The 43,992-nt window shown below is 69.8% G+C and carries 37 protein-coding genes and 1 pseudogene; 20 read left to right on the top strand and 18 right to left on the bottom strand.

The window, feature by feature from the left end; genetic code table 11:
* A pseudogene (locus GPA22_RS18600) lies at positions 1–126 on the bottom strand (PLP-dependent transferase); the annotation flags it as partial.
* Here GPA22_RS18600 and GPA22_RS18595 point away from each other — a divergent pair.
* The 3 genes from GPA22_RS18595 to GPA22_RS18585 all read left to right on the top strand — a co-directional run bounded on the left by GPA22_RS18595 (position 126) and on the right by GPA22_RS18585 (position 2,128).
* Positions 126–644, top strand: a complete 519-nt coding sequence (locus GPA22_RS18595) for a sensor histidine kinase (RefSeq protein WP_343036096.1) — start codon at positions 126–128, stop codon at positions 642–644. The pseudogene GPA22_RS18600 and the gene GPA22_RS18595 sit on opposite strands and share 1 nt — an antisense overlap.
* Before the next feature lie 109 nt (positions 645–753).
* On the top strand, positions 754–1,392 hold the full coding sequence (locus GPA22_RS18590; RefSeq protein WP_169257554.1) for a response regulator: 639 nt from the start codon (positions 754–756) through the stop codon (positions 1,390–1,392).
* 298 nt (positions 1,393–1,690) lie between these two features.
* The gene (locus GPA22_RS18585) at positions 1,691–2,128 is read left to right on the top strand and encodes a hypothetical protein (protein ID WP_169257553.1); all 438 of its coding nucleotides are present in this window, start codon (positions 1,691–1,693) and stop codon (positions 2,126–2,128) included.
* A gap of 196 nt (positions 2,129–2,324) precedes the next feature.
* On the opposite strand, the gene GPA22_RS18580 is transcribed toward GPA22_RS18585, so the two are convergent.
* The 6 genes from GPA22_RS18580 to gpmI all read right to left on the bottom strand — a co-directional run bounded on the left by GPA22_RS18580 (position 2,325) and on the right by gpmI (position 10,727).
* The gene (locus tag GPA22_RS18580) at positions 2,325–4,613 is read right to left on the bottom strand and encodes an Ig-like domain-containing protein (RefSeq protein ID WP_169257552.1); all 2,289 of its coding nucleotides are present in this window, start codon (positions 4,611–4,613) and stop codon (positions 2,325–2,327) included.
* Positions 4,614–4,652: 39 nt separating this feature from the next.
* Positions 4,653–5,744 (bottom strand): Ig-like domain-containing protein, encoded by a 1,092-nt coding sequence (locus tag GPA22_RS18575; protein WP_169257551.1) that lies wholly within the window; start codon positions 5,742–5,744, stop codon positions 4,653–4,655.
* On the bottom strand, positions 5,734–7,008 hold the full coding sequence (locus tag GPA22_RS18570; protein WP_169257550.1) for a hypothetical protein: 1,275 nt from the start codon (positions 7,006–7,008) through the stop codon (positions 5,734–5,736). The genes GPA22_RS18575 and GPA22_RS18570 overlap by 11 nt, the downstream gene beginning before the upstream one ends.
* A 601-nt stretch (positions 7,009–7,609) precedes the next feature.
* The gene (locus GPA22_RS18565; protein WP_169257549.1) at positions 7,610–8,281 is read right to left on the bottom strand and encodes a transglutaminase-like domain-containing protein; all 672 of its coding nucleotides are present in this window, start codon (positions 8,279–8,281) and stop codon (positions 7,610–7,612) included.
* A 179-nt stretch (positions 8,282–8,460) separates the two neighbouring features.
* Positions 8,461–9,060 (bottom strand): lipocalin family protein, encoded by a 600-nt coding sequence (locus GPA22_RS18560; RefSeq protein WP_169257548.1) that lies wholly within the window; start codon positions 9,058–9,060, stop codon positions 8,461–8,463.
* A gap of 23 nt (positions 9,061–9,083) precedes the next feature.
* The gene (gene gpmI, locus GPA22_RS18555) at positions 9,084–10,727 is read right to left on the bottom strand and encodes a 2,3-bisphosphoglycerate-independent phosphoglycerate mutase (RefSeq protein ID WP_169257547.1); all 1,644 of its coding nucleotides are present in this window, start codon (positions 10,725–10,727) and stop codon (positions 9,084–9,086) included.
* A 178-nt stretch (positions 10,728–10,905) separates the two neighbouring features.
* On the opposite strand from gpmI, the gene GPA22_RS18550 reads away from it, so the two are divergent.
* From GPA22_RS18550 to GPA22_RS18535, 4 genes are all read left to right on the top strand, one after another.
* Complete coding sequence (locus GPA22_RS18550; RefSeq protein WP_169257546.1) at positions 10,906–11,805, top strand: LysR substrate-binding domain-containing protein; 900 nt, start codon at positions 10,906–10,908, stop codon at positions 11,803–11,805.
* 133 nt (positions 11,806–11,938) lie between these two features.
* Complete coding sequence (locus GPA22_RS18545; RefSeq protein ID WP_169257545.1) at positions 11,939–13,720, top strand: NAD(P)H-dependent oxidoreductase subunit E; 1,782 nt, start codon at positions 11,939–11,941, stop codon at positions 13,718–13,720.
* Entirely contained in the window at positions 13,717–16,524 is a 2,808-nt protein-coding gene (gene fdhF, locus GPA22_RS18540) for a formate dehydrogenase subunit alpha (RefSeq protein ID WP_169257544.1), read from the top strand. Before GPA22_RS18545 ends, fdhF begins: the two co-directional genes overlap by 4 nt.
* A 318-nt stretch (positions 16,525–16,842) precedes the next feature.
* Entirely contained in the window at positions 16,843–17,322 is a 480-nt protein-coding gene (locus GPA22_RS18535) for a ProQ/FINO family protein (RefSeq protein WP_169257543.1), read from the top strand.
* 82 nt (positions 17,323–17,404) lie between these two features.
* Here the strand turns inward: GPA22_RS18535 and GPA22_RS18530 are convergent, their stop codons facing one another.
* The 3 genes from GPA22_RS18530 to GPA22_RS18520 all read right to left on the bottom strand — a co-directional run bounded on the left by GPA22_RS18530 (position 17,405) and on the right by GPA22_RS18520 (position 19,390).
* On the bottom strand, positions 17,405–18,136 hold the full coding sequence (locus tag GPA22_RS18530; protein WP_169257542.1) for a hypothetical protein: 732 nt from the start codon (positions 18,134–18,136) through the stop codon (positions 17,405–17,407).
* A 102-nt stretch (positions 18,137–18,238) separates the two neighbouring features.
* Complete coding sequence (locus tag GPA22_RS18525) at positions 18,239–19,060, bottom strand: FTR1 family iron permease (protein ID WP_169257541.1); 822 nt, start codon at positions 19,058–19,060, stop codon at positions 18,239–18,241.
* A 6-nt stretch (positions 19,061–19,066) separates the two neighbouring features.
* The gene (locus GPA22_RS18520; protein WP_169257540.1) at positions 19,067–19,390 is read right to left on the bottom strand and encodes a cupredoxin domain-containing protein; all 324 of its coding nucleotides are present in this window, start codon (positions 19,388–19,390) and stop codon (positions 19,067–19,069) included.
* A 420-nt stretch (positions 19,391–19,810) separates the two neighbouring features.
* Between GPA22_RS18520 and GPA22_RS18515 the strand changes: the two genes are divergently transcribed.
* The 5 genes from GPA22_RS18515 (at position 19,811) to GPA22_RS18495 (ending at position 26,730) form a co-directional block, all read left to right on the top strand.
* Positions 19,811–20,155: a hypothetical protein gene (locus GPA22_RS18515; protein WP_169257539.1), complete on the top strand. Its 345-nt coding sequence runs from the start codon at positions 19,811–19,813 to the stop codon at positions 20,153–20,155.
* 134 nt (positions 20,156–20,289) lie between these two features.
* A complete protein-coding gene (locus GPA22_RS18510) occupies positions 20,290–21,585 on the top strand; it encodes a TolC family protein (RefSeq protein WP_169257538.1) in 1,296 nt (431 codons plus the stop codon).
* A 17-nt stretch (positions 21,586–21,602) separates the two neighbouring features.
* Positions 21,603–23,171, top strand: coding sequence for an efflux RND transporter periplasmic adaptor subunit (locus GPA22_RS18505; RefSeq protein ID WP_169257537.1), 1,569 nt, complete (start codon positions 21,603–21,605; stop codon positions 23,169–23,171).
* 15 nt (positions 23,172–23,186) lie between these two features.
* Complete coding sequence (locus tag GPA22_RS18500) at positions 23,187–23,528, top strand: P-II family nitrogen regulator (protein ID WP_169257536.1); 342 nt, start codon at positions 23,187–23,189, stop codon at positions 23,526–23,528.
* A gap of 10 nt (positions 23,529–23,538) precedes the next feature.
* The gene (locus GPA22_RS18495; RefSeq protein WP_169257535.1) at positions 23,539–26,730 is read left to right on the top strand and encodes an efflux RND transporter permease subunit; all 3,192 of its coding nucleotides are present in this window, start codon (positions 23,539–23,541) and stop codon (positions 26,728–26,730) included.
* Positions 26,731–26,769: 39 nt separating this feature from the next.
* Here the strand turns inward: GPA22_RS18495 and GPA22_RS18490 are convergent, their stop codons facing one another.
* Positions 26,770–28,410, bottom strand: a complete 1,641-nt coding sequence (locus GPA22_RS18490; protein WP_169257534.1) for an ATP-binding domain-containing protein — start codon at positions 28,408–28,410, stop codon at positions 26,770–26,772.
* A 278-nt stretch (positions 28,411–28,688) separates the two neighbouring features.
* Between GPA22_RS18490 and GPA22_RS18485 the strand changes: the two genes are divergently transcribed.
* On the top strand, positions 28,689–30,296 hold the full coding sequence (locus tag GPA22_RS18485; protein ID WP_169257533.1) for a methyl-accepting chemotaxis protein: 1,608 nt from the start codon (positions 28,689–28,691) through the stop codon (positions 30,294–30,296).
* A gap of 136 nt (positions 30,297–30,432) precedes the next feature.
* On the top strand, positions 30,433–30,801 hold the full coding sequence (locus tag GPA22_RS18480; RefSeq protein ID WP_343036095.1) for a hypothetical protein: 369 nt from the start codon (positions 30,433–30,435) through the stop codon (positions 30,799–30,801).
* A gap of 56 nt (positions 30,802–30,857) precedes the next feature.
* Here the strand turns inward: GPA22_RS18480 and GPA22_RS18475 are convergent, their stop codons facing one another.
* Genes GPA22_RS18475 through GPA22_RS18455 form a run of 5 tightly spaced genes read right to left on the bottom strand, consistent with a single transcriptional unit; the run spans position 30,858 to position 37,145 of the window.
* Positions 30,858–32,444 carry a SulP family inorganic anion transporter gene (locus GPA22_RS18475; RefSeq protein ID WP_169257531.1) on the bottom strand — a complete coding sequence of 529 codons (1,587 nt, stop codon included), beginning with the start codon at positions 32,442–32,444 and terminating at the stop codon, positions 30,858–30,860.
* Complete coding sequence (locus GPA22_RS18470; RefSeq protein WP_169257530.1) at positions 32,441–33,538, bottom strand: c-type cytochrome; 1,098 nt, start codon at positions 33,536–33,538, stop codon at positions 32,441–32,443. Before GPA22_RS18470 ends, GPA22_RS18475 begins: the two co-directional genes overlap by 4 nt.
* Positions 33,535–34,116 carry a hypothetical protein gene (locus tag GPA22_RS18465; protein WP_169257529.1) on the bottom strand — a complete coding sequence of 194 codons (582 nt, stop codon included), beginning with the start codon at positions 34,114–34,116 and terminating at the stop codon, positions 33,535–33,537. Before GPA22_RS18465 ends, GPA22_RS18470 begins: the two co-directional genes overlap by 4 nt.
* The gene (locus tag GPA22_RS18460; RefSeq protein WP_169257528.1) at positions 34,113–36,179 is read right to left on the bottom strand and encodes a putative bifunctional diguanylate cyclase/phosphodiesterase; all 2,067 of its coding nucleotides are present in this window, start codon (positions 36,177–36,179) and stop codon (positions 34,113–34,115) included. Before GPA22_RS18460 ends, GPA22_RS18465 begins: the two co-directional genes overlap by 4 nt.
* A gap of 15 nt (positions 36,180–36,194) precedes the next feature.
* A complete protein-coding gene (locus GPA22_RS18455) occupies positions 36,195–37,145 on the bottom strand; it encodes a phosphate/phosphite/phosphonate ABC transporter substrate-binding protein (protein ID WP_169257527.1) in 951 nt (316 codons plus the stop codon).
* Between the two features lie 469 nt (positions 37,146–37,614).
* Here GPA22_RS18455 and GPA22_RS18450 point away from each other — a divergent pair, with 469 nt between their 5' ends.
* The 5 genes from GPA22_RS18450 (at position 37,615) to GPA22_RS18430 (ending at position 41,752) form a co-directional block, all read left to right on the top strand.
* Positions 37,615–38,436, top strand: a complete 822-nt coding sequence (locus tag GPA22_RS18450; protein ID WP_169257526.1) for a TOBE domain-containing protein — start codon at positions 37,615–37,617, stop codon at positions 38,434–38,436.
* 53 nt (positions 38,437–38,489) lie between these two features.
* Complete coding sequence (gene modA / locus GPA22_RS18445) at positions 38,490–39,242, top strand: molybdate ABC transporter substrate-binding protein (protein ID WP_169257525.1); 753 nt, start codon at positions 38,490–38,492, stop codon at positions 39,240–39,242.
* A 13-nt stretch (positions 39,243–39,255) separates the two neighbouring features.
* A complete protein-coding gene (gene modB / locus GPA22_RS18440; protein ID WP_169257524.1) occupies positions 39,256–39,927 on the top strand; it encodes a molybdate ABC transporter permease subunit in 672 nt (223 codons plus the stop codon).
* The gene (gene modC, locus GPA22_RS18435; RefSeq protein ID WP_169257523.1) at positions 39,924–41,027 is read left to right on the top strand and encodes a molybdenum ABC transporter ATP-binding protein; all 1,104 of its coding nucleotides are present in this window, start codon (positions 39,924–39,926) and stop codon (positions 41,025–41,027) included. Before modB ends, modC begins: the two co-directional genes overlap by 4 nt.
* A gap of 83 nt (positions 41,028–41,110) precedes the next feature.
* A complete protein-coding gene (locus tag GPA22_RS18430; RefSeq protein ID WP_169257522.1) occupies positions 41,111–41,752 on the top strand; it encodes an MBL fold metallo-hydrolase in 642 nt (213 codons plus the stop codon).
* A gap of 37 nt (positions 41,753–41,789) precedes the next feature.
* Here GPA22_RS18430 and mscL read toward each other — a convergent pair whose 3' ends face one another.
* The gene (gene mscL, locus GPA22_RS18425) at positions 41,790–42,224 is read right to left on the bottom strand and encodes a large conductance mechanosensitive channel protein MscL (RefSeq protein ID WP_169257521.1); all 435 of its coding nucleotides are present in this window, start codon (positions 42,222–42,224) and stop codon (positions 41,790–41,792) included.
* Between the two features lie 128 nt (positions 42,225–42,352).
* On the bottom strand, positions 42,353–42,973 hold the full coding sequence (locus GPA22_RS18420) for a trimeric intracellular cation channel family protein (protein ID WP_169257520.1): 621 nt from the start codon (positions 42,971–42,973) through the stop codon (positions 42,353–42,355).
* A 160-nt stretch (positions 42,974–43,133) separates the two neighbouring features.
* Between GPA22_RS18420 and GPA22_RS18415 the strand changes: the two genes are divergently transcribed.
* Positions 43,134–43,992: branched-chain amino acid ABC transporter permease (locus GPA22_RS18415; RefSeq protein WP_169257519.1), on the top strand; the 859-nt coding region annotated here is incomplete at its 3' end.

Below are 43,992 nucleotides of genomic sequence, written 5' to 3'. Positions count from 1 at the left end.
ACCTTCGCCAATGCCCGCAGCGGCGCGCGCCTCGGCGCTGATGCGCCCGTGCGTGGTCGACGCCGGGTGAGTGATGGTGGTTTTCGTGTCACCCAGATTTGCCGTGATCGACATCATGCGCGTTGATCGTCAACGAACAGCACCGGCTGCGCCGCCTCGTCGAGTCCCTCGGGCTGCCGGCGGCGCCGGACTCCTGCGAGGGGGCCGATCTGGACGCACGCCTCGCGTCGCTGGCGGGCCGGCTCGCGCGCGAGTGGATGATCGAGGTGTCGGTCCGATCGACGCTGGCCCGCCCCCTGCCGGAGAAGCTCGAGCTGGAACTGCTCCACATCGTCAGCGAAGGCGTCGCCAACGCCGCGCGGCACGGCGGGGCGTCCCACATGCGGGTCGAAGTGCGTGCCGAGGACGAGGCCCTGCGCATCATCATCGCGGACGACGGCACGGGCTTTCCTTTCCGTGGCTACTACGACGGCTGCGACCTGTGCCGCGAAGCGCTCGGCCCGCGCTCGCTCAGCGCGCGCGTGGGCGCCCTGGGCGGGCGTCTCGGCATCCACTCGACGGACGAGGGCGCGCGCGTCGAAATCCGGATTCCCCTCGTCCCCCTGCGGACCGTTGCGGACGCGGAGGATCATCCAAGGATATAGCGCGGATCCATCGTCCGATCGCTTCGGGATTCCGTGCCAAGGCATATGCTTAGTCTGCACCGGTACTCCTGCCCGCCCGGCCTTCGCCGATTTGCCGAGAACTCCCATCATGAGTATCGAAGTCATGCTGGTGGATGATCACCCCATCGTGCTCGATGGGCTCTCGTGCCTGCTGCGCGCCGAGCCCGACATCGAGGTGGTCGCGCGCTGCACCGACGGCGGTGAGGCGCTGCGCCTCGCCCGCAACAGGCATCCGGACGTGATCGTCCTCGATCTCAAGATGGGTGGGACGGACGGGCTCGAGGTCCTGCGGCAGGTGCGCTCGGAGGCGCTGCGCAGCCGCGTCGTGATCTTCACCGCGGCGATCAGCGAGGAACTGCTGCTCCAGGTCATGCGCCTGGACGCGGAGGGAATCGTGCTCAAGGAGATGGGCTCCGAGTTCATCGTGCGGGCGATTCGCAAGGTGCACGCCGGCGGGCGATGGATCGAGACCCGTTCGATCGGCACTGCGCTCGGCCACCTGCTCGACGGCGATGCACGCGCGAGGCCGATCAACGAGCTTCTCTCCAGCCGCGAGGAGGCGGTCGTGCGCCTGCTCATGAGCGGGCTGCGCAACCAGGAGATCGCCGAGCGGCTCTTCATCAGCGAAGGCACGGTCAAGACGCATCTCCACCGGATCTACGAGAAGCTCGAGGTCCGCAGCCGCCTCGAGCTCGTCACCTACGCCCGCACCCACGGCCTCGGCTGAGTGCGGACGTGCATCGGCGATGACGCCCGTCCGTCGTCCGATGGAGCGGAAAAGCTAGCCGTCGGCGGGCGGCGAATCCATCGATCCGCAGAGTTCCCCTGTCAGGACCAATGCATATATTGCAGATGAGGCCCGCGGCATTGTGCCGCCAGTCCTCGATGCAGAGCGCTCGAGCGGAGGCCTCGCGAGGGCGCCATGAGGGACGGAACGTCCCGGCCGACGGCGGAACAGCGCATCGGCGGCCGGCGCCGGGAGGGGGCGTGTCCGTTCGCGACCAACCAGAAAAGGATCGGAGGTCATGATGATTGCACTGGTATCCACACAGCAGCGTTCCGCCCTGGCCGTCGCACGGCTTGCACGCACGAGCCTGGCAGGACTTGCGCTCGCCGGCGCCGCGATCGCACCGGTGGTCGCGATGGAAGTCACGTCCAACATCAGCGTGCCCGGCACCTTGCAGCTTTCCGTCACGGGCGACTGCAGCAACACGGGGCCGGTGATTACCCTGGGGCCGACGATCACGCTGCACGACGTCCCGGTCACGGTGGTTTTCGACGGCGGCGGCGACCACGACGCAACGGTGCACAACCAGGTCGATCTGCACCTGACGCTTGCCGACGGGCCGATCGTGTTGCCGAAGCAGGGCGCAGCCCCCAACGGCGTGACGGGCAACCCCCGGGTCAGCGTTTACGTGAATGGAAACCTGATAATGGGGCCGGTGCGCTGCAACAAGCTGTGAGGTGATCCCTAAGCGGCCTCCTTCTTGCGCCGGTGCCGTGCGGACACCGGGGCACGAGGGGGACGGGCCGCCCGCGCAAAGGGGCAGCATCCCCCCGGGGGACTACTCGAGAACACCAAAAAAAACGCCCGGACCCTGAGGTCCGGGCGTTTCCTCCCCGTCACCTGCAGACTGCCCGCAGGGGCCGCGCCTGGTGCTACTTGAGCGGCGTCAGGACGACGCTGCCGTTGGAGGTGGTGGTCTTGATCCGGGTCGTGCCGGCGGGCAGGGCGGTCAGGCCGAGCTTCTCGATCGTCCAGGTGCCGTCCGGCAGGGGGGTGGTGCTGCCCACCACGCCGAAGGTGGCGCCCACCGCATTGGCATACTCGGAAGTGATCGTCTGTCCTGCCACCGGGGTGAGGGTACCCACTACCCGCAGCCGGCTCAGGCGGGGCACGAAGCGGGCCGACTGGACCGACAGGGTCTCCGCCGCCGCCACCCGCACCGTCACCGTCGCCGGGCTGGACAGGGTGCCTGCCGCGTCCTGGGCCTGGTAGGTGAAGGTGTAGGTGCCCACCGCCGGCGCGGTGAAGGTCACCACGCCGCCCGCCACGGTAAGGGTGGCCCCGGCCGGGACGGGCGGGCTCACGTTCGCCGCGACCACGATGTCCGCTGTTCCGTCGGGATCGGTGTCGTTGGCCAGCACGTTGATCGCCTGGGGCACGTTCACCAGCGCGTTGGCCGTGTCGGCCACCGCGACCGGCGGATCATTCACCGGGGTGATGTTGAGCACCACGTTGCCGGTGTTGGAGACCACCGTGCCCGTGGTCACCGTGTAGGTGAAGGCGTCGGTGCCGCTGGCGTTGAGCTTGGGCGTGTAGGTCACCGTCCCGTCCACGTTCGCAACCGCGGTCCCGAAGTGGGGGGGCGATGCGATGCTCACCTTGCCGCCCACGGCGTTGGTGTCGTTGGCGAGCACCGCGAGCGTCTGGGGCGGCGCATCCTCGAGGAAGGTGTAGCCGTCGTTCACCGCCACCGGCACGCCCGCCGGGGCGGCGCCGGTGGCCGCGCCGATGGTCACCCGGGCGTCATTCACCCCGAAGGCGCTGGAGAGCACCCGCCCGATGTCCGGCGGGGCAATCCTCGCCGGCATCACCAGGCTGCCGTTTACCAGGTCGCCGCGGAAGCTGCCGAAGGCGAGGCTCAGGGTGGGCGGCACCAGCGTGTCGGAGGACGCCGCAGCCACGGTCAGGGAGCCGGCCGCCGGATCGTAGTGGGCCTGGCTGATGGTGATCTCATCGCTCACCTGATGGGCGTAATAGGCCGGAACGATGTTGCCGAGCTGGTCCCGCGCCGCCGCGTCCTTGACGCACACCCCGGCGGGAATGGCAGCCGGCTTGGCCTGGCCCCAGTGGTGGGCACCGTCGGCGAACATGATGCTCTCGGTGGCCCCCACGGGCGCCGTATAGGGCGGCAGGACGATCCCCAGGGCATTGACCACGCCGCCGCACGGTGCGTCGAAGAAGCTGAGTTGCGGCTGCACCGCCGGAGGCGTGGGCTGGGTCGGCAGGCGCGACTGGGTGGTCGGCCGGGCCTGCGCGAAGACATCCAGCTTGTTGCCCGCGGCGCTGCGGGCGTAGCTCGCCCGGTCGACCCGCACCTGCCCGGGGATGCCGCCGGTGTAGATGCGGCCCTGGAGGGTGAAGTCGGTGGTCTCGATGTAATCGATCCCCGGTCCGCCGATGCCGGAGCCCGCCGGTCCCTCGATGCGGAAGATGTTGTGGTTGCGCAGCGTTCCGGTGGAATCCACGACGTCCGGCAGGGCGCTGCCCGTGACAGGCCCCCGGCGCAAGGGATCGGCGATGTACTGCTTGCCCGGCACCGGTCCGCTCACCGCCGGCAGTTCCGCGCCTCCCGGAGTCGCCGAGGGCAGCAGGAAGGGACCCATGCGGGAGCTGAGCGCGCAGCTGAAGTCCTCCACGCAGATGAAGCCCACGTCGTCGGTGAAGAAGATCCGCTCGCCCGCGACGCCGTCCAGGAGCTCCTCGCCGTAGGGGTGGATGATCCGGTACTTGCCGGTTACCGGCACGGTGGTGATCTTGACCCGGATGCGGGCGAAGGCGATGTGGTCGCCGGGGGCCGGGGCGCCGCCGGCGAAGCCGGCTTCCACGCCGAGGATCAGGCTCCCGGCGCCGCCGTTGGCGAGCTTCACCCCCGCGTCACCGGAGAAGAAGAAGTGCTCCGGCGCGAAGGCGTTGGGGAAGGCTTCCGGCAGGTTCGGCACGTCGGCCGCCAACAGCCGGCACCAGCCGCCGGAGAGCTCCGCGGCGTTCTGCGGGTCGCAGAACTCCAGGGTGAGGCCGGTGGTGTCCTGGTACCAGGCGGGAAAGCCGCCGACGGTGGGGGCGATGCTGGCAGGCCCGACGCGCTCGAGGACGGCGTGGGCGGAGAAGCTGCAGGCCAGGGACACCATTGCGGCAATCAGCTTGAGTTTTTGCGTTTTCATAATTGTGGCTCCTGAGGGCGGATTGGTCCGTGGGTCCCGTTACTTGAGGGCGAGGGGGGCGGTCTTGACCGTGCCGTTGTTGGTGGTGGCCTTGAGGGCAGTTGCCCCCGCGGGCCGGGCGATCAGCGGTTTGATCGCCCAGTTCCCCGCGCCGTCCACCGCCACGGTGCCTGCGAGGCCCAGCACGGTGCCCGCGGCATCGGCGAACTCCACCGTGACCGTCTGGCTGGCGGCGGGCAGGATGCTGCCCGAGGCGATGAGCTGGCCCTTGCTTACCACGTACTCCGACTTGGTGAAGGTGGAGGTCTCGGCGGCGGCCACCTGCACGGTCACGACCCCCGTGTTGGCGGACACCGCGCCCGCCGCATCCTGCGGCTTGTAGGTGAAGCTGTAGGTGCCGCCCGCGGTGGCGCTCAAGGTCACCAGCCGGCCCGCCAGGCTCACCGTGGCGCCCGCCGGGGTGGGCGGCGTGAGGGCCGCCACCGCGACGATGTCGGCGAAGCCGTCGGGGTCGGTGTCGTTGGCCAGCACGTCGATGGTGACGGGCACGTTCACCAGGGCGGACGCCGAGTTATTCCCTGCCACCGGGAGATCGTTCACCGGCGTGATGTTGAGGGTCACGGTGCCGGTGTTGGAGACCTGGGCGCCCGCGGTCACCGTGTAGGTGAAGCCGTCGGCGCCGTTGGCGTTGGGGTTCGCGGTATAGGCCACGGTGCCGTCCGGATTGAGCACGGCGGTGCCCAGGCGCGGGGGCGTGGTGAGGGTCACGGTGCCGCCAGCGGCGTTGAGGTCGTTGGTCAGGGGGGCGAGAAGCTGAAGCCCCGCGTCCTCGGCGAAGGTGTAGCTGTCGGGCACCGCCACCGGGGAGCCGGTGGGCGCGGGGACGCCGGCAGCGGCGGCGGTCGTCACCTGGGCCTTGTTGCTGCCGCCTGCGGCGGAGAAGACCCGCAGGTTGGCCGGGGGGGCCACGGTGGGCACCACCAGGCTGCCGTTCACCAGGTTGCCGCGGAAGGCGCCGAAGCCAACGCTCAGGACGGGGGGCAGGACGGTGTCGCTGGAGGCGGCGGCCACCGTGAGGGCGCCGGCGGCGGGGTCGAAGGTCGCCTGGGTAATGGCGACCTCATCCGACACCGCATGGGGGGTGTAGGTGGGGCAGGTTGCCGTTCACGTCCCGGGCGCTGGCGTCCTTGACGCACACCGCGGCGGGAATGAGGGTCGGCTTGATCTGTCCCCAGTGGCTGCCGCTGGCGGCGAACATCTGCGTCTCGGTGGCCGCCGCCGGGGCGCCGAAGGGCGGGATGATAGCCCCCGTCACCGGGTCCACGGCCCCCGCGCAGGGGGCGTCGAAGAACGAGAGCTGGGGCGACGCCTGGATCGGGCGGGGACCGGCGGGCATGCGGCCCTGGCTCGCCTCGACGGCGGTGGCGATGACGTCCAGCTGGTTGCCGGCGGCGCTGCGCTGGTAGCTCGCGCGCTTGACGCTCACCTGGCCCGGCATGGCGCCGGTATAAGCGCGACCCATCAGGGCGAAGTCGGTGGATTCCAGGAAGTCGATGCCCGGGCCGCCCAGGTTGGACCCGACCGGCCCTTCGAGGCGGACGATGTTGTGGTTGCGGGACGCGCCGCTGGAGTCGGTGAAGTTGGGCAGGGGGCTGCCGGTCACCGGCCCCTGGCGGGCGGGATCGGCGATGTAGGCATTGCCGGTGCCCGGGTAGGGGGTCGCCGCGAAGGTGCCGCCGAAGTGCGCGGGGTTCTTGTCGGGCGCCGGGTTGGTCGCCGTCAGGGGCGGCATCTCGGCGCCGCCGGGAACGTCGGAAGGCAGCAGGAAGGGGCCGACCCGGCCGTTGAGCGGGCAGTCGAAGCCCGTGGCGCAGGGCACCGCCACGTCTTCGGTATAGAAAATCCTCCCGCCCGCCTCGGCGAAGACCGTATCCTCGCCAAAGGGGTGGATGATCCGGTAGGTTCCGGTGGCCGGGACCGGCGTGAACACCATGCGGATGCGGGCGAAGGTGATCTGGTCGCCGGGAATCGCCGGGCCGTTGGCAAAGGCCGCTTCCATGGCCGTGGTGAACACGCCCCGGGTCTGGGTCCCGTGGGCCAGGGTGGCGCCGGCGGCCCAGTAGAAGTGCTCGTCGAAGAAGGAGGCGGGGAAGACCTCCGGCACCACCGGCACGTCGGGGGAGAGAAGGAGGCACCAGCCGCCGTCCACTTCCGCCTGGTTCTTGGGACTGCAGAATTCCAGGGCCAGCCCGGTGGTGTCTTCGTACCAGGCGGGGTAGCCGCCGACGGAGGGGGCGTTGCTGACCGGTCCGACACGCTCCAGGACGGCCTGGGCCGGGACGCTGCAGGCGAGGGCCACCAGGGCGGCGATCAGCTTCAGTTTTTGCGCTTTCATTATTGGCTCTCCTGTTTCCGTGCACGGGGGGTTTCTTGTGTCGAACCAACAGCCAGTTCTGGAAATCTTCTAGCCCCAAGGTTCGCCCCGTCTCAGCAACCGCCGTGCCACCGCTTATGCCGATGGCGACGCAACATGAAAAAAGCCATATCTGATTGGGTTTGCTCGTTTTGGGTAATGACAGGGAGATTGCCTTGCGCGGCTCCGCGTACGGCCCGCGGCTGGGGACTTGACCCACGTCTCCCCACGGCCGGGGGGGATTTGACCCATGCCCCCCATGGCTGGGGAGCGGGTCACCGAACGCGATTGCTGCCAACGATGACGGGCACAGGAATTTCGGCGGCGGGGCGGCAGGGGGACGCGCCCCGATCATCGGGTGAAGAGGGCGTATGCCGGGGTGGTGGCTGTGCGCCACCAGCGGGAGGACGACTACCACTGCGGATCGCGGCGGCGGTGATCGTCTTGCCTCGACCCGTTGATCACGGGCGTCGGGCCGCCCGCGCAGGGGGCTGCGACCCGACCGGTCAGGTGTCTCGGGGTTGCCTGCCGCGAGCGCGCGCAGGTTCCCCCGCGGGGGGCGATGCCCCCGGGTTATTGCAGGTTACGCGGGCTGGTTTTCCCTTTCCACGTCCGCGAGAAAATCCGCCGCGCGCATCTGCTCCGCCTGCTCCAGCCACAGCGGGTAATGCGTGCGGAAATCCGCGGTCATCTGCGACAGCGGCACGTCGGGGAAATGCCCGCGCTGGTGCACGTACTCCATGTGCTGATTGCCGCTGCGGTCGAAGGCGTGATAGATCGAGTCGCTGCGGCCGTCGAATTCCAGCGGCAGCAGGCCGAAACGTTCGCACAGGGCGAGGTTGAACGCCGGCGTGGCCTTGTACCAGTCGCCGTCGATGAGGATCTCGGTGTAGCCGTGCCAGCGGTAGAGGTCCGAGCCGATCGTCTGGCGCATGCGTTCGGTGCTGAGGTGGTTGCGCACGTCGGCGTAACCGAGGCGCGCGGGAATGCCCACTGCACGGCACACCGCGGCCAGCAGCGTGGCTTTCGGCACGCACCAGCCCGCGCCGGTGGCAAGGACGCTGCTCGCCTTCATGCCGGTTTCCGACAGGTCGATGCGATAGGGATCGTAGCGGAAGCCGTCGCGCACGGCGTAATACAGCGCCACGGCGCGCTCGCGCACGTCGTCGCCTTGGCAATGCGTTTTCGCGAACGCGAGGACTTCGGGGTGGTCGCTGTCGATCAGCGCGGTGGGCGAGAGATATGTATTATTCATTGATCTGTCCAATGATTGACCTGGCAACTATATACCCTTCGCGCCGGGCTTGTCGCCTTGGTCCAAATCGGACGTGACAGGGGGCGCGCAGGATGCGAGGAGAGCTGCGCTCGCTCCGGCGCGCGCCGTGGGGAAGACGGCGCCGACAGCTTCACGCGGGTTCCGAACCCGGTGCGGATTCAGTCCTCCTGCCGCGTCATCTCCAGCCGCGACAGGTCGAAGCCCCGCGCCGCGAGGCGCGTGCGCAGCGCTTCCAGGGCCTGCGGGGCGACGGTCGGCGTGCGCGACAGGATCCACAGGTATTCGCGCCGCGGTTCGCTCACGGCCGCGAGGCGGTAGTCCGCGTCGAGGTCGATCACCCAGTAGTCGCCCCACACCGCGGGGAGGAAGGACAGCCAGGCCGGGGCGAAGCGCACTTCGAGGCGGGGCGAATCGGCCGCCCCGAGCTGCCGCGCGGCACCGATCGCCTCGACGACGCGCCCCTCGGCGTTGCGGCAGCGGTTCGCCACGCGCACCCGTCCGTCCTCCTGCAGGCGGTACTCTGCGTGGGTGAAGCCGACGCAGTGGCGCTGGAAGCGGTTCGGGTACCTGGCGATCTCGTACCACGTGCCCATGTAGCGCGGCACGTCGAGCGCGGCGATCGTCGACAGCGGGGCCTGCGGCCCCTCCGCGTGTGCGGACGGGGCCTGCGTGCCGAGCAGGGTCAGCGCGAGCAGCGCAGCCCGGAGCGGGCGGGCTGCGGCGTTTCGAGGGGCGGCCGGAGGCGGAATGCGCTTCATTGATGTCGGATCCGTGCGGAGTCTCAGCGTACGTCCAGCAGGCTCGCGTCCCAGGCGGCGTGCTTCTCGAAGCCGATCAGGTTGGCGACCGTCGCCGCGATGTTCGACAGGCCGGCGCCCTCGATCGCCTTCAACCCCAGCCTGCCGCCGCTGACGTTGTCGTAGAGCACCAGCGGCACCGGGTTCAGCGTGTGCGCGGTCTTGGCCTTGAACGAGCCGTCGGCGTTCTGCGCGGGCTGCTTGGTCTTCTTGTCGAGCTCGAACATTTCGTCGGCATTGCCGTGGTCGGCGGTGATCAGCGCGACCCCGCCCGCCGCGTCGATCGCCGGCAGCAGGCGCGACAGCGCAAGGTCGACGGCCTCGATCGACATCGTCGCGGCGCGGAAATGGCCCGAGTGGCCGACCATGTCGCCGTTGGCGTAGTTGCAGCGTAGGACCCTGTACTGGCCGCTTTCCACCGCGGCGATCATCGCGTCGGTGATCTCGGCGGCCTTCATCCACGGGCGCTGCTCGAAGGGCACGACGTCGCTCGGCACTTCCTCCCAGGTCTCGCCGTCGAACTTGTTCGAGCGGTTGCCGTTCCAGAAGTAGGTGACGTGGCCGAACTTCTGCGTCTCGGAGCAGGCGAACTGCGCGACGCCGCTCTTGGCCAGCCACTCGCTCATCGTGTCGCGGATCGCCGGGGGATCGACGAGGAAGCGCTTCGGCAGCTTGAGGTCGCCGTCGTACTGCAGCATGCCGGCGTAGGTGACCTGCGGCACGCGCACGCGCTCGAACTTGTCGAAGGCGGCGCCTTCCTCGAAGGCGCGCGTGATCTCGATCGCGCGGTCGCCGCGGAAGTTGTAGAACACCACCGCGTCGCCGTCCTCGATGGTGCCGACCGGCTGGCCGTCCTGGCCGATGACGAAGGCGGGCAGATCCTGGTCGATCGTGCCGGGATGCTTCTCACGCAGCGCGCGCACGGCCTCGGAGGCGCTGGCGAACTGTTCGCCGCGGCCCAGCACGTGCGTGTGCCAGCCCTGTTCGACCATCTTCCAGTTGGCGTCGTAGCGGTCCATGGTGATCGTCATGCGCCCGCCGCCGGAGGCGATCCGGGCATCGAAACCGCCCGCCTGCAGCTCGGCGAGGAAGGTCTCGAAGGGCTCGACGTAGTCGAGCGCGCTGGTCTCGGGCACGTCGCGGCCGTCGAGCAGCGCGTGGATGCGCACCGCCTTCACGCCTTCGTCACGCGCGCGCAGCACCATCGCCTTGAGGTGGTCGATGTGGCTATGCACGTTGCCGTCGGAGAAGAGGCCGATGAAGTGCAGCACGCCCCGTCCGGCCTTCGCGCCGGCGACAACCTGCTGCCACGCCGCGCCCTGCCAGATCGCGCCCGAGGCGATCGCGCCGGCCACCAGCGCCGCGCCCTGCGAATACACCTGGCCCGCGCCGATCGCGTTGTGGCCGACTTCCGAGTTGCCCATGTCCTCGTCCGAGGGCATGCCGACCGCGGTGCCGTGCGCGCGCAGCAGCACGTGCGGGTAGCGCGCGAACAGCGCGTCGAGCGTCGGCTTCTTCGCCGCGGCGATCGCGCTGCCGACGTCGTTCTTGGGAACGCCGTAGCCGTCCATGACGATGACGACGACCGGGCCGGGGATGCCGGGGAAGGACGGGAGCTTTTGCAGCATGCTGGGAATTCCTTCGTTGCGGTGCAGGAAAACCCGCTATTTTACTGAAGCTGCCGGCGCTGTTTCGCATGGAATCGTTGCGCGCCGGCAATCGCATGCGCTGACGGGCGCCCGTGCGAGTGGCACGGAGGTGGCCCGCGGGTGGCGAGGCGCGGGCGGAGCCCGTATCCTGAGCGTCGTGATCGCCCGCAAATACCTCTATCTCCTCGCCCTCGCGCGCGAACGGCATTTCGGCAAGGCCGCCGAGAGCTGCCACGTGTCGCCGTCGACGCTGTCGGCGGCGATCCGCGACCTGGAGGACGAGCTGGGCGTCGCGCTGGTCGTGCGCGGCCAGCGCTTCGCCGGCCTGACGCCGGAGGGCGAATGCGTCGTCGCACATGCGAAGCGCGTCGCGGCCGGTGCCGACGACCTGCGCCACGAGCTCGGGATGCTGCGCGACGGGCTGCGCGGGCCGCTGCGCATCGGCGTGATCCCGACCGCGCTGCCGGTCGTCGCGTCGCTGACCGAGGCCTTTGCCGACGCGCATCCGGCGGTTGCGATCGAGGTGCATTCGGCGAGCACGCAGGCGATCCTCAACGCGCTGCGCAACTTCGAGCTCGAAGCCGGCGTCGTGTATGCGCATTCCGCCGACGCGCCGGATCTGCAATATTGTGCGCTGTGGCGCGAGCAGCTCGTGTTCCTCACGGCCGCGTCCGCGCTGCCGGCCGGCGAGGCGATCGCGTGGGAGGCGGCGGCGCGCCAGCCGCTGTGCCTGCTGTCGCGCGACATGCAGAACCGCCAGACCATCGACCGGGTGTTCGAGGGCCTCGAGTGCATGCCGCACGTCGGGCTGGAGACGAACTCGATCCTGAGCCTGCTCGCGCACGTTCGTACCGGGCGCTGGTCTACGATTCTGCCGCGCAGCGTGCTGGGACTCGTCGGCGCCTCGTCGGAACTGCGTGTGCTGCCGCTGGTGAAACCGTCGGTGGCGTGGGAGACGGGGCTCGTGACCCTCAGGCGCGAGCCGAGTTCGCCGCTGGTCGATGCCGTGCTCGCGGCGGCGCACGCACTCGCCGGGCCGTTCGGAAAAAGCGAATAGGCCTTCGGCAGATTCCGCTTTTCTTGCCCGCGGGGCTGCACTATCGTTCGGCCGACCGGGCTGCAGGGGCTTGCGCGGGGCGGATATTCATCCCGCGTGGTGGCGTGGCGCAATGGCATAGGCGGCGAACGATATGGCGAACATCGCGGAACAGGCAGGCAGGACGACGGAACGGACAGCGGGCAGTCGTCCCGACGGTTCAGGAGGAGGTCGTGGTGGAAAAGTCGGGAAGGGCGGCGGGGAGCGCGGTCGCAAGCGCGAACCGCTGCCCGAATCCGCGCTGGCCGCGGCCGCCGCGGCGCTCGCGCCCGACCGCGACGCCGGCGTCACGCCGCGCGCCGACCGCCTGATCGAGTACCTGCACCGCCTGCAGGACGCGCACGGCGCACTCTTCGCCGACCATCTCGCCGCGCTCGCCGAGGCGCTGAAGCTCGCGCGCGCCGAAGTGTTCGAGGTCGCGACCTTCTACCACCACTTCGATTTCGTCCCGAGCGGTGCGGAAGCGCCGCCCGCGCTGACGGTGCGCGTGTGCGACTCGCTCGGCTGTGCGATGGCGGGCGGCGCGGAACTCGCCGCGTCGCTCGCGACCCGCCTCGGCGCGGACGTGCGCGTGCAGCGCGTGCCCTGTGTCGGCCGCTGCGACAGCGCGCCGGTCGCGGTCGTCGGGCAGAAGCCGGTGCTCAACGCCGATGCCGACAAGGTCGCGGCGGTCGTCGCCAGCGGCGAACGCGACGAATCCTTGCCGGAGGCGATCCGCTTCGACGCTTACCGCGCGGCCGGCGGCTACGCGCTGTGGGAAGCGGTGCGCAGCGGCGAGCGCGCTACCGATTCGATCATCCAGGCGCTCGACCACGCGGGGCTGCGCGGCCTCGGCGGCGCCGGTTTCCCGGCCGCACGCAAGTGGCGCACCGTCGCCGCCCAGCCCGCGCCGCGCAACATGGCCGTGAACATCGACGAAGGCGAGCCCGGCACTTTCAAGGATCGTCACTACCTCGCGACCGACCCGCACCGCTTCATCGAAGGCATGCTGATCGCCGCGCGCGCCGTCGGCATCGCCGGCATCTGGATCTACATCCGTGACGAATACCCCGCGCTGCGGCGCCTGCTCGCCGAGGAACTCGAGCGCGTGCGTGCCGCGTGGCCGGACCTGCCGCCGATCGAACTGCGCCGCGGCGCCGGCGCCTACGTGTGCGGCGAGGAGTCGGCGATGATCGAATCGATCGAAGGCAAGCGCGGCATGCCGCGCCTGCGCCCGCCCTACGTCGCCGAAGTCGGCCTCTTCGGCCGCCCGACGCTCGAGCACAACCTCGAGACGCTGTGGTGGGTCAGGGACATCGTCGAGAAGGGCGGCGACTGGTTCGCGAGCTTCGGCCGCAACGGCAGGAAGGGCCTCAGGAGCTTCTCGGTGAGTGGCCGCGTCGCGAAGCCGGGCGTCGTCGTCACCGACGCGGGCATCACGCTGCGCGAGCTCATCGATGAACACTGTGGCGGCATGCTCCCCGGCCACGCGCTGTACGGCTATTTCCCCGGCGGCGCCTCGGGCGGCATCCTGCCGGCGAGCCTCGCCGACGTGCCGCTCGACTTCGACACCCTCGCGCCCCACGGCTGCTTCATCGGCTCGGCGGCGATCGTCGTGTTCTCGCAGCACGACCAGGCGCGGCTCCTCGCCGAGAACGCGATGGAATTCTTCGCCCACGAATCCTGCGGCCAATGCACGCCCTGTCGCGTCGGCACCGCCAAGGCGGCGGCACTGATGAAGGCGCCGCAGTGGGACGCGGGGCTCCTCAAGGAACTCGGGCGGACGATGATGGACGCCTCGATCTGCGGCCTCGGACAGGCCGCGCCGAACCCGATGCAATCGGTGCTGCGCTTCTTCCCGCAGGAAGTCGGCGCCGTGAAAGGAGAGGGCGCATGAACGCCGCCGACATGATCCGCTTCGAACTCGACGGCCGCGAGATCGACGCCGCGCCCGGCGAATCCATCCTGCAGGCCGCGCGCCGCGCCGGCACCGACATCCCGCACCTGTGCTACACCGACGGCCTGCGCGCCGACGGCAACTGCCGCGCCTGCGTCGTCGAGATCGACGGCGAGCGCGTGCTCGCGCCCTCGTGCTGCCGCGCGCCCAAGCCCGGCATGAAGGTGAAGGCCGAGAGCGAGCGCGCCCGCGCCTCGCAACGCATGGTGCTGGAGTTGCTGCGTGCCGACGTGCCCGCCGAGGCCGAGAAGGCCGATTCCGAGCTCGCGCATTGGTGCGACGAACTCGGCGTGCAGGCATCCCGCTTCGCGCCGCGCGAACAACCGGCCGCCGACCGCAGCCACCCCGGCATCGCCGTCAACCTCGCCGCCTGCATCCAGTGCACGCGCTGCCTGCGCGCCTGCCGCGAGGAGCAGGTCAACGACGTGATCGGCCTCGCGCACCGCGGCGCCGACAGTGCCATCGTGTTCGACTTCGATGACCCGATGGGCACGTCCTCGTGCGTCGGCTGCGGCGAATGCGTGCAGGCCTGTCCGACCGGCGCGCTGCTGCCCGCGGCGCTTGCGAAGACTGCACCCGAACCCGCGCCGGTGCTGGGCGCCTTCGCCGAGCCCATCACCGCGCCCGCAGCGGTCGCCGCAACCAAGGCCATCGACTCGCTGTGCCCCTACTGCGGCGTCGGCTGCCAGACCACCTACCACGTCGCCGGCGAAGGCCACGAGGCGAAGATCATCCATGTCGTCGGCCGCGACGGCCCGGCGAACGCCGGCCGCCTGTGCGTGAAGGGCCGTTACGGCTTCGGCTATCCGCGCCACTCGCAGCGCCTCACCAAGCCGCTGATCCGCAGGCCCGGCATCCCGAAAGCGGTCGACCTCGACCCCGCCAACCCGCTCGCCGCCTTCCGCGAAGCGACTTGGGAAGAAGCGCTCGACGCCGCCGCCGCCGGCCTCGCGCGCATCAAGGCCGCCCACGGCCCGCACGCCCTCGCCGGCTTCGGTTCCGCGAAAGGCAGCAACGAGGAGGCCTACCTCTTCCAGAAGCTCGTGCGCGTCGGTTTCGGCACGCACAACGTCGACCACTGCACGCGCCTGTGCCATGCCTCCTCGGTCGCGGCGCTGCTCGAAGGCATCGGCTCCGGCGCGGTGTCCAACCCCGTGCGCGACGTCGAATTTGCCGACGTGATCGTCGTGATCGGCGCGAACCCCGCCGCGAACCACCCGGTCGCCGCGTCCTTCATGAAAAATGCTGCCGAGCGCGGCGCGAAGCTCGTGCTGATGGACCCGCGCGAAACCCCGCTCGCGCGCCACGCCCACCGCTACCTGCAGTTCCGCCCCGACGCCGACGTCACGCTGCTGCTGTCGCTCGCCTGCGTGATCATCGAGGAAGGGCTCACCGACGAGGCCTTCATCGCCGCGCGCACCGAAGGCTTCGACGCCTTCCGCGCCGCGGCGCTGCAATTCCCGCCCGAGCGCGTCGAAGCGATCACCGGCATTCCCGCAGAAACTGCGCGCGAAGTCGCCCGTCTGTACGCGAAAGGCCCCAACAGCATGATCTTCTGGGGCATGGGCATCTCGCAGCACATCCACGGCACCGACAACTCGCGCTGCCTCATCGCGCTCGCGCTGATGACCGGCCAGATCGGCCGCCGCGGCACCGGCCTGCACCCGCTGCGCGGCCAGAACAACGTGCAGGGCGCCTCCGATGCCGGCCTGATTCCGATGATGTTCCCCGACTACCAGCGCGTCAGTGATCCGGCCGTGCGCGCGAAGTTCGAGACGCTGTGGGACACGCCGCTCTCGGACAAGCCCGGCCTGACGGTGGTCGAGATCATGGACGCCGCGCTCGCCGGCGAGATCCGCGGCATGTACATCGAAGGCGAAAACCCCGCGATGTCCGACCCCGACCTCGCGCACGCGCGCGCCGCGCTGGGCGGGCTCGAGCACCTCGTCGTGCAGGACCTCTTCCTCACCGAGACCGCGATGCTCGCCGACGTGATCCTGCCGGCCTCCAGCCTGATGGAGAAGACCGGCAGCTTCACCAACACCGACCGCCTCGTGCAGCTCTCGCAGCCCGTGCTGCCGCTGCCGGGCGAGGCGCGCCCCGACTGGTGGATCATCCAGCAGATGGCGCAGCGCCTGGGCCTCGCGTGGGACTATGCCGGCCCCGCGGAGATCTTCGACGAACTGCGCCAGGCGCTGCCTGCCTATGCCGGCATCACCTGGGCGCAGCTCGAAGCGGAAGGCGCGGCCATCGCGCCGAAATTCACCGAGGACGGCCCGTCCTACCCCGTCCTCTTCGAGCAGGACTTCCCGACCGCCAACGGCCGCGCCCGCTTCGTCGCCGTCACGCCACTGCCTGCCGCGGAACTGCCCGACGCCGACTACCCGATGGTGCTCACGACCGGCCGCGTGCTGGAACACTGGCACACCGGCTCGATGACCCGCCGCGCCAACGTCCTCGACGCGCTGGAGCCGCAGCCGTGGTGCACCGTGCACCCCGACGACCTCGCCGCGCAGGGCGTCGCCTCGGGCGCCACGATCACGCTCGAAACGCGCCGCGGCGCGATCACGCTGGCCGCGCGCGCCGACCGCGGCATGCAGAAAGGCTCCATCTTCATGCCCTTCTGCTACGTCGAAGCCGCCGCGAACCTGCTCACCCAGCCCGCGCTCGACCCCTTCGGCAAGATCCCCGAGTTCAAGTACTGCGCCGCGAGGATCACCACAAAAGAAACCGTCGAGACCTGACCAAGGCTCACCCGTCAGGGCGGGCGCACGCGGCGCGCCGGTGCGTTCGGCCGGCGGGCTGTCGTGAGCGCCGGAGCGGGCGTGGTTGCGGGGGAAACAAGGCGACGCATGTCTGAGGGCGCGCAGCGCCCGAGTTTGCGTCGCCGCCCCCGCGACCGCGTCCGCTCCGGGAAGCCGCAGGCCGCGAGCGTCTGCCCGACGGACGAATGCGCCGGGACAAGCGCCGCGCGCGCCTGCCCTGACGCCGTGATCGTCCAGCTTGCGGCTGTTTCATGCGATGATGCCGCTTTTCGTCCGCAGTTCCAGCACCTTTCCGCAATGAATACCGAAACCACTCCCGAAGCCGTGGCCGAACAGCCCGCCGCCCCGGCCACCGCAGCCAAGCCCGCCGGCCTCGACGCCCGCGGCCTGCTGCAGAAGCTTCAGGAAATCTCGCCCACCTTCGCCGAAGTGAAGCCGCTCGCGCTGCGCATCGACAAGGCCATCGCCGAGCGCCTGCCCGACGTCGATCGCAAGGTCATCCGCAGCGCGATGCGCATGCACACCGCGACGACGCGCTACCTCAAGGCCGTCGAGAAGGCCACGGCGCGCTTCGACCTCGACGGCAAGGAAAGCGGCGAAGTCACCGAGGAACAGCGCCAGCACGCCGCCCAGACGCTCAAGGAGCGCTTCGCCGACGTCGCCAAGCGCAAGAAGGTCGCGGCGGACGCCGAACGCGAGCGCCAGCGCGCCGAGGAAGCCGAGCGCCGCAAGACCGAGAAGCTCGCCCAGCTCGTGGGCAAGTTCGCCAGACGCTGACGACGCCTGCGCCCGGTCGGCGTCCGGGCGAAAAAAAGCCCCGCGCGAAGGCGGGGCGTCTGCGGGCGGGGCCGCGCGCGGATCAGAACTCGTACTCGAGCTTCATGCGCAGCGTGTGATCGGGCGTCGCCTTGGTCATGCCGAAGAGGAAGCCCACGTCGTACTTCAGCGCCTGGTGGCCGCCCAGCGGCAGCTTGCCGAAGATCGCCGGGCCGGCCTTGTGCTCCTGCTCGTCCGAGGCCGCCCAGTTGTCCCACTTGCCGACCTCGCCCATGCCCTGCAGGCCGTACTCGAAGGTCGGCATCAGGCGGTATTTCACCTGCCACTGGTAGCCCAGCTCGGTCTCGCTCTTTTCCTCAGCGTCGAAGTGGCGCTCGGCCAGCAGGTTGAAGTTCGCCTGCACCTTGCCGAAATCCTTCTGCGTCAGCAGGCCCAGCTTGAGCTCCCAGCCTTCCGCATGGTTACGCGGCCGCTCGATCTCGGCCAGGATGCCCAGGTCGATCGGATACTTGCCGGGCTCGGTGAGCTGGAACTTGTTTTCCCATTCGAAGGCTTCGTACTTGAAACGCTCGCCGCGCTCACGCTCCCATTCGACACTCAGCTCGGTGAACCACCACGGCGTCACGCCCTGGCCGTAGCCGATCATCAGCGCGGACTCGTCTTCCTTGCCGTGGTCGCGGGTCGTACCGGCCTTGAACTCGATCTCGTGCTCGCCGTATTCGACGGTCGGCGTGAAGATGTAGGCGGCCGGGCCGGCATGGGCGAAGCCCGTGCCGAGGGCGGCGACGGCCAGCGCGATGAGCTGTTTTTTCATGTTGATCCCTTTCGTAGGTTGCGTTGAAGACTGCGGAAATGGCCGCGATGCGACGCCCCGACCCCGCTGGAGTGGGGGTGGCTGGAGCCGGGGAGACGGAAATCAGACGGAAGCGCGGGCGGGCGACGGCGCGCGGACGAGGTACATGCCCAGTCCGATCGCCACCATCGTGCCGAGATAGAACAGCGCCTGCATTGCGCTCGGGCGCGGGTCGTAGCCCGCGAGCACGTGCAGCAGCGTGCCGCCGGCGGAGCTGGATGACAGCCAGGCCGAGGTGTCCCAGATCGGATTCGCGAGCGGGGGCAGGATGTCGCCCTGGATCAGGAAACGCGCCATCTGCCCGGCCATGCCGGCCGCGAGCAGCAGCACCAGCCCGGCGGTGACGGTGAAGAACCAGCGGATCGGCACGTGCAGCAGCCCGGTGTACATCGTGTAGCCGACGACCGCGCCGGCCACGAGTCCGAGCGCTCCGCCCGCCAGCACCTGCGCGGTCGATTCACCCTCGGAGGCGAGGCTGAAGAGGAACAGCACGGTTTCGGAGCCTTCGCGCAGCACCGCCATCGCGACCAGCACCATGATCGCCGACAGCGCGCGCCGGCCGTCCGCCACGTCGCGCACGATCGCCTTCGCGCCGTCGACCATCGCGCGCGCGTGCCGCGCCATCCAGATGTTGTGCCACGCGAGCATGACCACCGCGAGGCCCAGGATCCCGGCGTTGAGCATCTCCTGCCCCATGCCGCCCGCCATTTCGGCGATGCTGCCGGCGAGCGCCGCGACCACCAGGGCGCCTGCCACCCCCGCGCCGACGCCGCTCCACAGCCAGCGGTTGCGATTGGGCAGCGTGCGCGCCGCGGCGGCAATGATGCCGATCAGCAGCGCCGCCTCGAGGGATTCGCGGAAGACGATGATGGCGGCGCCGAACATCGCGCCTTACTCCGCGATGACCACGCCGCGCGCGGTCGCTTCGTTGAATTCGCCGAAGAACGGGTACTTGCCCGGCTGCAGCGGCCCGATGAAGACTGCCGACTTGGCGCCGCCGGGGATGACCTTCTCGCGGTTGAGCTCGTGGCTCTCGAACTCCTCGGGCGTGCTGTCCTGGTTGTGGATCATCAGCTTGACCTTCTGGCCGGCCGGGATGCGGATCTCGGCGGGCTCGAAGCGGTGGTTCTTGATCGTCAGCGGAATCTCCGCGGGATCGGCCGCGAATGCGGCAAGCGGCAGGCACAGCGCAGCGAGAAGGGCGAGGCGGGTCATGGCGGGCTCCGGAAGTTCTTTTTAATGATAACGATTCGCATTAGAAAACAGGCCGTACACGACATTAAGTTTTCTTAAGATCGGGTGGGGCCAAGCCCCCGTTCCAGTGATCGCCCGTGTCGATCCGCTTGACCCTGTAGCTGGTACAGGGTGTCCAATGCATCCATGCGACGGAAAAAGGAAACCGCCATGGCGGACTGCCGCGATCACGAGCACGCCGAGCCGCAGGAAGGGCGTGCGGTGCCGACCGGCCGCAGGGCAACCTCCTGCCCGAGGACAAGCTGAAGATCGTCGCGGAATTCACCGCCGCGGGCACGATGTGGATGGCCGTGTCCGCCGACATGGGCGCGAGCCTGCTGTTGGAGCGGCGGTCCGGATCGGCGGGTGACGTGAATCCGTGGGTCCCCTACAATCCTCCCCGTGCGCAAGCTCGTCCTCCTCTTCTTCATGTTTTTCCTGCCGCTGCAATGGTGCACTGCGGCGGTGGTCGAGTATCGCGGCGAGGCCGCCCTCGCCGGATCGGCGGGCCATGGCGTGCTGCAGGCCGCTGATGACGGGGGGCAGGGCGGTGGCGGGGGCGACGGTCACTTGTGGAGCGAGGTTGGCTGCGCCGGCCTGCATTGCCACTGCCTGCACGCCGTCTTTCGCCTGCCGCGTGTGCCGGCGGTGCCGAGCTTCGAAGCGAACGACACCCCCTACGGCGCGTTCGTCCCCGATCCGCCGCCCGAGCGCTTCCTGCGTCCGCCCCTGGCCGTCCTCGTCTGACGAACCGACGAGGGCGGGCGTGCCGTTGACGGCTCGCATGCCCCCGCGCCAGCCCCGTCCGCGTCGGTTGTTTCCCTGATCCATTCGCCCGCGTAGCGCGCGCGCGGATCCGACCGATTCCCGACGAGGATTGCATGACACGACCCCCCCTGAAGGGCGGCGTGGCGCTGTGCCTGGCGCTATGCCTGCCCGCCGTCGCCGGCGCGCAGGCTCCGGCGAACCCCGCAGCGCCCATTGCCCAGGCGGCATCCGCCACCCTGAGTCTGCGCGAGGCGATCGAGCGCGCGCTGGCGCACAACCCCGAGCTGGCCGCCGCGAGCCTCGAGGTGGAAGCGCGCGAAGGGCTGCGCCAGCAGGCCGGCGCCTATCCCAACCCCGAACTTTCCTGGCTGCAGGAAGACACGCGCCACGACACGCGCACCACGACCGTGCAGCTCAACCAGCCGATCGAACTCGGCGGCAAGCGCGCGGCGCGCATGGCCGCGGCCGACCGCGCGCGCGATATCGCCGCCGCGGAGCACACGGCGCGGCGCCTGGCAATCGGCGCGGCGGTCACGTCCGGCTTCTTCGACGCGCTGATCGCGCAGGAACGCGTCCGCGTCGCCGACGGCGCGCTGGAACTGGCACGGCGCGGCACGCGGGCGACCGAACTGCGGGTGCTGGCCGGCAAGGTCGCGCCGGTCGAGGAAACCCGTGCCCGCGTCGCCGAAGCGGGGGTGCGCGTCGAAGCGGCGCAGGCGCGCAGCGAACTGGCCGCCGCGCGCGCCCGTCTCGCCGCGCTGCTGGGCGAGCCGCAGCTCGCGGCGCGGACGCTGGAGGCGCGCCTCGACGACCTGCCGGCCGCGCCCTCGCCCGACGAGCTGCAGGCGCGGGTCGACGACGCGCCGGCCGTGCGTCGCGCCCGTCTCGAGATCGACCACCGCGTGGCGCTCACCGAGGTCGAGAAGGCGCGCCGCATTCCCGACCTGACGGTGAGCCTCGGGGCGAAGCGGTCCGAGGAACTGGGCCTCAACCAGGCCGTGATCGGCGTGGCGGTACCCCTGCCGCTGTTCGACCGCAACCAGGGCAATCTCGTCGATGCGCTCAAGCGCGAGGACAAGGCGCGCGAGGAGCTGAGCGCGGCGCGTCTGCAGGTCTCCGCGGAGGCGCTCCAGGCGCGCGAGCGGCTGGTCGCGGCGCGTGGCGAAACCGAAACGCTCGCCACCGAGGTGCTGCCCGGCGCGCAGAGCGCGTGGGAAGCCGCGTCGAAGGGCTTCGAGCTGGGCAAGTTCAGCTTCCTCGAAGCGCTCGACGCGCAGCGCACGCTGCTGCAGGCACGTGCCCAGCATCTGCGCGCGATGGCCGAGACCTACCGCGCCCGCGCCGAGCTCGACCGCATCCTCGGCCTTGAACGCCCGTCCGGCGCCCTCGTCGCGCCCGCCCCCCGATAAAGAACCGGAGTACCCCGATGAAGGAACACAAACCCGGCAAGCAGAAGCTTGCGATCGCGCTGGTGCTGGTCGCCGGCGTCGCGCTCGGCGCCGCAATCCTGAACACCGACAAACCCGCCCCGGCCGGCGACGGCCACGGGGAGCATAGCGAGGCGGGACACAAGGAAGACGCCCACAAGGACGACAAGGCCGGTGCGCCCGCCGACGCTCACGAGGACGGGCACGGGCACGAACGCGCCGAGCCCGTGAAGGGGCCGCACGGCGGCAAGCTGCTGGGCGAAGGCCCATATACGGTGGAAGTGACGATCTTCGAGACCGGCGTGGAGCCGCAGTTCCGCGTCTACACCTATCTCGACGGCAAACCGCTCGACCCGGCCCGCAGTCGCGTCGAGCTCACGCTCGAGCGCCTCGGCCAGCCCGCGCAGGTCTTCCGCTTCACGCAGGAGGAGGATTACCTCAAGGGCGACGCGGTCGTGAGCGAGCCGCATTCGTTCGAGGTCACGGTGCGCGCCGAGCACGACGGCAAGAGCTATGAACTCGGCTATGCGCAGGCCGAGGCCCGTGTCGCGATGAGCGATGCGCAGCTGCAGGGGGCGGGTGTCGAGATCGCCGAGGCGGGGCCGGCGACGATCGGCACGACGCTGAGCCTGCTCGGCGAAGTGCGCTACGACGCCGACCGCACCGTGCATGTCGTGCCGCGCCTGGCCGGGCTCGTCGAGGCGGTCAAGGTCAATGCCGGCGACCGCGTGAAGAAGGGGCAGGTGCTCGCCGTGTTGAGCAGCCACGCGCTCGCCGACCAGCGCAGCGCACTGCTCGCCGCACAGCGCCGGCTGGCGCTGGCGCGCACCACTTACGAGCGCGAAAAGACCTTGTGGGAGCAGAAGATCTCGCCCGAGCAGGACATGCTGCAGGCGCGCGCGGCGATGCAGGAGGCGGAGATCGAGGCGCAGAGCGCACGCCAGAAGTTGGCCGCGCTGGGTGCCGCGGCGGGTGGGGACGGAGATCTGACGCGCTACGAATTGCGCGCGCCGATCGACGGCGTCGTGACCGACAAGCGCCTGTCGGTCGGCGCGGCGGTCGGCGAGGACGCGACGGTGTTCACCGTGTCCGACCTGTCGACGGTGTGGGTCGAGGCGCCGGTGGCGGCGCGCGACCTGCCCGCGGTCACCGCGGGGCGCAGCGCGCGCGTCGCCGCCAATGCCTTCGACGCGACCGCCGAAGGGCGCGTCACCTACGTGAGCGCGCTGATCGGCGAGCACACGCGCAGCGCGACCGCGCGCATCGTCGTGAAGAACGACAAGGGGCAGTGGCGGCCGGGGCTGCCGGTCACGGTCGAGGTCCTCGCCGACGAGGCCAGGGTGCCGGTCGCCGTCGCCGCCGCGGCGATCCAGGACCTGCGCGACTGGAAGGTCGTGTTCGGCCGTTACGGCGACGCGTTCGAAGCGCGCCCGCTGGAGCTGGGCCGCAGCGACGGGCGTTACGTCGAAGTGCTGGGCGGGTTGCGCGCCGGCGAGCGCTACGCGGCGAAGAACAGCTTCGTCATCAAGGCCGAGCTGGGCAAGGCCGGCGCGAGCCACGATCACTGAGCGGAGGACACCAGGATGAAACAGATCACCGCAATCTTCCGCCCGCAGCGCCTCGAGGCGGTCGAAGCCGCACTTCACGCCTTGCCGCGCCTGCCAGGCTTCACGCTGTACCCGGCCAGGGGCCATGCGCGTGGCCACGGCGCCGGGCACCGGTTCGTCGCCGACGACTGGAATCCGGACGCTCATGACGCGATCGTGCTGCTGGTCCTGTGCAGCGACGAGGACGCGCCGGGCATCGTCACGGCCGTGAGCGAAGCGGCGCGCACCGGCCACGCCGGCGACGGCATCGTCGGCGTCGTCGAACTGGCCGAGGCCGTGCGCATCCGCAGCGGCGAACGCGACGCCGCGGCGCTCTGAGGGGACACGCATGTTCGAACGCATCATCCGTTTCGCCATCGCCCAGCGCTGGCTCGTCCTGCTCGCGGTGCTCGGCATGGCCGCGCTGGGCGTCTACAACTACCAGCGCCTGCCGATCGACGCGGTGCCCGACATCACCAACGTGCAGGTCCAGATCAACACCGAGGCGCCCGGTTATTCGCCGCTGGAGGCCGAGCAGCGCGTGACCTTCCCGATCGAGACCGCGATGGCCGGCCTGCCGCTGCTGGAGGAGACGCGCTCGCTGTCGCGCTACGGCCTGTCGCAGGTCACCGTCGTGTTCAAGGACGGCACCGACATCTACTTCGCCCGCCAGCTCGTCAATGAGCGCATGCAGGAGGCGCGCGCGCGGCTGCCCGCGGGACTCGCGCCGGGGCTCGGGCCGATCGCGACCGGCCTCGGCGAGATCTACATGTGGACGGTCGAGGCCGAGGAAGGCGCGCGCAAGCCCGACGGCAGCGCCTACACGCCGATGGACCTGCGCGAGATCCAGGACTGGATCGTCAAGCCGCAGCTGCGCACGGTGCCGGGCGTGACCGAGATCAACTCCGTCGGCGGCTACGCGAAGGAGTTCCAGGTCGCGCCGCTGCCCGACCGGTTGGTCGCGCACGGCCTCGCGATCGGCGATCTGGTCGAGGCGCTCGAGCGCAACAACGCCAACGTCGGCGCCGGTTACATCGAGCGCAGCGGCGAGCAGTACCTGATCCGCGCGCCGGGGCAGGTCGCGACGCTCGACGACCTCGCCGACATCGTCGTTGGCCACGCGCGCGGCGTGCCGGTGCGCATCCGCGACGTCGCCGAGGTCGGGCTGGGCAAGGAGCTGCGCACCGGCGCGGCGACCGAGAACGGGCGCGAAGTGGTGCTAGGCACGGTGTTCATGCTCATCGGCGAGAACAGCCGCGAGGTGTCGCGCGCCGTCGACGCGCGCCTGCAGGCGGTCAACCGCACATTGCCGCCGGGCGTCGTCGCCAAGACCGTCTATGACCGCACCGTGCTCGTCGACAAGGCCATCGCCACAGTGAAGAAGAACCTCGCCGAAGGTGCGCTGCTGGTCGTCGCGATCCTGTTCCTGTTCCTCGGCAACATCCGCGCCGCGATCATCACCGCGCTGGTGATCCCGCTGTCGATGCTGTTCACCTTCACCGGCATGGTCGGCAACAAGGTCAGCGCCAACCTGATGAGCCTGGGCGCGCTCGACTTCGGCATCATCATCGACGGCGCGGTCGTGATCGTCGAGAACTGCGTGCGCCGCCTTGCGCACGCGCAGGCAGCAGCCGGGCGCCCGCTGACCCGCAACGAGCGCTTCCACGAGGTCTTCGTGGCCTCGAAGGAGGCGCGCCGCGCGCTGCTCTTCGGCCAGCTCATCATCATGGTGGTGTATCTGCCGATCTTCACGCTCACCGGCGTCGAGGGGAAGATGTTCCATCCCATGGCCTTCACCGTCGTCACCGCGCTGCTCGGCGCGATGATCCTGTCGGTGACTTTCGTGCCGGCGGCGGTCGCCCTGCTGCTGTCGGGCAAGGTCAGCGAGACGGAAAGCCGCGTCATGGGCTGGGCACGGCGCGGCTATGCCCCGGCCTTCGACTGGGCGATGGCGCGCAAGCCGCTGGTGCTGACGATCGCGCTGGTGTGCGTGGTGCTGTCGGGACTGCTCACGACGCGCATGGGCAGCGAGTTCATCCCCAACCTCGACGAGGGCGACGTCGCGCTCCATGCGTTGCGCATCCCCGGCACCAGCCTGAGCCAGTCGATCGACATGCAGGTGCAGCTCGAGCAGACGGTCAAGGCCTTCCCCGAGGTCGATGCCATTTTCGCGAAGATCGGCACGCCCGAGATCGCAACCGACCCGATGCCGCCGAGCGTTGCCGACAACTTCGTGATGCTCAAGCCGCGCGAGCAGTGGCCGGACCCCGGCCGTCCGAAGGACGAGCTCGTCGCAGCCATCCAGGAGGCGGTCGAGCAGGTGCCCGGCAACAACTACGAGTTCACCCAGCCGATCCAGATGCGCTTCAACGAACTGATCTCGGGCGTACGCAGCGACGTCGCGGTGAAGGTGTTCGGCGACGACATGGAGACGATGACCGAGACCGGCGAGCGCATCGCCGAGGTGCTCGAACGCATCCCCGGCGCGGCCGACGTCAAGGTCGAGCAGACCACCGGCCTGCCGATGCTCACCGTCGACATCCACCGCGACCGCCTCGCGCGGCGCGGCCTCAACGTCGCCGACGTGCAGGCGAGCGTCGGGGCGGCGCTGGGCGGCCAGGAGGCCGGCGCGGTGTTCGAGGGCGATCGGCGCTTCGACGTGATCGTGCGCCTGCCCGAGGCGCTGCGCAGCGACCTCGACGCGATCCGGCGCCTGCCGATCCGCCTGCCCGCCGCCGAGGAAGGCGTCGCGCGCGGCTTCGTGCGCCTGGGGGACGTCGCGACGATCCGCTCCGCGCCCGGCCCCAACCAGGTCAGCCGCGAGAACGGCAAGCGCCGCGTCGTCGTCACCGCCAACGTGCGCGGGCGCGACATCGGCTCCTTCGTCGCCGACGCCGAAACGCGGATCGCCGCCGCGGTCGCGGTGCCGGCCGGCTACTGGACGACCTGGGGCGGCACCTTCGAACAGCTGCAAAGCGCCTCGAAGCGCCTGCAGATCGTCGTGCCGGTCGCGCTGCTGCTGGTGTTCACCTTGCTCTTCGCGATGTTCGGCAACCTCCGGGACGGGCTGCTGGTGTTCACCGGCGTGCCCTTCGCGCTCACCGGCGGCATCCTCGCGCTGTGGCTGCGCGGCATCCCGCTGTCGATCTCGGCGGGGGTCGGCTTCATCGCGCTGTCGGGCGTCGCGGTGCTCAACGGGCTGGTGATGATCTCGTACATCCGCGGCCTGCGCGACGAGGGCCGGCCGCTCGACGCCGCGATCCGCGACGGCGCGCTCACCCGCCTGCGGCCGGTGCTGATGACGGCGCTGGTGGCCTCGCTCGGTTTCGTGCCGATGGCGATTGCGGTGGGCACCGGCGCCGAAGTGCAGCGGCCGCTCGCGACGGTCGTGATCGGCGGCATCCTGTCGTCGACGGTGCTCACGCTGCTCGTGCTGCCGGTGCTGTACCGGCTCGCGCATGGGCGCGACGCGGAACGCGAGGCCGCGCGCGGGCCGGCAGCCGTCAGTGCCACCGCCGCCGCCGCGCTGACGGGGCGCTGAGCGTGGCAAGGCCCGGGGCCGGACACGGCACCCGGGCCGTCAGCGGTCGAGGCCGGCGAGCAGGTGGCCGGCCGCGCGCTCCGACACGACCAGGATCAGCTTCATGCTCGCGCGCGTCGCGCCGACGAAGAGCTTGCGCACCGTCAGCGCGTCGAGCTCCGCGAAGTCGATCTCGGTGAAGATCACGCACGGCGCGGCCTGGCCCTTGAAGCGGTACACCGAGTCGATCAGGAAGTCGCCGTCCGAATACACCGGGTTGCCCAACAGGTCGTAGGTCCCGCTGAAGGCCTTCAGGCGGTGCGCGCCGAGGCGGTCGTAGGGCGTGAACGCCGAATGTTCGCGCCCGCGGAAGGTGATCGTCGCGATCATGTCGCGGCGGAAGCCCAGCCCGATCGCGCGCGTCATCGCGCGCTTGGTCGCGTCGATGAGCTCGGCGGAATCCGCCCACGTCAGGATCTCGACGTCCGAGCCGGTGAGCGGGCTGCCGGCCTCCAGCGGCCGCGCCAGCGGCAGCATGCGGTTCAGCGCCGACAGGATGTCGCCCGGGCTGCGGTAGTTGCGTTCGCTCGTGAGGCGCACCCAGCCGGGCAGCGCGACGGGCGGGCGCTCGTACAGGTTCTGCAGCGGGTCCTCCAGCCACCACGCGCGCGCGCCGGGCCGCAGCAGGCGCAGCAGCGCGTCGCGCCAGTCCTCGCGGAAGTCCTGTCCCTCGTCGACGATCAGCTCGTCGAAGCGCCACGCCTCGCCCGCGTCGAGCGCGCCGAAGCGCTGTTCCAGTTCGGCGAACGCGTCGGGCCGGCGGAAATCGGGCACCGCGCCGTGCGCGCGCAGCACGCGGTCGCACAGCTGGTGGTAGGTTGCGACTTCGCCGCCGGGCGGCGCGATCAGCGCGATGTGGTCCGCGAGCGGGCGGTTGTAGCACACGTACAGCGGCCGCCGCCCCGCCGCGAGCGCGTCGCGGAACACCGCCATCGCGAGCTGCGTCTTGCCGCTGCCGGCGGTGCCGGTGACGCGCAGGCGGAAGGGCTCCATCTCGATGCGCCGCGCCCATTCCGCCAGGCCGCCGGCGAGCCGCGTGTACAGCGCCTCCGCCTGGCCGACGATGGCGTTCACCTCCGGCACGAGTTCCAGCTCGTCGGTGAGGAAACGCGCGATGTTGTCGAGCACCACGCGGTCGCGCGTGTCGTCGCGCAGCAGGCTCTGCACGATCGCCACGAGATGCTCGCGCCGGCTCGCGTCGACGATGCGCGCAGGGTCGATCCCGGCGCTGCCCGGCTGGCGCACGGTGTAATCCGGGCAGTAGAGCAGCGCGTCGATGCGCGCCTTGTGGCCCTTCAGGAAGACGCCGAGGCGCTCGCGCAGATGGTCCGCGCTGCGCGCCATCTGCACGCTGACGTTCTTCTTCGCCTTCGCGTAGGCCTTGACCAGCCCGTCCGCGGTCTCGTCGAGGAAGCCCGATTTCTGCTCGATCAGCAGCAGCCGGCCGCTCGGGCCGACGACGACGAAGTCGATCTCGCCGAACAGCGCGTGGTCGCGATTCACCCGCGTCCAGTGGATGCCGTGATACACGGCATGGTCGTCGGGCAAGCCTTCGGCCAGCGTCGCCAGGGTCTCGAGTTCGCGCGCCAATGCCCCGCTCGCCGGGATGCGCTGCCAGCCTTCGGGGTGGATGCGTGCCATCGTTGCGGCCTCGGGTAGTCGGGATGCCGCGATGCTAGCGCGCAATGCCGACGATTGCATTGACGGTCGGTCGGCGTGCCGTGAAAAAATGCCTATAGCATGATCAGGGGCAGGGCCGGGACCCGCCCCAAGCCTTGAACGTCGCCCGGATGCACCATTGCGGGGCGTCGTCCGCCGATCAATCCGGTGAAATAAAACCTCAAAATCCCTGCGGCTTTGCCGTTAAGATCCGGACGCCGTCGGCAGTCGTCGCGCGGCATTGCCAGGGAGCACAAGAAATGTCTGTCAAACACCGTCTGCAGGCGATGGTCGCCATCGCGCTCATCATGCTTGCCGCCGTGATGGGAATCGCGCTGTACGGCATGAGCCATCTCGCCAACGCCCAGGACGACGGTTTTGCCAAGACGCAGGCGCAGGCGCGTGCAGCCGAGGCGTCCTGGCTGGGAGCGCAGTTCTACCAGATCTTTGCCGACACGATCATCAACCGCGATATCGATGCCGCGAAGAAGGATTTCGCCGCCCTGCATGCCGAGGCGAACGCAGACCTGCAGCGGCTCGACGAGGCCGCGGATTCGTCCGAGGAGAAGCAGGCGGTGGCCCAGGCGCGCCGGGAGGTCGAGGCGATCGTGGCGCTGTTCGAGAAGCGTCTGCTGCCGACGCTGAACGCTGCCAACGAAGTCGATCCGACGATCCATGCGATCGACGACGAGGCCGACGCCACCGTCGAACGCATCCGCGAACACCTGGCAAAGGTGGCGGAGTCGATGGGGCGCGAGGCCCAAGACGCCGACCGCCGCTTCGACGCCAAGCGCAGCGAGACCCTGCTGGAGATCGCCATCGTCGCGGTCGTCGCCGCGCTCGCGCTGGCGGTGTATGCCGGATTCGTGCTGCGCTCCATCCTCAAGCCGCTGCAGACCGTGCAGCAGGCCGCCGAGCGCATCGCGGCGGGCGACCTGACGCACGCCTTCGACGTGGACGGCCGCGACGAGCTGGCGAAGGTGCTGGCCGCCTGCCGTGCGATGCAGGGCAACCTGCGCGAGATCGCCGCGCACATGCAGGAACACGCGGACGGCCTGGCGTCGATGAGCGGGGAACTGGTCGCGACGACCACGCAGCTGTCGGGCTCGACCGAGCAGCAGTCGCAGGCGGCCTCGTCGATGGCGGCGTCGGTCGAGGAAATGTCGGTCAGCATCGCCCAGGTGTCCGACCACGCGAGGGACGTGCGCAGCGCCGCCACCGAGTCGGGGCGCAAGTCCGCCGAAGGCCACGAGATCGTCACGCGCATGGTCGAGAGCGGTCGTGTCACCGCCACCGCGGTCGGCCACACGGCCGAGCAGATCCGCCTGCTGGGCGGCTTCTCCGACCAGATCTCGTCGATCGTCGGCGTCATCCGCGACATCGCCGACCAGACCAACCTGCTGGCGCTCAACGCCGCGATCGAGGCGGCGCGCGCCGGCGAGCAGGGGCGCGGCTTCGCGGTGGTCGCCGACGAGGTGCGCAAGCTCGCCGAGCGCACCGGCAAGTCGACGCAGGAGATCACCGAGATGATCGCGCAGGTGCAGAACGTCACTCACGACGCCGTCGCGAGCATGGAGAAGGTCGTTGCGCACATGGGCAGCGTCGATGCGCTGTCGCGCGAGGCGGGCGAGGCGATGAGCGTCCTGACCGACCAGGCGCGCCACGTCGTCGCGGCGGTCGAGGACATCACCAGCGCGCTGCACGAGCAGTCCACCGCGAGCAACGAGATCGCGCGCCGCGTCGAGCAGACCGCGCAGATGAGCGAGGAAAACAGCGCCGCGGTCAAGCAGACGGCGACCGCCGCGCAGCAGCTCGAAGGAGTCGCGGCGAAGCTGCAGGGCACCGCGGGGCGCTTCCGCCTCGCCTGATGCATCCGCGGCACGTGCGGGCGCGGCATCGTCTCAGTCGGACGTCATGCGCCCGCCGCCGCGGCAGGGGTATACAATGCCCGCTTGCAGCATTGCCTTCCTGTCCGCATGCGGACCCATCAGCAGGAGTCTGTTCGTGAAGAAAATTCTCGCCCTCGTCATCGCCGGAATGCTCGCTTCCGTCGCCCCCGCGGCCTTCGCCGAGGACGCCGCCGTCAAGACCGTCGCCGCCGTGTATCAGGAAAAGGCCGCGCTGTCGGGCAAGGCGATCCAGGTCAGCGGCAAGGTGGTCAAGGTGAACAACGGCATCATGGGCCGCAACTTCGTCCACGTGCGCGACGGTTCGGGTGAACAGGGCACCAACAACCTCATCGTCACGAGCAAGGACACTGCCGCGGTCGGCGACGAAGTCGTCGTCACCGGCAACGTCACGCTCGACCGCGATTTCGGCTCGGGCTACATGTACCCGCTGCTGGTCGAGGACGCGACCATCGCGAAGAAGTAAGCGCTTGGTCCGCGCCCGATCGTCACGCTGCCCGGCACGGGAAGTGCCGGCGGCGGCTACAGCGTGTGCCGGCGGCGGCGGTCGCGGCGCTTGCGGTCGGGCGGGGATTCGCCCGAAACGGCACGCCGGTCCTGCCCGCTGCGCCGGTCGATGAAGCGGACCTTCCCGTTCCTGCCGACCTCGGCGAGCCAGCGGATGCCTTCCGGGTCGATGTGGTGGACCGCGGAGAAATCGACGATCAGCTCGTCGATGCGCGCGTCGGTGCTGGCCCGGTGGTATAGCGACTCGATCACCGGCAGCGAGCCGTAATAGATGTTGCCGCGGATGCGCAACACGTTGTGCTCGAGGCTGACGTTGGGATGCGCCTTCTCCCACTTCGCATAGGCGAGGGCAAGCAGCGAGCCGCAGATCACCGCGCCGAAGAGGCCGAAGAGATGCACCGACAGGAAGGAGGCGCTGAACACGATCGCTTCGGGGCGGTGCTGGAAGTGCGCGCGGATGTCCGACCAGTCGATCATGTTGGCGCCGACGACCATGATGATCGCGGCCATCGCCGGCACCGGGATGATCGCGATGAAGTCGCCGAAGAAGCTCACCAGCGCGAGCAGGAACAGCGCCGACGAGACGGCGGCGAGCCGGCTGCCGGTGTTCATCGCGTGCATCAGCGACATGCGGTTGAACGATGCGCAGGTCGGCAGCGCCGAGATGAAGGGCAGCACGCAGTTGGAGAGCGCGTCGGCGAAGATGCCGTGGCGCGCGTCGACGAACTGGCCGCTGCGGCGGTTCATGCGCCGCATCGCGGCGACCGTCTGGAACAGGCCCAACAGCGCGAGCGTGACCGCGCCGGGGATGATGCTGATGATGTCGGGCATCGCCTCCTGGGCAACCAGCGGCACGGACGGGTACACGAAGCCCGCGGCGGAGACGTTGGCGGTCTGTTCGACCAGCGTGGCAGCGAGCCCGAGGCGGGCGTTCAGCCATTCCGAGTACAGCGTGCCGGCGACGATGCCGAGCAGGATCGCCCAGTTGCGCAGGGCTGCGAACTGGCGCGCGACGATGGTCACGAGCAGCGTGATCAGGCCGATGTGGATCGCGTGCAGGTTGCCGATCTCGAGCACCGCGAGGAAGCTCTGCCAGGCGATCCACAGGCGCCATTCGACCTGGGTGTTGATCGGCAGTCCGGCGAAGGCCGGGAATGACTTGAAAATCATGTACAGGCCGATGCCGCAGATCATGCCGTTGGCGACCGGTTCGCTGACGAAGTCGAGCATCCGCCCGAGCGGCCGCACCGCGAGGAACACCAGCTGGATCAGCCCCGCGAGCAGGAACAGCGTCAGCGCATAGCCGATGTAGTCGGGGCCGAATTGCGGCGCGACCGGCAGCAGCGTGACGCCGACGACCGCCGACAGCGTGCTGTTGGGCCCGCCGTGGAACACCCGCGACGGGTTCAGCAGCGCCGTGAACAGCACGCCCCAGATCGCGCAGTAGAGGCCGAAATACGACGGCAGGCCGGCCAGCGTCGTCGAGAACGCGATCGCCTGCGGCAGCACGACGATCGCGAGCGTCAGTCCGATCAGCAACTCGTTGCCGAGTGCGCCCGCGCGCGGCGGTGCCCACGCAAACACGCCGGTCTTCACGTTCACGTCCCGCTCCCCACGGTTTCGCCCGGCCGCTGCCAGGATTCGACGGTATGGATCAGCGGCGGCATCACGTGCATCATCAGCTGCTGCCACAGCGCCGCGAGCGGTCCCTGCTTGTCGCCGGCGGGCCGCGGCAGGTTGCTGACGTAGAAGGCGATGTCGCGGCAGTCCTGGTTGGAGAGCGTGCCCTCCTCGCCGAGCGGCATGTTGCGGCAGATGAAGCCCGGCAGGATCGTCGACACGAAGGAGAAGTTGTTGCGCGACTGCAGGTTGAACGCGTTCGGCCCGGCTACTGCCGGGAACAGCACCTTGCCGTCGACGACCGTCCCGAGCCCCTGCGGGCCGTGGCAGCGCGCGCACTTCTCCCTGAACAGCGCGCCGCCGCGGACATAGTCGTCGCCGCGCTTGAGTGTCGATGAGGCGGTCACCTCGTCGATACCCTGTTCCGGATAGCGGTTGCCGAAGCGCAGGTCGAGCGCCGCGGCGAGGAAGCGGCCATACGCGGTGACGTCGCGGATCAGGTCGTCGGCGATGTTCGGCTTGTAGCCGTTCGACGAGTTGATGTAGCACTGCATCTGGCGCAGCTCGTAGGGCAGCAGGATGCCGGTGAACTGGTCGTACATGTCGGCCATGACCCACGACGCGGCGAGGCTCAGCGAGCCGGGCTGCGGCACGCCGGCCGCGGTCTGCTTGTCGCCGATGCCCTGGTGGCAGTGGTCGCAGCTCGTGTGGGTGCCGCGCACGAAGCGCGTCGCGTTCCAGCGTTCGCGCGCCGGGTCCGCGGCGAGCTGTCCCTGCAGGTCGTCGATGATGTTGCAGCCGCGCTCGATCGCGCGCACGTCCTCCTCACTGTAGCCTCGGCGCACGGTCGCCTGTCCGGTGCGCGCGAGCGCGTAGGGCGACACGTAGGTCGCTCCGGCGGCGAGGCCGTAGCGGGCGAGCTTGTCGGCGCAGCCCGGCGTGAGCGTCACCGGCTGCTCGCGGATGCGCGCGCGTTCGTCGTGCTTCGCGAGCGCGAGCGCGTACAGCGCGAGCAGCACGCCGATCAGCAGTGCAAGTCGTATGGCCTTCCGCCAGGCCGGCGCGAGCGGCTTCACCGTGCGTGCCCCAGCGCGCCTTCGCCGAGTTGCAGGTGGTGGGCGACCATGCGGGCGAAGATGCGGATGTCGCGCACCGCCGGCTCGTGGATCGTCGGGATGAAGCCGTCGAGATGTGTCGCGTAGCAGCGCATCACGCGCTCCTCGAAGGACACCCGTCGCCCGAGCCGCGCGTCGAAGCGATCGCCGGCCGCGAAGGCGTAAGCGAGGGCCTCCGCGTCGTGACAGTCGCTGCACGCGTTCGGATGGTCGTGGGCACCCTTGCGCGTGAAGCGCCACGCGTACTTGTGCGTGTGGTGCACGAGGTTGTAGCCGTTCTGGATCGCGCGCACGAAATAGCCGTCGCGGCCGAAGGCGTCGACGCCATAGGCGTTGCGAAACGCCTCCCAGCCGGGCTCGGGCGCCCCGTGCGGCGAGAACGTCGGCCGGCCGGAGGCGAAATGGGCCCACAGCACGAAGCCGACGACGGCGGCGGCGCCCAGCGCGCCGCGCAGCAGGACTTTGCCGCGCGCCTGGCGCACGGCGCGCTGGCGGTTGCGCATGGCGGCGAGCGCGGCGTCGGGCTGGGTGGGGCTCATTGGAGAAGCACCGGTGAACTGCCTGCGGGTCGGGACTTGCGCGCGCAGCAGGCGAGGAAGGTGGTGAAGTGGTCGGCGTCGAGCGGGCGCGACAACAGGTAGCCCTGAAGGTAGTCGCAGTTCAGGCCCTTCAGGAATTCCTGCTGTGCGGGGGTTTCCACTCCCTCGGCGATCACCTTCAGCGCGAGGCTGTGCGCCATCGCGACGATCGCGCGCACCAGCGCGGCGGCCTCGGCGTCGTCGCGCAGCGGCGCGACGAAACTGCGGTCGATCTTCAGCGTGTCGAACGAGAAGCGGCGCAGGTAGCTGAGCGAGGAGTAACCCGTGCCGAAGTCGTCGAGGCTGAAGCGCAGCCCCTGCGCGTGCAGCCGTCCCAGCACCGCGTTGATCTGCTGGTGGTCGTCGAGCAGGACGTTCTCGGTGATCTCGAGCTCCAGGGCCTGCGGCGGCAAGTCGTTATCGTCGAGGACCTCGCGGATCAGCTGCTCCAGGTCCTCGCGCAACTGCACGCGCGAGAGGTTGACCGCCAGATAGCCCGGCGCGAGTCCCGCGTCCAGCCAGCGGCGCAGCTGTCGCCCCGCCTCGCGCAGCACCCATTCGCCGATCGCGACGATCTGGCCGGTGCTTTCGGCGAGCGGGATGAAGGTCGCCGGGCAGATGAAGCCGCGTTCGGGGTGCCGCCAGCGCAGCAGCACCTCGGCGCCGACGTAGGCGCCATCATCGGCGCGGAAGATGGGCTGGAACGCGAGCTGCAGTTCGCCACGCGCGACAACCCTGTTGAGATCCTGCTCGAGACGCATGCGCTCATGCACCTGTGCGTTCATCTCCGCCGTGAAGAAGCAGATCGGCGTCCGTCCGGGCTTTTTCGCCTGATACATCGCGTTGTCGGCGTTGGCCATCAGCGCCTCGACCGATTCCCCGTCGTCGGGGTACAGCGCGATGCCGATGCTGCAGTGCACGACCACGTCGCGGCCGTCCAGCGTCACCGGTTCGGCCACCGCCTCGAGCAGCCGTCCGGCCACATCCCTGGCGTCGTTCGCCTCGCCGAGGCGCGGCAGCAGCACCAGGAATTCGTCGCCGCCGAGGCGCGCGAGCGTGTCTTCCTCGCGCAGGCGCGCACGGATGTTGGCGCTCACGTGCGCGAGCAGGCGGTCACCCGCGGCGTGCCCCATCGTGTCGTTGACGATCTTGAAGTCGTTCAGGTCGATGAACATCAGCGCGAAGCGCTGCTGCTGGCGATGCGCCGAACGGATCTCCTGCTGCAGCCGCTCGACCGCGAGCATGCGGTTCGGCTGGGCCGTCAGCGAATCGTAGTTCGCCTGGTAGTGCAGCTTGGCCTGCTCGCGCTGGATCTCCAGCGTCATCGCGTTGAAGGTCTCGCCGAGGCGCCCCAGCTCGTCGTCGGAGGTCACCGGGACGAGCGTGAATTCGCCACGCCCGACGTCGCGCGAGACCTCGATCAGGTGCTGCACCGGGCGCATCACGCTGTAGCGGAACACGAGGTAGATCGCGACGCTCAGGAACAGGATGATCGCCGCATAGATGCCGAACTGCAGAAGAAGCTGCTCGCGCGCCTGCGTGGCCAGTTCCGCGCGACTGATGCCGACCTGCAGGCGGCCCAGCGGGCGACCGTCGTGGACGATCGGAAACTCGATCGGGATCACGTCGGGCAGCGCCGCGAGCTCCCGGATCAGCGTCCGCAGGCGGGGCGGCGGCAGATGATCCGGCGCCGGCCCGGCGACACCGAGGCTGCTGCGGATGTGCGGATCGTCGCCGTTCACATACGACGTCAGCGGCCGCTCGTCATTGTCGACAATGACGCCATAGACCACGTCACGTTGCCGGCTGACCTCGCGCGCATAGCCGTTGAGGGTCAGGAAATCGAGCCCGAGGATCGCCTCGGGGCTGATCAGTGCGATCAGGTGGCCCAGCACGCGGCCGCGCTCGTTGAGCTGCTGTTCCACGAGGTGGTTCTGGCTGCGCAGGAAGAACCAGGTGTTCAGCGCCAGCGTGACCGACAGGATGCCGGCCACGGTGAGGATGAACTTGCTCGCGAGGCGCAAGGGCGCTCTCCGTGCTCAGCGCGGGATATCGATCGCCGGCATGACCTTGCGGATGATGCGGCGGTGCGGATCGTAGTCGGCGTCGCGCGCCGGGCCGAAGCCGGTCATCTCGGCCCGGGCGAGGATCGCGCGCCCTTCTTCGCGTGCCTTGAGCCCCACCAGCAGCGCCTGGATGCGCGTGGCGAGCGCCTGCGGCATGTCCTTGCGCACCGCCCAGGGCAGGTGCAGCACGCGCTCGGTCATGCCGAGGTGGGTGACCGTGGCGGTGTCCATCGCCTCGCGCACCACCGGCAGATCAATCAGGATGTCGCCCGCCCCGCTCGCGTCGGCCTGGCCGTGGTACAGCGAGATCAGCGAATTGGGCGGATTCTTGGAGAACACCGTCTCGTAGTCGCCGGGCTTCAGCCCCGCCTCGAGCAGCAGGTAGCTCGGCAGGATGTAGCTCATCATTGCGTCCGTGCCGCCGCCGAACACGATCTTGCGCCCGCGCAGCTGTGCGATCGCGGTGATGCCGCTGTCCTTCCTGACATAGAGCGCGCCGGCGACCGTGCCGGTGCCGAACTCCTCGTTGTGCGCGATCACGCGGTACTTGTCGGCGGAGCGGACGTAGTGGAACTGGTTGTAATGGACGATATCGAAGCGCCGCTGTTCGACGCCATCCCAGAACGCGTCGAAATCCTTCGCGGTGACGATCCGGACCTCGCGCCCGAGCTCGCGCCCGAGGTAGGCGGCGAGTGGTGCGTAGAGCTCCGTGGTCAGCGTCGCCTGACGCCGCGGGAAGATCCCCATCACCAGCGGCGGCTCGCTCGCGGCCAGTGCGGCCGGGATCGAGCGTTCGGCCAGCGACAGCCCGAGGCCAGCCAGCAGCCCGAGCATGATGCGGCGGCGGCCGGCGAGCGCAGTACCCGCGCGCGTATCGGCGAGCGTTCGCCTGGCGTCCCGCGCGCCCTTGATTCCCTCGGTCATTCCAGCCGTCCCCTTGTGGATCAAATAGTCCCGCGCCGTTAACCTGGGCGCGTGAGCTTCGCTTTCTTGTTATTGGTGACCTAGATCTTACGCGCGGGCAGCATGAACGGGATGGCAACAGAATTCAAGGCCCTAGGCTTCCGATGCGCGTGACGTATTGCACGAAAGTTGTAGCTTGGCACGCCGGGGACGACGTGCGAGGCTTGATCACGGCCGTGGCGCGCATCCCCCCGGTTCGAGGTCCGGTTCCGTGAAGATATTGCGTGAGTTCCCCTGCCTGGGCGCACGCCTTGTCGGGTTTGTCGGAAATGTGACACGCTATATTGTCTGCTATACATAAAATGTCGCGTCTGCCAGCGCGGAGATCGCCAGGATCCCGACGTTTCGCGGGATTATCCGGCCGTCCATGGCGATTCGCTTCTTGGCATGGTAATCGCTATATATTGATGACCATAGGATGGTGGAAGACATGACCGATCCCGCCCCGCATCGCTTTCTCGCGCGTCTCGCCATCGGGGCGGAAGCCGGCACGGCGCTGTCCGATGTCCGCATTCGCCTGCTCGAGGAAATCGACCGGCGCGGCTCGATCAGCCAGGCGGCGAAGGCCGTGCCGCTGTCATACAAGGCGGCGTGGGACGCGGTCGACGCGGTCAACAACCTTGCCCCCGAGCCGCTCGTCGTGCGCGTCACCGGCGGGCGCCAGGGCGGCGGCACGCAGCTCACCGAGTACGGCCGGCGCGTCGTCGCGATGTACCGTGCGCTCGAGATCGAATACCAGGCGACGCTCGATCGCCTCGCCGCGCGCCTCGACGACATCGGGCCGGTCGGCATCCGCGAGTTCCAGACCCTGATGCACCGCATGGCGATGAAGACCAGCGCGCGCAACCAGTTCACCGGCCCGATCACCGGGCTGCGCGACGGCGGCGTCGATTACGAGGTGCGGCTGCGTTTCGATCGCGACACCGAGATCGTCGCGGTGATCACAAAGGAAAGCGCCGAGAACCTGGGCCTCGCGATCGGCAAGGAGGTGTGCGCGCTGGTGAAGTCCTCGTCGGTGCTGCTGATGACCGACGGCGACCTGCGTATCACCGCGCGCAACCGCCTGTGGGGTGAGGTGGCGGCGGTCCATGAGGGCTCGGTCAACGACGAGGTCACGCTGCAGCTGCCGTCCGGGCGCAGCGTCACGGCGGTCGTCACGCACGGCAGCTGCGCGGCCCTCGGCCTCGCGGTCGGCGTGCCGGCGTGCGCGATCTTCAAGTCCTCCAGCGTGATCCTCGCGGCCTGGGACTGAACCCCCGTACCATCCATCCGTCTTTGCGCCGTTCCTGCCGTCAAGGGGCTCCGATGAAAGCCGTTCTCGCCTGCCTGCTGTGCGCCGCCGCCGTCCTGTCGTGCAGGGCCGCTCCGGCCGCCGAAGTCAGCGTCGCGGTCGCCGCCAACTTCACCGCGCCGATGCAGAAGATCGCCGCCGAGTTCGAGCGCGACACCGGCCACAAGGTGCGGCTCGCGTTCGGCGCGACGGGGAAGTTCTACGCGCAGATCAGCAACGGCGCGCCCTTCGAGCTTTTCCTCGCCGCCGACGACACCACGCCGGCGAAGCTCGAACAGGAGGGCGTGGCGGTCGCGGGCAGCCGCTTCACCTACGCGATCGGCAGGCTGGTGCTGTGGTCGGCGCAGCCCGGCGTCGTGGACGACAGGGGCGAGGTGCTCAAGCGCGGCGCCTTCGCGCATCTCGCCGTCGCCAACCCGAAGACCGCGCCCTACGGCGCGGCGGCGATGGCGGTGCTGCGCAAGCTGGGCGTCGCGGATGCGCTCGCGCCGAAACTCGTCACGGGCGAGAACATCGCCCAGACCCACCAGTTCGTCGCCAGCGGCAACGCGGAGCTGGGTTTCCTCGCGCTGTCGCAGGTGTGGGTGGACGGCCGGCTGACCGGCGGTTCGGCGTGGCAGGTGCCGGCCGAGCTGCACGCGCCGCTGCGCCAGGACGCGGTGATCCTTGCCGCCGGGCGCGACAAGCCGGCGGCGCGCGCGCTGGCCGACTACCTGCGCGGCGCGAAGGCGGCCGCGATCATCAAGTCCTACGGTTACGGGCTGTGAGGCGGGCGCAGCGATGATGAGCGCAGTCGACTTCGGGGCGATCCGCCTGACGCTGGAACTGGCGGCCGTGACGACGGCGATCCTGCTCGTGATCGGCACGCCCGTGGCGTGGTGGCTCGCGCGCACGCGTTCGGCGTTCAAGGGCGCGGTCGGCGCGGTGGTCGCGCTGCCGCTGGTGCTGCCGCCGACCGTGATCGGCTTCTACCTGCTCGTGACGATGGGGCCGCACGGACCGATCGGCGAGCTCACGCAGGCGCTGGGGATCGGCCTGCTGCCGTTCAGCTTTGCGGGGCTGGTCGTCGGCTCGGTGTTCTACTCCCTGCCCTTCGTCGTCCAGCCCCTGCAGCAGGCCTTCGAGGCGATCGGCGAACGGCCGCTGGAAGTCGCCGCGACGCTGCGCGCGGGCGCGCTCGACACCTTCTTCAGCGTCGTGCTGCCGCTCGCGCGCCCGGGCTTCGTCACCGCGGCGGTGCTGGGTTTCGCGCACACGGTCGGCGAGTTCGGCGTGGTGCTGATGATCGGCGGCAACATCCCGGACAAGACGCGCGTCGTGTCGGTGCAGATCTACGACCACGTCGAGGCGCTGGAATACGCCGAGGCGCACTGGCTCTCCGCGGGCATGGTCGTGTTCAGCTTCCTCGTGCTGTTGCTGCTCAACCGCCGCAAGCGCGGGAGCGCGCGATGAGCCGCGCCGCGGCGCCGGCCGCGACCGGTGGCATCGAGGCGCGGTTCCGGCTCGCCTGGCCCGGTTTCGCGCTCGAGGCCGCGCTGCAGCTGCCTGCGCGCGGCGTCAGCGCACTGTTCGGGCAGTCGGGTTCGGGCAAGACTTCGCTGCTGCGCTGTCTCGCGGGCCTGGAGCGCGCCCGCGACGGCTTTCTCGCGCTGCGCGGCGAGGTGTGGCAGGACGAGGCGCGCGGACTGTTCGTGCCGACGCATCGCCGCCCGCTCGGTTACGTGTTCCAGGAGGCGAGCCTGTTCCCGCACCTGTCGGTGCGGCGCAACCTCGAATTCGGCATGCGGCGCGTCACGGCGGCCGAGCGGCGGGTGTCGCTCGATCACGCGATCGCGCTCCTCGGCATCGAGCCGCTGCTCGAGCGCATGCCCGAGCGCCTGTCGGGCGGCGAGCGCCAGCGCGTCGCGATCGCGCGTGCGCTCGCGACCAGTCCGCGCCTGCTGCTGATGGACGAGCCGCTGGCCGCGCTCGACGCACCGCGCAAGGCGGAGATCCTGCCCTACCTCGAGCGCCTGCACGGCGAGCTGGACATCCCGGTGGTGTACGTGAGCCATGCCGCGGAGGAGGTCGCACGCCTCGCCGACCACGTCGTGCTGCTGCGCGACGGGCGCGTGCAGGCGTCGGGTGCGATCGCCGAGGTGCTGCCGCGCCTGGACCTGCCCTTCGCGCGCGACGAGGATGCCTTCGTCGTCGTCGAGGCGCAGGTCGCCGCGCACGACGAGCGTTTCGCGCTGACACGGCTCGAATTCGGCGGCCTGCCGCTGTGGATCACCGGCCTCGACGCGCCGCTCGGGGCGCAGGTGCGCGCCCGCGTGCTGGCGCGCGACGTGAGCCTCGCGCTCGCGGAACGCCACGATTCGAGCATCCTCAATGTGCTGCCGGCGCGCGTCGTGTCGCTCGACGGCGCGAGCCCCGGGCGCACGCTGGTGCGGCTCGACTGCGCCGGCCGCGCGCTGCTCGCGCGCATCACGACGCGCTCGGCGGTGCAGCTGGGGATCGTGCCGGGCATGGCGCTCTTCGCGCAGGTCAAGGGCGTCGCGCTGCTGCGCTGAGCGGGCTGGGGCGGCGGGGAAATCCGCGCGCCAATTGAGTGCACGTTAAACTGTGCGACTTACCAACGAATCCACGGCCAGCCATGATCCAGTTGCGCATCGTCCCGGTGACCCCTTTCGAGCAGAACTGCAGCATCGTGTGGTGCGACCGGACGATGAAGGGCGCGGTGGTCGACCCGGGCGGCGACCTCGAGCGCATCCGCGCCGCGGCCGACAAGCTGGGTGTGACGATCGAGAAGCTGCTGATCACGCACGGCCACATCGACCACGCCGGCGGCACCGCGAAGCTCGCGCGCGAGCTGGGCGTGCCGGTCGAGGGGCCGCAGGAGGAAGACCGCTTCTGGATCGCCGGGATGCCGCAGCAGAGCAAGATGTTCGGCTTCCCCGACGTCGAGTCCTTCGAGCCGGACCGCTGGCTGCATGAGGGCGACACGGTGACGGTGGGCGAGGAGACGCTGCGCGTGATCCATACGCCCGGCCACACGCCCGGCCACGTCGTGTTCTTCCACGCGGACGCGCGCCTCGCGATCGTCGGCGACGTGCTCTTCGCCGGCTCCATCGGCCGCACGGACTTCCCCAAGGGCGACCACGCGACGCTGATCCACTCGATCCGCGACAAGCTCTTCCCGCTCGGCGACGACGTCACTTTCGTGCCGGGCCACGGCCCGACCTCGACCTTCGGCGACGAGCGCCGCAGCAACCCCTACGTCGGCGACCACGCGTAGGGGCTGGAGGGGGAGGGCGGCGGCCCTCCCGGTCGCGTCAGGCGCGCTGCTTGAGCGCGTCGCGGATCTCGCGCAGCAGCTTGATGTCTTCCGGCTCGGGCGCGGGTTCGGGGTCCGGCGCCGGCGCGGGCGCTTCGGCGCGCTTGAGGCGGTTGATCGCCTTGATCGCGACGAAGATCGCGAACGCGATGATGAGGAAGTCGATCGTCGTGTTGATGAATGCGCCGTACTTCACCAGCGGCGCGCCGGCCTTTTCGGCCGCTTCCAGCGATTCGTAGGTCTTGTCGCCGAGGTTGATGTAGAAGTGCCTGAAATCGACGCCGCCCAGCAGGCGGCCGATGATGGGCATGATTACGTCCTTGACCAGCGATTCGACGATCTTGCCGAATGCGCCGCCGATGATCACGCCGACCGCCAGGTCGACGACGTTGCCGCGCATCGCGAACTCTTTGAACTCGCGCAGGAAACTCATGCTCGATAACCTCCCGGGTTGTTGATGGGTCACGGTTCGGCGCGCTGCTCGTGCCGATGTGCATAGTTTGCCATCTTTCCCGCCTTTCGCACGTCATCGCGTGCGGCGCCGCGGCACGGCGTAGCGCCTTACAGCCGCGCGCGGAACAGCGGCAGGTGCCAGCCGAAATGAATCGCCGCGAGGCGCAGCGCGAGGGTCAGGGAGCCGGCGAGGAGGGCCGACCACGCGTGCGCGACATCCAGGGTGGTCAGCGCCACGAGCAGCAGCGCGCCCGCCCAGGACGCGGTGGCGTAGAGCGCGCCGCTGAACACCAGCGGCACCTCGTTGCACAGCACGTCGCGCACGATGCCGCCGAAGGCGCCGGTGATGACGCCCATGACGCTCGCGACGAGCCACGGGGCGTCGAGCGCGAGCGCTGCCTGCGTGCCGCTCACCGTGAACAGCGCGAGGCCGATCGCGTCGGGCAGCAGGAACAGGCGCGCGGGCAGGCGCATCACGCGCGCCAGCGCGAAGGCCGCCAGTGCGGCGAGCACGGCGGTGACGAGGTAACTCTGGTCGGCGATCCAGAACACGCGGCGATCGAGCAGCATGTCGCGCAGCGAACCGCCGCCGAGCGAGGCGGAGAGGGCGACCACGATCATGCCGAAGAGGTCGAAGCGCTTGTTGCCGGCCTCGAGCACGCCGGCTGCGGCCTGGGCGGCGACGCCGGCGAGGCCGATCGAGTAGACGAGAGTGTCGATGGGAGGCATCGGATGAGCATAACACCGCTGCTGCCCGCCGTTGGAGCGGCCCGGCCCGCGCCGCGCTTGGCATAATCGGACCTTTCGCCCGCCGCCGCGTCGCGTGGCGGACTTTTTCCGGAATGCGCATGATTCCTTTCTCCCCCGCGATGGCGTCGCCCCCGCACCTATGACCGCGCTCACGCTGATCCAGGTGTTCGCGAGCGGTGTCGCGACCGGCTGCGTGTACGGGCTGGTCGCGTTGTCCTTCGTGCTGATCTACAAGGCGACCGAAACGGTGAGCTTCATGCAGGGCGAACTGCTGATGCTCGGCGCGTTCGTGGTGCTGGCGCTGCATCACGCGGCCGGTTTGCCGCTGCCCGCGGCGGCGGGGCTGGGCGTCGCGGCGATGGCGGCGTTCGGCGCGCTGCTCGAACGCACGGTGCTGCGCGGCGCCCCCGGCCGCACGCACCTGACGGCGCTGCTGCTGACCTTCGGGCTGGGCATGGTGATGCGCGGTGCGGTGGGCGCGGTGCCGGCGGCGAGCCACACCATGCATCGCCTGCCGCTGCCGTTCGCGGGGGAGAGCGTGCACGTTGGCGGAGTCGTGCTGGCGGCCGAGCATGTCGCGGTGATCGTCACGACGGCGGCACTGGCCGGCGTGCTGACGCTGTTCTTTCGCGCCACGCGCGCGGGGCTGGCCTTGCGCGCATGTTCGGAGAACGCGCAGGTCGCCGCGCTGATGGGCGTGTCGGTCGCCGGCATGCACACGCTGGCGTGGGCGCTCGGTGCCGGCCTCGCGGCGGTCGCGGGGCTGCTGCTGGCGCCGGTGACCTTCATCCATCCGAACATGGGGCTGGTGGCGCTGAAGGCCTTTCCCGCCGCGGTGCTGGGCGGCGTGACGAGCCTGCCGGGGGCACTGGCGGGCGGGGTGTTCCTCGGCGTCGCCGAGGCGCTCGCCGGGATCGCGCTGCCGGAAGGGGCCAAGGATGTCGTGCCCTATGTGCTGATGCTGCTCGCGCTGCTGCTGTTTCCGGGCGGTTTTGCGG

The organism is Aromatoleum toluvorans, assembly GCF_012910905.1.
GTDB classification, from domain to species: domain Bacteria; phylum Pseudomonadota; class Gammaproteobacteria; order Burkholderiales; family Rhodocyclaceae; genus Aromatoleum; species Aromatoleum toluvorans.
Note: the sequence above shows the minus strand (reverse complement) of the source record. Positions and strands in the feature narration are given on the sequence as shown.

Excerpts from the sequence above, each read along its gene's own strand:
- GPA22_RS18590 (WP_169257554.1), top strand. The coding sequence starts at position 754 with ATGAGTATCGAAGTCATGCTGGTGGATGATCACCCCATCGTGCTCGAT.
- GPA22_RS18585 (WP_169257553.1), top strand. The coding sequence starts at position 1,691 with ATGATGATTGCACTGGTATCCACACAGCAGCGTTCCGCCCTGGCCGTC.
- GPA22_RS18580 (WP_169257552.1), bottom strand. The coding sequence starts at position 4,613 with ATGAAAACGCAAAAACTCAAGCTGATTGCCGCAATGGTGTCCCTGGCC.
- GPA22_RS18570 (WP_169257550.1), bottom strand. The coding sequence starts at position 7,008 with ATGAAAGCGCAAAAACTGAAGCTGATCGCCGCCCTGGTGGCCCTCGCC.
- GPA22_RS18565 (WP_169257549.1), bottom strand. The coding sequence starts at position 8,281 with ATGAATAATACATATCTCTCGCCCACCGCGCTGATCGACAGCGACCAC.
- GPA22_RS18560 (WP_169257548.1), bottom strand. The coding sequence starts at position 9,060 with ATGAAGCGCATTCCGCCTCCGGCCGCCCCTCGAAACGCCGCAGCCCGC.
- gpmI (WP_169257547.1), bottom strand. The coding sequence starts at position 10,727 with ATGCTGCAAAAGCTCCCGTCCTTCCCCGGCATCCCCGGCCCGGTCGTC.
- GPA22_RS18545 (WP_169257545.1), top strand. The coding sequence starts at position 11,939 with ATGGCGAACATCGCGGAACAGGCAGGCAGGACGACGGAACGGACAGCG.
- fdhF (WP_169257544.1), top strand. The coding sequence starts at position 13,717 with ATGAACGCCGCCGACATGATCCGCTTCGAACTCGACGGCCGCGAGATC.
- GPA22_RS18535 (WP_169257543.1), top strand. The coding sequence starts at position 16,843 with ATGAATACCGAAACCACTCCCGAAGCCGTGGCCGAACAGCCCGCCGCC.
- GPA22_RS18530 (WP_169257542.1), bottom strand. The coding sequence starts at position 18,136 with ATGAAAAAACAGCTCATCGCGCTGGCCGTCGCCGCCCTCGGCACGGGC.
- GPA22_RS18525 (WP_169257541.1), bottom strand. The coding sequence starts at position 19,060 with ATGTTCGGCGCCGCCATCATCGTCTTCCGCGAATCCCTCGAGGCGGCG.
- GPA22_RS18520 (WP_169257540.1), bottom strand. The coding sequence starts at position 19,390 with ATGACCCGCCTCGCCCTTCTCGCTGCGCTGTGCCTGCCGCTTGCCGCA.
- GPA22_RS18510 (WP_169257538.1), top strand. The coding sequence starts at position 20,290 with ATGACACGACCCCCCCTGAAGGGCGGCGTGGCGCTGTGCCTGGCGCTA.
- GPA22_RS18505 (WP_169257537.1), top strand. The coding sequence starts at position 21,603 with ATGAAGGAACACAAACCCGGCAAGCAGAAGCTTGCGATCGCGCTGGTG.
- GPA22_RS18500 (WP_169257536.1), top strand. The coding sequence starts at position 23,187 with ATGAAACAGATCACCGCAATCTTCCGCCCGCAGCGCCTCGAGGCGGTC.
- GPA22_RS18495 (WP_169257535.1), top strand. The coding sequence starts at position 23,539 with ATGTTCGAACGCATCATCCGTTTCGCCATCGCCCAGCGCTGGCTCGTC.
- GPA22_RS18490 (WP_169257534.1), bottom strand. The coding sequence starts at position 28,410 with ATGGCACGCATCCACCCCGAAGGCTGGCAGCGCATCCCGGCGAGCGGG.
- GPA22_RS18485 (WP_169257533.1), top strand. The coding sequence starts at position 28,689 with ATGTCTGTCAAACACCGTCTGCAGGCGATGGTCGCCATCGCGCTCATC.
- GPA22_RS18465 (WP_169257529.1), bottom strand. The coding sequence starts at position 34,116 with ATGAGCCCCACCCAGCCCGACGCCGCGCTCGCCGCCATGCGCAACCGC.
- GPA22_RS18455 (WP_169257527.1), bottom strand. The coding sequence starts at position 37,145 with ATGACCGAGGGAATCAAGGGCGCGCGGGACGCCAGGCGAACGCTCGCC.
- GPA22_RS18450 (WP_169257526.1), top strand. The coding sequence starts at position 37,615 with ATGACCGATCCCGCCCCGCATCGCTTTCTCGCGCGTCTCGCCATCGGG.
- modA (WP_169257525.1), top strand. The coding sequence starts at position 38,490 with ATGAAAGCCGTTCTCGCCTGCCTGCTGTGCGCCGCCGCCGTCCTGTCG.
- modB (WP_169257524.1), top strand. The coding sequence starts at position 39,256 with ATGATGAGCGCAGTCGACTTCGGGGCGATCCGCCTGACGCTGGAACTG.
- modC (WP_169257523.1), top strand. The coding sequence starts at position 39,924 with ATGAGCCGCGCCGCGGCGCCGGCCGCGACCGGTGGCATCGAGGCGCGG.
- GPA22_RS18430 (WP_169257522.1), top strand. The coding sequence starts at position 41,111 with ATGATCCAGTTGCGCATCGTCCCGGTGACCCCTTTCGAGCAGAACTGC.
- mscL (WP_169257521.1), bottom strand. The coding sequence starts at position 42,224 with ATGAGTTTCCTGCGCGAGTTCAAAGAGTTCGCGATGCGCGGCAACGTC.
- GPA22_RS18420 (WP_169257520.1), bottom strand. The coding sequence starts at position 42,973 with ATGCCTCCCATCGACACTCTCGTCTACTCGATCGGCCTCGCCGGCGTC.